General features: G+C 65.3%; 49 protein-coding genes (2 of these 49 cut by a window edge). 20 read left to right on the top strand and 29 right to left on the bottom strand.

From position 1 onward, the window contains the following. Both BOO71_RS13575 and BOO71_RS13580 read left to right on the top strand, forming a co-directional pair. On the top strand, positions 1–363 hold the 3' portion of the coding sequence (locus BOO71_RS13575) for a sensor domain-containing diguanylate cyclase (protein ID WP_075833236.1). 1131 nt of this gene lie to the left of the window's left edge; the window shows 363 of its 1494 coding nt (coding positions 1132–1494); its start codon lies beyond the left edge, outside the window; the stop codon is at positions 361–363. 222 nt (positions 364–585) lie between these two features. Continuing rightward, entirely contained in the window at positions 586–1578 is a 993-nt protein-coding gene (locus BOO71_RS13580; protein WP_075833238.1) for a tyrosine-type recombinase/integrase, read from the top strand. A 305-nt stretch (positions 1579–1883) separates the two neighbouring features. On the opposite strand, the gene BOO71_RS13585 is transcribed toward BOO71_RS13580, so the two are convergent. Beyond that, positions 1884–2681, bottom strand: coding sequence for a lysophospholipid acyltransferase family protein (locus BOO71_RS13585; protein WP_254843157.1), 798 nt, complete (start codon positions 2679–2681; stop codon positions 1884–1886). Between the two features lie 356 nt (positions 2682–3037). On the opposite strand from BOO71_RS13585, the gene BOO71_RS13590 reads away from it, so the two are divergent. Beyond that, positions 3038–3493 (top strand): Ohr family peroxiredoxin, encoded by a 456-nt coding sequence (locus tag BOO71_RS13590; protein WP_075833242.1) that lies wholly within the window; start codon positions 3038–3040, stop codon positions 3491–3493. A 38-nt stretch (positions 3494–3531) separates the two neighbouring features. Here the strand turns inward: BOO71_RS13590 and BOO71_RS13595 are convergent, their stop codons facing one another. Further along, entirely contained in the window at positions 3532–4176 is a 645-nt protein-coding gene (locus tag BOO71_RS13595; protein WP_075833244.1) for a class I SAM-dependent methyltransferase, read from the bottom strand. Between the two features lie 128 nt (positions 4177–4304). Next, positions 4305–6014: a long-chain-fatty-acid--CoA ligase gene (locus tag BOO71_RS13600; RefSeq protein WP_075833246.1), complete on the bottom strand. Its 1710-nt coding sequence runs from the start codon at positions 6012–6014 to the stop codon at positions 4305–4307. 281 nt (positions 6015–6295) lie between these two features. Here BOO71_RS13600 and BOO71_RS13605 point away from each other — a divergent pair, with 281 nt between their 5' ends. Beyond that, a complete protein-coding gene (locus tag BOO71_RS13605) occupies positions 6296–6670 on the top strand; it encodes an HU family DNA-binding protein (RefSeq protein WP_029483066.1) in 375 nt (124 codons plus the stop codon). Between the two features lie 375 nt (positions 6671–7045). Here the strand turns inward: BOO71_RS13605 and BOO71_RS13610 are convergent, their stop codons facing one another. From BOO71_RS13610 to BOO71_RS13645, 8 genes are all read right to left on the bottom strand, one after another. Further along, on the bottom strand, positions 7046–7705 hold the full coding sequence (locus tag BOO71_RS13610) for a PepSY-associated TM helix domain-containing protein (protein ID WP_254843158.1): 660 nt from the start codon (positions 7703–7705) through the stop codon (positions 7046–7048). Then, positions 7683–8240: a DUF2271 domain-containing protein gene (locus tag BOO71_RS13615; protein WP_075833250.1), complete on the bottom strand. Its 558-nt coding sequence runs from the start codon at positions 8238–8240 to the stop codon at positions 7683–7685. Before BOO71_RS13615 ends, BOO71_RS13610 begins: the two co-directional genes overlap by 23 nt. A 56-nt stretch (positions 8241–8296) precedes the next feature. After that, positions 8297–9235: an FAD:protein FMN transferase gene (locus BOO71_RS13620; protein WP_254843159.1), complete on the bottom strand. Its 939-nt coding sequence runs from the start codon at positions 9233–9235 to the stop codon at positions 8297–8299. 104 nt (positions 9236–9339) lie between these two features. After that, a complete protein-coding gene (locus BOO71_RS13625) occupies positions 9340–9888 on the bottom strand; it encodes a hypothetical protein (protein WP_075833254.1) in 549 nt (182 codons plus the stop codon). A gap of 99 nt (positions 9889–9987) precedes the next feature. Beyond that, a complete protein-coding gene (locus BOO71_RS13630; RefSeq protein ID WP_075833255.1) occupies positions 9988–13446 on the bottom strand; it encodes an efflux RND transporter permease subunit in 3459 nt (1152 codons plus the stop codon). Beyond that, positions 13446–15173, bottom strand: a complete 1728-nt coding sequence (locus tag BOO71_RS13635; protein ID WP_217694896.1) for an efflux RND transporter periplasmic adaptor subunit — start codon at positions 15171–15173, stop codon at positions 13446–13448. The genes BOO71_RS13630 and BOO71_RS13635 overlap by 1 nt, the downstream gene beginning before the upstream one ends. 137 nt (positions 15174–15310) lie before the next feature. Beyond that, the gene (locus tag BOO71_RS13640) at positions 15311–16408 is read right to left on the bottom strand and encodes a TolC family protein (RefSeq protein WP_254843160.1); all 1098 of its coding nucleotides are present in this window, start codon (positions 16406–16408) and stop codon (positions 15311–15313) included. Then, the gene (locus BOO71_RS13645) at positions 16405–17793 is read right to left on the bottom strand and encodes a TolC family protein (protein WP_075833257.1); all 1389 of its coding nucleotides are present in this window, start codon (positions 17791–17793) and stop codon (positions 16405–16407) included. Before BOO71_RS13645 ends, BOO71_RS13640 begins: the two co-directional genes overlap by 4 nt. 327 nt (positions 17794–18120) lie before the next feature. On the opposite strand from BOO71_RS13645, the gene BOO71_RS13650 reads away from it, so the two are divergent. The 3 genes from BOO71_RS13650 to BOO71_RS13660 all read left to right on the top strand — a co-directional run bounded on the left by BOO71_RS13650 (position 18121) and on the right by BOO71_RS13660 (position 22999). After that, positions 18121–18804 (top strand): response regulator, encoded by a 684-nt coding sequence (locus BOO71_RS13650; RefSeq protein ID WP_075833384.1) that lies wholly within the window; start codon positions 18121–18123, stop codon positions 18802–18804. Continuing rightward, positions 18801–20171: a sensor histidine kinase gene (locus BOO71_RS13655; RefSeq protein ID WP_075833259.1), complete on the top strand. Its 1371-nt coding sequence runs from the start codon at positions 18801–18803 to the stop codon at positions 20169–20171. The genes BOO71_RS13650 and BOO71_RS13655 overlap by 4 nt, the downstream gene beginning before the upstream one ends. Positions 20172–20308: 137 nt before the next feature. After that, entirely contained in the window at positions 20309–22999 is a 2691-nt protein-coding gene (locus tag BOO71_RS13660; protein ID WP_075833261.1) for an ATP-binding protein, read from the top strand. A gap of 80 nt (positions 23000–23079) precedes the next feature. On the opposite strand, the gene BOO71_RS13665 is transcribed toward BOO71_RS13660, so the two are convergent. The 4 genes from BOO71_RS13665 to BOO71_RS13680 form a co-directional block, all read right to left on the bottom strand. Then, positions 23080–24219: an ABC transporter substrate-binding protein gene (locus tag BOO71_RS13665; protein WP_075833263.1), complete on the bottom strand. Its 1140-nt coding sequence runs from the start codon at positions 24217–24219 to the stop codon at positions 23080–23082. 127 nt (positions 24220–24346) lie between these two features. Further along, complete coding sequence (locus BOO71_RS13670) at positions 24347–25348, bottom strand: serine hydrolase domain-containing protein (RefSeq protein WP_075833265.1); 1002 nt, start codon at positions 25346–25348, stop codon at positions 24347–24349. Beyond that, entirely contained in the window at positions 25345–26256 is a 912-nt protein-coding gene (gene murQ / locus BOO71_RS13675; RefSeq protein ID WP_075833267.1) for an N-acetylmuramic acid 6-phosphate etherase, read from the bottom strand. Before murQ ends, BOO71_RS13670 begins: the two co-directional genes overlap by 4 nt. Positions 26257–26331: 75 nt before the next feature. Then, positions 26332–27105: a GntR family transcriptional regulator gene (locus tag BOO71_RS13680; protein ID WP_075833269.1), complete on the bottom strand. Its 774-nt coding sequence runs from the start codon at positions 27103–27105 to the stop codon at positions 26332–26334. 245 nt (positions 27106–27350) lie between these two features. On the opposite strand from BOO71_RS13680, the gene BOO71_RS13685 reads away from it, so the two are divergent. From BOO71_RS13685 to BOO71_RS13705, 5 genes are all read left to right on the top strand, one after another. Beyond that, positions 27351–29117 (top strand): ABC transporter substrate-binding protein, encoded by a 1767-nt coding sequence (locus tag BOO71_RS13685; protein WP_075833271.1) that lies wholly within the window; start codon positions 27351–27353, stop codon positions 29115–29117. 110 nt (positions 29118–29227) lie between these two features. Continuing rightward, a complete protein-coding gene (locus BOO71_RS13690) occupies positions 29228–30967 on the top strand; it encodes an ABC transporter substrate-binding protein (protein WP_075833274.1) in 1740 nt (579 codons plus the stop codon). A gap of 152 nt (positions 30968–31119) precedes the next feature. Further along, on the top strand, positions 31120–32091 hold the full coding sequence (locus tag BOO71_RS13695; RefSeq protein WP_075833276.1) for an ABC transporter permease: 972 nt from the start codon (positions 31120–31122) through the stop codon (positions 32089–32091). A gap of 17 nt (positions 32092–32108) precedes the next feature. Continuing rightward, on the top strand, positions 32109–33209 hold the full coding sequence (locus BOO71_RS13700; RefSeq protein ID WP_075833278.1) for an ABC transporter permease: 1101 nt from the start codon (positions 32109–32111) through the stop codon (positions 33207–33209). Positions 33210–33332: 123 nt separating this feature from the next. Next, on the top strand, positions 33333–33986 hold the full coding sequence (locus BOO71_RS13705; RefSeq protein WP_075833280.1) for a class I SAM-dependent methyltransferase: 654 nt from the start codon (positions 33333–33335) through the stop codon (positions 33984–33986). A 10-nt stretch (positions 33987–33996) separates the two neighbouring features. Here the strand turns inward: BOO71_RS13705 and BOO71_RS13710 are convergent, their stop codons facing one another. Then, on the bottom strand, positions 33997–35112 hold the full coding sequence (locus tag BOO71_RS13710) for a Gfo/Idh/MocA family protein (protein WP_075833282.1): 1116 nt from the start codon (positions 35110–35112) through the stop codon (positions 33997–33999). Between the two features lie 192 nt (positions 35113–35304). On the opposite strand from BOO71_RS13710, the gene BOO71_RS13715 reads away from it, so the two are divergent. Beyond that, positions 35305–36042 (top strand): sugar phosphate isomerase/epimerase family protein, encoded by a 738-nt coding sequence (locus BOO71_RS13715; RefSeq protein ID WP_075833284.1) that lies wholly within the window; start codon positions 35305–35307, stop codon positions 36040–36042. Between the two features lie 81 nt (positions 36043–36123). Here the strand turns inward: BOO71_RS13715 and BOO71_RS13720 are convergent, their stop codons facing one another. The 4 genes from BOO71_RS13720 to BOO71_RS13735 all read right to left on the bottom strand — a co-directional run bounded on the left by BOO71_RS13720 (position 36124) and on the right by BOO71_RS13735 (position 40236). After that, positions 36124–37284, bottom strand: a complete 1161-nt coding sequence (locus tag BOO71_RS13720; RefSeq protein ID WP_075833286.1) for an acyl-CoA dehydrogenase family protein — start codon at positions 37282–37284, stop codon at positions 36124–36126. A 144-nt stretch (positions 37285–37428) separates the two neighbouring features. Next, positions 37429–38292: an ABC transporter permease gene (locus tag BOO71_RS13725; RefSeq protein ID WP_254843161.1), complete on the bottom strand. Its 864-nt coding sequence runs from the start codon at positions 38290–38292 to the stop codon at positions 37429–37431. A gap of 13 nt (positions 38293–38305) precedes the next feature. Continuing rightward, positions 38306–39076, bottom strand: a complete 771-nt coding sequence (modA, locus tag BOO71_RS13730) for a molybdate ABC transporter substrate-binding protein (RefSeq protein WP_075833288.1) — start codon at positions 39074–39076, stop codon at positions 38306–38308. Positions 39077–39114: 38 nt separating this feature from the next. Further along, a complete protein-coding gene (locus tag BOO71_RS13735; protein WP_075833290.1) occupies positions 39115–40236 on the bottom strand; it encodes a substrate-binding domain-containing protein in 1122 nt (373 codons plus the stop codon). 369 nt (positions 40237–40605) lie between these two features. Between BOO71_RS13735 and BOO71_RS13740 the strand changes: the two genes are divergently transcribed. Next, positions 40606–41466 carry a hypothetical protein gene (locus BOO71_RS13740; protein WP_083653423.1) on the top strand — a complete coding sequence of 287 codons (861 nt, stop codon included), beginning with the start codon at positions 40606–40608 and terminating at the stop codon, positions 41464–41466. 47 nt (positions 41467–41513) lie between these two features. Here the strand turns inward: BOO71_RS13740 and BOO71_RS13745 are convergent, their stop codons facing one another. Further along, positions 41514–42758, bottom strand: coding sequence for an extracellular solute-binding protein (locus BOO71_RS13745; RefSeq protein ID WP_075833293.1), 1245 nt, complete (start codon positions 42756–42758; stop codon positions 41514–41516). Between the two features lie 223 nt (positions 42759–42981). On the opposite strand from BOO71_RS13745, the gene BOO71_RS13750 reads away from it, so the two are divergent. Beyond that, a complete protein-coding gene (locus BOO71_RS13750; RefSeq protein ID WP_075833390.1) occupies positions 42982–43680 on the top strand; it encodes a gamma-glutamyl-gamma-aminobutyrate hydrolase family protein in 699 nt (232 codons plus the stop codon). Between the two features lie 20 nt (positions 43681–43700). Here the strand turns inward: BOO71_RS13750 and BOO71_RS13755 are convergent, their stop codons facing one another. The 8 genes from BOO71_RS13755 to BOO71_RS13795 all read right to left on the bottom strand — a co-directional run bounded on the left by BOO71_RS13755 (position 43701) and on the right by BOO71_RS13795 (position 49949). Next, positions 43701–44426 carry a histidine phosphatase family protein gene (locus BOO71_RS13755; protein ID WP_075833295.1) on the bottom strand — a complete coding sequence of 242 codons (726 nt, stop codon included), beginning with the start codon at positions 44424–44426 and terminating at the stop codon, positions 43701–43703. Beyond that, on the bottom strand, positions 44419–45558 hold the full coding sequence (locus tag BOO71_RS13760; protein ID WP_075833297.1) for a phosphotransferase family protein: 1140 nt from the start codon (positions 45556–45558) through the stop codon (positions 44419–44421). The genes BOO71_RS13755 and BOO71_RS13760 overlap by 8 nt, the downstream gene beginning before the upstream one ends. Beyond that, on the bottom strand, positions 45555–46367 hold the full coding sequence (locus tag BOO71_RS13765; protein ID WP_075833299.1) for an SDR family oxidoreductase: 813 nt from the start codon (positions 46365–46367) through the stop codon (positions 45555–45557). The genes BOO71_RS13760 and BOO71_RS13765 overlap by 4 nt, the downstream gene beginning before the upstream one ends. Positions 46368–46389: 22 nt before the next feature. Next, complete coding sequence (locus BOO71_RS13770) at positions 46390–46920, bottom strand: CbrC family protein (RefSeq protein WP_075833301.1); 531 nt, start codon at positions 46918–46920, stop codon at positions 46390–46392. Between the two features lie 191 nt (positions 46921–47111). Then, on the bottom strand, positions 47112–48374 hold the full coding sequence (locus BOO71_RS13780; RefSeq protein WP_075833305.1) for an acyl-CoA dehydrogenase family protein: 1263 nt from the start codon (positions 48372–48374) through the stop codon (positions 47112–47114). Continuing rightward, on the bottom strand, positions 48371–48730 hold the full coding sequence (locus BOO71_RS13785; RefSeq protein WP_254843162.1) for a hypothetical protein: 360 nt from the start codon (positions 48728–48730) through the stop codon (positions 48371–48373). The genes BOO71_RS13780 and BOO71_RS13785 overlap by 4 nt, the downstream gene beginning before the upstream one ends. Beyond that, on the bottom strand, positions 48727–49176 hold the full coding sequence (locus BOO71_RS13790; RefSeq protein ID WP_075833307.1) for a MaoC family dehydratase: 450 nt from the start codon (positions 49174–49176) through the stop codon (positions 48727–48729). Before BOO71_RS13790 ends, BOO71_RS13785 begins: the two co-directional genes overlap by 4 nt. Then, positions 49173–49949 (bottom strand): SDR family oxidoreductase, encoded by a 777-nt coding sequence (locus BOO71_RS13795; protein WP_075833309.1) that lies wholly within the window; start codon positions 49947–49949, stop codon positions 49173–49175. The genes BOO71_RS13790 and BOO71_RS13795 overlap by 4 nt, the downstream gene beginning before the upstream one ends. A 397-nt stretch (positions 49950–50346) precedes the next feature. Here BOO71_RS13795 and BOO71_RS13800 point away from each other — a divergent pair, with 397 nt between their 5' ends. From BOO71_RS13800 to BOO71_RS13825, 5 genes are all read left to right on the top strand, one after another. After that, positions 50347–50706 carry a response regulator gene (locus BOO71_RS13800; protein WP_075833311.1) on the top strand — a complete coding sequence of 120 codons (360 nt, stop codon included), beginning with the start codon at positions 50347–50349 and terminating at the stop codon, positions 50704–50706. Positions 50707–50711: 5 nt separating this feature from the next. Next, positions 50712–51230 carry a chemotaxis protein CheW gene (locus BOO71_RS13805; RefSeq protein WP_254843163.1) on the top strand — a complete coding sequence of 173 codons (519 nt, stop codon included), beginning with the start codon at positions 50712–50714 and terminating at the stop codon, positions 51228–51230. Positions 51231–51316: 86 nt separating this feature from the next. After that, positions 51317–53575, top strand: coding sequence for a methyl-accepting chemotaxis protein (locus BOO71_RS26420; RefSeq protein ID WP_083653424.1), 2259 nt, complete (start codon positions 51317–51319; stop codon positions 53573–53575). Positions 53576–53665: 90 nt separating this feature from the next. Next, positions 53666–55996 carry a methyl-accepting chemotaxis protein gene (locus BOO71_RS13820; protein WP_075833313.1) on the top strand — a complete coding sequence of 777 codons (2331 nt, stop codon included), beginning with the start codon at positions 53666–53668 and terminating at the stop codon, positions 55994–55996. A gap of 101 nt (positions 55997–56097) precedes the next feature. Continuing rightward, positions 56098–57671, top strand: the 5' portion of a protein-coding gene (locus tag BOO71_RS13825) for a hybrid sensor histidine kinase/response regulator (RefSeq protein ID WP_075833315.1). It continues 1330 nt past the right edge of the window; the window shows 1574 of its 2904 coding nt (coding positions 1–1574); its start codon is at positions 56098–56100; its stop codon lies off the right edge, out of view.

The raw sequence follows: 57671 nt of genomic DNA on the forward strand, positions 1-57671 counted from the left end.
CTGGAAGGGCTGGCCCAGCCGTTCACGCTGGCTGGAATCGATCTGGACGGCCTGAAGACCATCAATGATCAGCACGGGCACGGCCTGGGTGACCGCGTCCTTCAGATGTTCGCGGGCAGTCTGAAGACCACGCTGGACACCAGCGCGCAGGTTTTCCGCGTGGGCGGCGACGAGTTCGTCGTGCTGGGCCGCGCCCCGGAGACTCAAATTCGTTCGGCGGTGAATGCGGCAGTGCTGGCCGTGCGTCAGGTGGCCCCGTTGAAGGGAGCCAGCGTCGGCACGGTCCGCAGTAGCGAGGGTTCTGGCGACGCCCTGCTCGCTATGGCCGACGGGCGCATGTACGAGGTCAAGCGGGGCCGCTGAAACTGAAACCCTGAAAACGCCACATCGGGTGAGGGACAGTTTCAGTCTCTGGCCGGCTAACCCGGACTGTCCAACATGGTGAAGCGATCTCAACTGTTTGATAATCACATCTGTTGTTTCTCTTACCTAATGCTTCTTAGGTAAGAGAAAACGTTAGACTGTCTGGGTGCCTCCACTTCAGCCAGATTCCACCCTAAAAATCCGCTGCCTGGACTGTCCTGCATGACGCTGGAGGTTTACCGGGGTGATCTTCTTTCCCGGAGTCGCGAATGGACCGGGCTGCACGACGACGAGTTGCGCCGCCGCGCCGTGCGTGCTGCCGCTGAAAAAGACGCCCCGCAACTGGTGTCGCTGACCGTCGCGTATCTGGCCCACGGCGGCGGCAGCGGCGTGCTGACCAGTCCGCGTACCGTGGAGGCTTATGCGTTGGGCGTGCGCCAGTACACCGAATACGCTGCTGATCAGGCGGTGGGCGTCCTGCGTCCGGGACGACACGACGCGCAGGGCTACGTGAACGCCATGCTGGCGGCGGGCCGCCAACCCGCCGGGGTGGGCCTGAAGGTGGCCGCCGCCAGTTGCCTGTACCGTGCGCTGCGCTGGGCCGGGGCCTGCGAGGCTGATCCCTTTAAAGACGTGCGGGTGCCCAGGGACCCCACTTCCGGCATCGTCAAACGCCCGCCCTATTCCGAAGATGAGCTGGCCGACGTGATTGACTGCGCCGACGTGCAGGCCCGGTTTCTCCTGTTCCTGACGGCCCACGCGGGCCTGCGGATCAGCGAGGCGCTGGCGCTGGACTGGGCGGATCTGGATGAGGTGGCCCGCCGGATCAACGTGCGTTCCGGCAAGGGGCGCAAGGGGCGCATTGTGGCCATGAGCAGCAGCCTGGGCCGCGCCTGCCGCCAGTACCGCGCGCTGTACGCCCCTGGAGGCCCGGAACACATGGACGGCAAACGCACCACGCCCGCCGAACGGGTCTTCCGCTACGCCAGCGTCATGACCGCGCGCTATCACATTGAAAAGGCGTTCAGGAAGGCGGGTGCAACTTTCCGGGGCTTCCATCCGGGGCGCAAGTACGCTGGGACGCGCCTGCTGCGGCAGATCAAGGACTTTGGGCGGGTGGCCGCGCATCTGGGGCATGCCTCGGTGGACACCACCCGCAAGGGCTACGCGCAACTGGCGGCAGATGACCTGAAAGACGATCTGACGGGCTGGTGATGGAGATGGTCCTTTACCCTTCAGAAGAGTCTGGAGGCCCCTTCCTGGCGATTCTGTGAGGACGGAATTTCTGCATCTGGTCTGGACGAATTTAGGGTGACCTTGCACAGGCTGCGGCGAGGGCCTCGGCATGAAAGTTCGCGGACTGTCCAGTAAATGTGGGCAGCGCCGCCCTCTCCTCCATCTTCACCTGCATGCAGGGCGGGCCGCCTCATATCTGGGAATTGGGGATCTGGCAGGGGTCTATGTCCGAAGCTCTCTGGCATCAACTGGATTCAACAGAACACGCAGGTCCAGAATGTGTGTCACGCCGTCTCTGGAATCAGAGAGCCGCGGCGGGCGTCCATTCGGCGTGCCAGTTCGGGATAATCGGGATCGATGACCAGCCGGAAGCCGTCCCAGTAGCCGTCGCGGTCCGGCTCGAAGAAGCGGACGGGAGGGCTGCCGGGGGCCAGGGCCGCCGCCTTCATGGCCCGGCGGGTGCGGACGCGGATGGCCTCCAGATTCCCAGTCTGTAACTCCTCAGCAGAAATCGGCGGCAGCACCGTCAGTGCCACCCGCTGGCCGTAACGCAACGTGGGCGCGAAAGGATGCTCCCAGATGCGGTGCGTGCCGCTGAGGGCGACGGGCAAAATGGGCACCCCCACCCGCCGCGCCACCTCGAAGACGCCGCGCTGGAAGTCGGTCTGAAGGCCCAGCACCGTGCCCTGCGGGAACACCACCAGACTCTCGCCGCCGCCCAGAATGGACTCGGCCCCACGCCACAAATCACGGAAACCGCCCAGTGGATGTTCCGGGTTGATCGACAGGTGCCCCAGCCGGGTGATTGCTGGCCCCACCTCCGGCCAGCCGAAGATCTCGCGCCGGGCCACGAAGCGCATCGGCAGGGGAAGCCGCAGCAGACACAACACATCGGCGATGCCCTCATGCAGCGGGGCGATCAGGTACGGCCCCTCTCCGATGTGTTCCAGACCACGCAGTTCCAACTGGACCCCCAGGTGGCCCAGCACCCGGTGGCTGAAGCGCTGCTGGACCCTGAAGCGCTGCTGAACGCTGAGGTCTGACGGGACGCGCCCAGCCTGACGGAGCGCATTCCAGATCAATGCGCGGCCCAGCAGGCCGAATTTGAGGCGTGCGCTGCGGCCTTCCGGCGCAAAGTTCAGCTCGACAGGATCGTCGGGATGGGGGGTGGACGGCGCAGTCAGGGAAAACCTCGGGAAGTGGGGATGGGGAAACGCGGCGTGGGTGGGACGGTGACTTTAAAGGGTACGCAGCTTGCGGGAGAATGGTTCAGTTCTGCAAGCTACCCGCAGGTTAGTCAGCGTGGGGCGGGCGGCGTGTGTGCGGGGCCACAGCGAATGCCAGAGCGTCTGAACTGCCTGTGCCTTTCCTGAAGGCTTTTCCCAGACAGTAAGGGGGCGTACCGAAGGTGGGCAGGGCATTGTTCAGATTGCCGGACATGACCCAGAACACAGACGTGACCCAGAACAGCAGTGAACGTGAGGCCCTTTACACCACCACTGCCTCGGCCCACGGTGGCCGCGCCGGACATGTGGACAGCGCGGATGGGCAACTGAATGTGCGTCTGGCGGTTCCGCAGCAACTGGGCGGCGACGGCGGCGTGGGCAGCACCCCGGAGCAACTGTTCGCCGCCGCACTGGGGGCCAGCTTCCAGAGTGCGATGGGTGCCGTGGCCCGCGCCGAGCAGTATCCCGAGTTCGGTGTGATGCAGGTGATCGCCACCGTGCGTCTGACCGGAAACGGCGACGCGCACGACCTGACGGCCACGCTGGACATCACCCTGCCCGAGCTGGAGCGTGAACGGGCGCAATATCTGGTGGATCAGGGCCAAAGAATCTGCGCGTTCAGCCGCGCCATGAAGGGCAAGATCGAGTACCGCCTGCACGACGCCTGAGTCCTGCACGAAGCCTGGGCCTCGGGATCTTCCGGGCTTCAACCCTTCGCCCGGCCCACCACGGCGTACAGTGGATCGCCCGTCAGGCTGCCCCGCGCTGACCGAGGGCTGCGGTCCAGGGCGACAATATCGGTCCAGTTGCCTGCCGCTTCCAGGTAATGCTGCACCAGTTGCAGGTGGCCCGCGTCGTCCAGCGTGTGCCAGACGGCCACGGCCTTGGTGGGAAAGCAGCGGTTGGAAAAACTGATCACCACCGGGCCGCCCGGCACCAGCACCCGCCCCAGATCGCGCAGCACGGCCACCGGATCGGTCAGGTAGTCGATAGATACGGTAATTCCCGCCGCATCGTAACTGTGGTCCGTAAAGGGCAAGTGGGGCGTGGCGTTCAGGTTCTGCACTTCCAGCGAGGTCAGTCGCGGATTGCGTTCCAGTTCGGCGCGGTTGAGGCCCAGACCTGCCACCTCGCCGTACTCCACTTCGGGCGGCAGGTGGCTGATCCAACTGGACATCAGATCGAGGATTCTGCCGCCTGCCGGGAAATACTCGCGGTACAGCCCAGTCACAGCCGCGATGGCCCCCTCGTCGATGTGGGTGACAAAGCGCGGCTGGCGGTAAAACTGCTCGTCCGGCGTCTCGTCGGTGCGGCGAAAGGCGGCGGCAGGCAACTCGGCTTGACGGTCCATAACGGGCAGTCTGGGTGATGTGGAGCCGCTGAGCTGTGAGCTGGAATGCGCTAGGCCCAACATGCCCAGACAGAAAACTGGGACGTGGAGGCAAATCCGCCCACGTCCCATTTTTCAGGCTTGCCCGTTCAGCTTCCGGCCACCATCGCCGCCCGCGCCGCTTCCTGCAACGGACGCCAGGCCACCTTGCCGGTGGGGCCGCGCGGCAGGCTCTCCACGAATTGATAGTCGCGCGGCACCTTATAGGTGGCCATCTGCTCACGCGCCCATTTCTCGATGTCTGCGCCAGTGGCCGCCATTCCGGGTTTCAGCACGATCAGGGCGCGGGCATGTTCGCCGCTGCGCTCGTCGGGCACGCTGATCACGCAGGCTTCCTGTACGGCGGGGTGGGCGTGCAGCTTGTTCTCCACCTCGGCGGGCCACACTTTCATGCCCGATATATTCACCATGCGCTTGAGACGGTCCGTGAAGAAGAAATAGCCCTCCTCGTCCACGTAACCCAGGTCGCCACTGCGGAAGAACTGCTGACCGTCGATCTCCATGAACGCCTCGGCGGTGGCCTCCGGGCGGTTCCAGTAACCCTGCATGACCTGCTGACCACGGATGACAATCTCGCCGATCTGGCCTGCGGGCAATTCCTGATGGGTGTCCAGATCGATGATGCGCGAATCGACGTTGAACAGCGGGACGCCCAGGCATTGCAGTTTCTGGCGGCCCTTGGGGTTGCTGTGCGACTGCGCCATCGTCTCGGACAGGCCGTAGCCCTCCAGGAACATGATGCCGGTCAGGTCCAGCAGTTTCTGACCCACGGCGGCGGGTAGGCTGGCCCCGCCCCCGGTCACGCTGCGCAGGGTCCGCAAATCCGCCGGATCAAAACCGGGCGAGGCCATCATGTCGATCACCATGGTGGGCGTGTTGGTCCAGATGGTCACGCCATGCTCGCGGATCAGCGTGCGGGCGGCATCCCGGTCCCAGCGCGACATGATCACGATCTGGCCACCGTTGGTCAGCCCGGTCAGCAGGCTGTTGATAAACCCAGTGACGTGAAAGTACGGCAGGGCTGCCAGGAAGATGTCCTCGACGGTGCCCTCCACCCACACGCCCGCGCCGAAGACGTTGGCCTGCACGCTGCGGTGGGTGTGCATGCAGCCCTTGGGCAGCCCGGTGGTGCCGCTGGTGTAGGGCATGACACACAGGTCGTCCGCGCCCACTGGAGCGGCGGGGGCGGGGTCCGCCTTCAGGGCGTCCTCCAGCGTGATATCGCCGTCTTGCAGGGTAGCTTCCACGTCCAGGCCATCGGGCAAGGGAATTCCAGCGGCCTCGGCGTCGGTGCCGCGCATGATGTTGGCCACCACCGCATGCCCCAGCCCGGCCTGTTTGGCCTTCTCGTACAGTTCCGCGCCCACCACGCCCACCTTGATTCCGGCGTCCTGCAAGAAGAAGCCGAATTCACGCGCCTGGAGCATGGGGGCCAGCGGCACCACTACCGCGCCCAGATGCCACGCGGCAAAGGCGCTGATCACCCAGGCGGGGCTGTTCTGTAGCCAGACCGCCACCCGGTCCCCCTTGCCCACGCCCTGCGCGGCCAGATGCCCGGCCAGATGCGTGGCCTGGGCGTGCAGTTCACCGTAGGTCACCGCGTGCCCGTAGTGCCACAGCGCCACCTTGTCGGGGTAGCGCTCGGCACTGACGCGCAGGTTGTGCATGACGCCGGTCTGCGGCAGCGTCAGCGTGCGGGGTTTGAAGGGCGGCCAGTAACGGCCCTGGCTGGCAGGCTGGGTCGAGGCTGGGGCCGCGTGATCTGTGGGCGAATCTGTGGACGAGGTTGGATGGGTCATGGTGAAGGTCTCCTGGGGTCGCCGCGCCCCGTGATGGCGCAGCAAAACAGTGAATTTTTGATGCCCAGAGTGTAGCGCCTGGGGCCGCGAACACCGCAAACCCCGTACACCACACCCCCGGCGATCTTAATGAATGGGCTTTTGGCGTGTACCACGGCCTTTAAGGGGGTATGAGAAAAAAGCCGTGTCAGACACAAAAACCCTGGATGAAACGGTGCTAAGAGCGTGCTGGCGCGACTCTAACCTCCCGGACCCCCTTCCCAAGCGCGTTTGCATATGTCATGCTGCTCACCATGACGAAAAAGACCGCCAAGCCCGCCGCCAAGAAGACTGCCGCCAAAGCCGCGCCCGCCGCTGCCAAGGCCGCCCCCGCCGCCAGCAACAAGGTCGCCAAGACCCAGCTCGTGGAAATGGTTGCCGACAAGACCGGCCTGACCAAGAAGCAGAGCGAGGAAGCCGTCAGCGCCATGCTGGACGCCGTGGTCAGCTCGATCAAGGGCGGCCAGAGCGTCGGCCTGCCCGGCCTGGGCACCCTGAGCGTCAAGGACACCGCCGCCCGCACCGGCGTGCGCCCCGGCACCAGCGAGAAGATCCAGATTCCTGCGGGCAAGAAGGTGGCCTTCAAGGTCGCCAGCACCCTCAAGGGCACGCTCTAAACCATTTTTTAACAACACAGAGCGGAGGCGGATTGTTCCAGCAATGGACACTCCGCCTCCGCTCTGTGTTGGACCGGACGACGTTGCCTCCGCCAGATAGGGCCGCTCGAATTCGGATTCCGGTTGTCTTGCCTTATTCACTACGTACCCGGAACCCGTGTTTCTAAATCTCGTCGTAAATAGACGCCCATGAGGCCACTGATCTTCCCCGTTACGACGATCAAAATCCCGTTCAGGACGCTGTAAAAGTCAAGCTTTCCAGTCCTGAACAGCAGTTCGGGCTAGGGGCCGGGGGCCTCTCTCACCGCCTGAAGCAACGGAAAGGGGCGAACGCATCACGGCAGCGTTGCCCCTTTTTCGCATTCCACTTCAGTTTCAGCCCAGCGCCCGCCAGCCCAGCAGCAACACGATCAGCGAGGCGACGCCCATCACGGCCAGGGCCTGGGTGCGCGTCTTTCTCAGATACAGCAGGATGCCGATGCCGGTCACGGCCACCAGGGTCAGCACGCCGCCGCTCACGTCGATCAGCCAGTTCCAGGCCCCGCCCGTATCGCGGCCACGGTGCAGATCGTTCAGCACCGCCACCCCGCCCTGCGCCAGAATATTGGTGCTGTATTTGCCCGTCTGCGTGTCGATCACGGTGTCGGCGCTGTAGCCCGGTCCTAGAAAGGAGATGCTGGCCTCGGTGCCGTCCACGCGCGGCTCCTCGGCCCGCCCGTGTAATCCCTGCTGGGCGCGCAGGTCCTCGGCCACGTTCAGCCAGTCCACTTTGCCCGCCGTGATCCAGCCTGCGGGCAGCGTGCCAGTCACCTCACGCTTAATCTCCGAGTTCCCAAATGCCCAGTCGGGATGGTTGAGGGTGATGCCGGTCAGGGCAAAGAACAGCACCACCAGCAGGCTGATCATGGACGTATAGGTGTGCAGCCAGCGCAGCCAGACGTGACTGCGCGCCTTGAGGGTGCGGGGACGCGAGGCCGGACGCGGTGTCCGCACCCCTTCCGGCTTCTGGGCTTCAGGCTTTGCCGTAAGCGACACTGGCGGCCTCGATGTCATGGTCTGTCCCCAGCGTTTTCTTGAACGCACTGGCTCCCAGCGTGACTTTCTCGCGGACCAGACTGTAGGGACCATGCTCGCGTGCGGTCTCGATGCACACGTAGTAGTCGCCCTGCTCGGCCAGCGCTCCTTTGTCGGTCTTGCCGTCCCACTTGACCGCGTAGCTGCCAGGGTTGCGGGTGGCGCTGCTGATGGTGCTGACCAGTTCCGCATTCTGGCGGGTCCAGCGGCGCAATTCGGCCAGCCAGCGTGGATTCAGGCGGTTCTGAAGCGTCCAGACCGTCAGATTACGAACGGTCTCGCCCGCCCCGTCCTCGATCCAGATGGCCACAAAGGGGCGCTTGACCCGTCCGCTGACCTGGGTGGCCACTGTGAAATTGACGTCCAGACCCATGCCAGCGGCCCAGGGCTTGCCTGCGGCGGCGCTGGCGAGATTGCCGGGCAACACGCGCGAAAGGGTGAGGGCTGCTCCTGCGGCGGCCAGTTTGCGGAGGAAGGTGCGGCGGGTGTCGGTCATGGTGGGTTCTCCTGAAGTTCAATGTAAAAAAACGAGGTTGGGCAGGGGTTAGAGATTCAGCGGGCTGGACAGTCTGGAGGCCAGAGGGCGCTGGGGTGGGTCTGTCCGTCCCGCGTGACGATCAGGGCCGCGCAGCCGGGCGTGCTATTGACCAGGGCCAGTCCCTCCACGGCACCCAGCACGCTCAGGGCGGTGGCAAGCGCGTCGGCAGTGGCGCAGTCGGGGGCGGTGACGGTCACCCCCGGAACAGCCTGAACAGGCTGGCCGTCTCTGGGGTCGAGCAGATGTGAATGCCAATGACCGCCCACCTGCACGCCCCGGTGGGCGTTGCCACTGCTGGCCAGTGCGCCGTTTTGGACATGAACGTGGGTCAGCGGTGCAGCATCGTCGCGGGCCGTGAACGGATCGGCCACCGTGACCTTCAGCCCGCGCCCGCCCACCGTTCGCAGGTCTCCGCCCGCGTTGATCAGCACGGCCTGAATGCCGGGCAAACCCCAGGCCACTTCGGTCATCCGGTCCACGATCCAGCCCTTCGCCAGCGCATTCAGGCCCAGTGGATATGTGGCGTGCAGGGTGGCGGTGCCGTCTGCATGCAGGGTCCAGGGGGCGGTCTGAAGTTGCCTGAGCAGAGCGCTCAGTTCGGTAGTGTCCGGTTGCCGATCCCTTGAGGCCGCCCCCTGCCACAGTCTGCCCAGGGCGTCCGCACCGGGATGGAAGGCCCCGCCCGTTACCTCGCGCCATCTGTCCGCCAGGGCCAGCACCGTCCGCAATTCGTGGCTGAGCGGCACCCGTCCACCGGGGCGCGTCAGCCAGCGTGACAGTTCGCTGCCTGGATCGAAGCGGTTGAAGACGGCGCTCAGCCGCTCCAGCTCGTCCAGCGCAGCGCTTTCGGCAGCCTCGGCCTGCTGGCGGGTCCGGGCCACCACCTGAAGCTCGACTTCCGTTCCCAGCAGCCGCTCGTACACGGTGTGCAGGCGGTAGGGAGGACGGATCAACGAAGTGAGGGAACGAAGCACACCCATACTCTGGAGAGGCAAGGTGAACATTCGGTGCAGGTCCGGCGCAGCTCTGATGCAGGTGGACTGGCCGGATGGCGGGGTCATTTCTTCTGCAATACGGCGATGTACGCTTTCAGGGCGTCGGCCCCGCGTCCGGTCTTGAAGGGGTTGAACCTGCCGGGGTCAAACTGACCGCCCTGCCCATTCTGTCCACCCGCATTTGCAGCGTTGCCGCCCCGTCCACCTGCGCCAGCCTGTCGCTGGCCGCGCTGAGCAGTCCGCTCCTGCCCGGCCTTGAGGGTCAGGGCGTTCAGCGTCGTCCGTTGCTTGGTGGTCAGGATCCTGTCCCCGATCTGCGACAGGTATTTCCTGGCGTCGTTGGGTTGCACGCTCACCGCTTTTTGCAGTCCGGTCAGGATCGGCAACAACTGTTTGGCCTGGGCTTTGCTCATGGCGGTGGCCCTGTTCTTCTCCAGCTCGGGTAGCAGGCGGATGTCCTGGGCCAGATCGTTGATGGACTGCATCTGCGTGATGCGGGCGCGCATTTCCGGCGTCAGTTGACGGTTCTGGTTGGTCTGTTGCGCCGAGGCCAGGGCACTCAGGGCGAGAACGGCGGTCAGGAGCGCGGAGTTCAGGGGGGCATTGTTCATGTTGTGAGACTCCAATCCAGAGGTGATGAAAATAGCTGTGCAGCAAAGAGGAGTCGCTTGTCAGGCTGGCTGCTCTGTCTCTATGTGCCTTGCCTGTGTTCAGTCTCCTGCCGTGAGGCCACCCTTGCGCGGGCCGTCCCCGGCCACGGGCGGGGGCTTGACCAGACCCGGCAACTTCTCGTTGCGGCGGCGCTCGAACAGGTAGAAGGCGGCGGGCACCACGTAAAAGGTCATGATGGCCGAGACGGTGACCCCGCCCAGGATCACGATGGAGATGCTCTTGCCGTATTCCGAGCCGCTGCCGTTGCTCAGCAGCAGGGGCAGGCTGACCACCATGATCGTCACCGTGGTCATGATGATGGGCCGGAAGCGCAGGGCGCTGGCCTCGATCATGGCCTCGCGGAAGGGCAGTTCCTGCAACTTTTCCACCACGAATTCCAGGTACAGGATGGCGTTCTTGGCCGACAGGCCGATCAGCAGCAGGAAGCCCAGCACGCCGAAGATGTCCAGGCTGCTGCCGGTCAGGAAGATCAGCCACAGCGCCCCGGCCACTGCGAAGGGCACCGGCAGCAGCAGGTACAGCGGGTAGCGGAAACTGTTGAACTGCGAACCCATCACCAGGTACACCAGCAGCAGCGACAGGCCGAACGCCTGCACGCCCAGGCTGCCCAGTTGATTGCCCAGCGCCGCGCCGCCGTTGCGGTCCGCCGCGCCCACCGACACCAGATTGTCGATGACGCCCGCCCGGCTCAGACTTGCCGTCACCCGGTCCGTGAGCTGCGCGGTACTCAGGGTGGTGTCGGTGGCGGGCTGATAATTCAGCGACAGGCTGTAGATGCGGTTGTCACGCGCGATCTGGCCGGGGGCGCTGCCCTGCGTGACGCTGCCGAGCTGGCCCACCGTCAGGTTGCTTTGCAGGGCGCTGGAATACACTGGCAGCGACAGCAGATTCTGCTCGTCGGTCAGGCGGGCCGGATCGATCTGCACCCGGATCGGGTACGTCTGGCCGTTCACCTCCACGCTGCCCGCCGAGTTGCCCGAGGCGTAGGCATTCAGGGTACTCGCCACCGAGGCCGCCGTGAGGCCAGTGCCGGACAGCAGATTGGCGTTCGGCACGAAGCGGTTTTCTACTGCCTGGTTGTCGAAGTTGCTGCTCACGCTCAGGACGTTGGGGTCGCCCTCCAGGGTGCTGACGGCCAGCGCAGCACGCTTGCTCAGGATGTCGAAGTTCGACGACACCAGAGTGAGGGTCTGTTGTGTGCCCTGCCCCCGGAAGCCGCCCCGGCTGAAGATGCGGGCGCGCACGTCCGGGGAATCCGCGTACAGCGTTTGCAGTCCGCGCTGATACTCATCCGTCAGCACGCTGATGGAGGGCCGCTCCTCCACGGGCTTGAGGGTGATGTTGACGCTGGCCCCGCCGCCGCCCGACACCGACGACTGCACGGTCCGCACGTCCTTCTGGGCCAGGAAATAATTTTCCATGCGGCCCAGCAACTGGTTGGAGGTATCCAGCGACAGGCTGCTGGGCAGGCGCAGGTTGGCGTTCAGGGTGCCGGAATCGGTGGCGGGCGTGAAGGTGAAGTTCATCTTCGGCACCACGATCACGGCGGTGGCGGCCAGGAAGGCCAGCGCGAACAGCAGCACCAGTGGGCTGAAGTGCAGCGCCTCGTCCAGGCTGCGGACATACGCGCCGCGCACCGCCTGAAGCCCGGCGTTCGTCCAGCCGCTCAGGGTGGTGGTCAGGGCTTCCAGCAGGGCCAGGGCCACGCCCCACAGGTAGGCCACCACTCCCAGCGCCAGCGGCAGCAGCACCACACCCGCCAGATAGAGCGGTGTTTTCGTCAGCAGCCAGACCGCCGCCAGCGCCACGATGACCAGCCCCCAGAACCAGGCGGTCTTCACCGAGCGCAGGCCCCAGCCCAGCGCGCCCGGCAGCTTCAGCACACTGCGGCCCGCGTCGCGCCAGCCCAGCGGCTGGGCGTCGGGCGTGTAGGCCATGCGGACGGTCAGGAACAGCAGCGCCTCCAGCCACGACAGCAGCACCGCCGCCGCCAGCCCCAGCGCGAACTGTTGCAGATACGAGCCGATGATGCCGCCCACGAAGCTGACCGGAATCAGCACCGCCAGGATTGACAAAGAGGCCGCCGTGACCGCGCTGAAGACCTCCGAGGCTCCCCGCAGCACCGACTGCACGCGGTCATAGCCCAGCGCCCGGTAGCGCTCGACGTTCTCGGCCACCACAATCGAGTCGTCCACCACGATGCCAATCGCCACGATCAGTGCCAGCAGCGAAACCTGATTGAAGGTAAAGCCCATCAGCTTGTACAGAATCGGCGCAGCGGCCAGCGAGATCGGAATGGCCGCGATCACGGTAAAGGCCGTGTTCAGCCGCCCCAGGAACAGCATGGTCACGATGGCCACCACGATGGCGGTCAGGAACAACTCGTGCTGGGTGGAGGCAATCGCGGCGCGGATCGGCGTGGTGGTGTCGTTGCTGAAGGTGATCTTGTAGCCGCCCGGCAGGCGGGTCTGCGCGATCTGCGCCTTCACGTTGTCCACCACGCTGACCGCGTTGCTGCCCGCCGTCTGCTGCACAGAAACCAGCACCACTGGCAGGCCGTCCACGCGGGTGTAGCTGCTGGTGGTGGAGGTATCGGTCACGTCGGCCACGTCCGAGACCTGAAGGCCGCGCGCAGCGTCGATCTTGACATTCGCCACGTCGGCCACGCTGGTCAGCAGGCTGTTGGTGGTGTAGGTCAGCGAGGTGTTGTCCTTGGTGATCGAACCGATCGAGGAATTGACGTTGCTGGACGTGATGGCGCTGCTGACCGCCGAGGGTGTCAGGCCAAAGCTGGCGAGTTTGTCCGGGTTGAGCAGCACCTCGATCTGGCGGTTGGAACCGCCCGACAGCGACACGTTCGCCACGCCGTCGATCAGTTGCAGCGAGGGCAGCAGTACGTTGTTGGCGTAGTCGTAGATGTCGCTCAGGCTGGCCCTGCCCCCGGCGATGCCAAATTCCAGAATCGGCTGGGCGTTGGGGTTGAAGGTTCGCACGCTGGGCGGGTCTGCCCCTGTGGGCAACCGGCGCGAGGCCCCGGCCACCAGCGAGGCCACCTGGTTGGCGGCGGCGTCCTGATCGGTTCCGTCGGCGAACTGGATGGTCACGCGGCTGTTGCCGGTGCTGCTGGTGCTGGACACGCTGGTGGCCCCGATCACCTGCGCCACGGCGCTCTCGATGGGCTGCGTGACCTGGGTGTCCACGGCGGCGGGGCTGGCCCCCGAATAACTGGTGGAAACACTGACCACCGGGATCTTGATGGTGGGCAGCAGATCGACGCCCAGCGAGCGCATCGACACGAAGCCGAACACCACGATCCCGATAAAGACTCCGATGGAAAACACATAGCGCGACACAGAGAAGCCCACGATGGGGTTGATGCGCCCGAAGAATTCCTTCTGGCGTTCGCGGGCTGATTTTGGCGCTTCACTCTGGACCGTGTTCTGCTCTGTGTTCTGGGCCGTGTTCTGTTCTGGAAGCTGATCTGGAGTCTGGTTCATCAGCCGCCCCCAAATCCGCCGAAGCCGCCGCCCTGTCCGCCACCACCGGTACTGACATTCGCGCCGTCGATCAATCCGGCGGGGGGCTGGTCGATGATCTGCATATCTGCCGTCAGACCGCTGACCACGGCCTGTCCGTTGGCCTGCCCGATCACGGTCACGTTCTGGAGCTTGGCCTTGCCGCCGTCCAGCAGGTACACCAGCGCCTTATTGTTGTCCGATTGCAGGGCGGTGCTGGGAATCAACGCGCCCTTGCCGACGGTGGAGGCGTACTGAACCGCGCCCACCGTGCCGAGCGCGGGCAAGGTGTCACCGATAAAGCGGGCGGTGATCGGCACGCTGCCGCCCGTGGGCGAGCCGGGGTTCTGCGCCACCTTGACCACGTATTTGCTTTGCCCCGCCAGAAAGCTGAGCTGACGGCCCACGTTCATGCTGGCGGCCTCGGCGGGCGGCACGTTGAAGGTCAGCGTGCGCGCCGTGCTGACCAGGCTAAAAGCCGGAGTTCCCGCGTTCAGGTACTCGCCGCCCGTGACCGGCAGCGCCGTGAGCTGGCCGTCGAAGGGGGCCGTGACCTTCACGTTGGCCGCCGCCGCCTGCGCCTGCGACAGTGAAATCCGCGCGTTGTCCACACTGATCTGAAGGTTGCGCAGCCCCGTGGTGCGCGCCGTGGCGTTGGCGTTCAGATTGGCCTGCGCCGTGATCAGGTTGCCCTCGGCCTGCTGCACCGCCAGATTCTGGGCGTCCAGCGCCGTTCTGGCCAGTGCGCCCACGTCGAACAGGGCCTTGGAGCCTGCGTAGTTCTGCCGGGCATTGCTCAGCGCAAGCTGCGCGGAGGTCACCGCCTGGTTCAGTTGCGTCCGGTTGTCGCTCAGGGTGCTGGACTGGTTGGCAAGCTGCGCCTGGGCACTTTGCAGGGCGTTCTGGGCGCTCTGTACGCTGGCATTCAGGTCTGGATTGCTCAGCAATACCACGGTCTGCGCGGCCTTCACGTCCTGCCCCACCTGGGCGTTGATGCTGCTGACGGTGCCGGAACTGCGCGAGTTGACGGTGGCGGTCTGGGCGGCGGCCACCGTGCCGGTGTTGCTGCGGTTGGTGGTGAGTGTCCCGGTCTTGACGGCCACGGCGGTCACGGGAATGGTGACGCCGCCGCGCGTCCCGCCGGTGCCCGCTCCTCCCGCCCCTGCTGCGCCCGCGCCCCGGCGAAACTGGCCCTGTCCCGCTCCAGTCTGGCCCGCTCCAGCCTGTCCTCCTCTGGCCTGACCCTCGCCAGCAGCTCCGGCCCGGCCCTGGCCTGCCGCCGCGTTCTGTCCCGCGCCTGTCTGCCCAGCACCTGTCTGCCCGCCTCCAGCCTCTCCTGCGCCCTGGCGACGGCCTGCGCCACCAGCGCCCGCCGCACCCTGCCCGGCCTGCGCGCTGCCGAATTGCCCGCCTCCAGATCGGCCAGTGCCAGCCGCTGCGCCCGCACCTGCCTGTCCTGTGGCAGCCTGGCCCGCGCCCTGAGCGCCTGTGGTTTGTCTGCCCGCGCCGCCAGTCTGCCCAGCCTGGCGCTGGCCAAAGCCGCCTCCGGCCTGCGGGGCGGCGGGCGTCTGGCCCAGGCGGTAGCCGCCGTAGGCCGCCACGCACAGCAGCGGAATGGTGATGGCCCAGGCGGGCAGGCGGCGGCGCGGCGCACGGGTCGAAGCGCCGCGCGGTGGATTTTCAGGAACGGGGACTTCAGGACTGGACATGCTTTACGACACCACCTTTGTACGAAAGTTTGACGAAGACCGGGGCCATTGATCGTCAAGGCTGAAGGGGTGGTGGATGAACGGCGGCACATCGAGCAGCAGGTGGGCCATCCGCACTGTTTGTGCCGTTCCCGTGGTCACAGCGTTCCCCCAATCCCGGTCAGGTTCTGCCCGCTGGCCACGGAGAGGGCGGCCAGGGCCTCCAGCACGTTGTCCTGCGCCTGGAGACGTGAATACTGGGACTTCTTCAGCGCCAGTTGCGAGGTCTGCAAGTCCACCGTGCTGATGGTGCCGCTTTTCAGGCGGGCGGCGTCCTGGTTGTAGGTCTTGAGGGCCGCCGCCTCACGCGCTCCAGCCACGCTCAGCAGCTCGTAGCTGTTCTGGGCGGTCTGATACGCGCTGGCCAGCGACTGCGTGGCACTCTTTCCAGCGCTGTCCACGCCCCGTTGCGCGTTCGCCAGCGCGGTGCGGGCGTCCTGCAAGGTGCGGGCCGGAGTAAAATCGTTGTCGGCCAGTTTGACGTTCAATTGCGCGGCGGCTAGGTCATTGTTCGCCGAGACCTGCGCGGTCAGCGTATTCAGGCCCGCCTGCAACTTGCTCAGGGTGGTGCTGAGTTTCGGGGCGCTGGCCGCTCCCGCCGCCCGCACGCCGCTCCCCAGTCCGGTCAGCGTGGAGAGGCGCGCGCTGGCGAGGCTGACCTGGGCCTTTGCGTCCGCCAGATTCTGCTGGCTGCCCGACAGCGTGTTCTGGGCGTTGGTCACGTCCAGCGCGGTGGCGTTGCCGATGCCCTGCTTGACCTGCGCCACCTGCACCGCCTTGCTGTCCACCGAGGCTTGCAGCGTTTGCAGGGCCACGTTCTCCTGCGCCTCCAGCAGCGCCGTGTAGGCCGTGACGGTGCTTTGCAGGGTGTTCATGCGTGCGCCGCGCAGCGCGGCCTGCGCCTGGGATTCGCCCCCGGACGCGCCGAGTTTGGCGGCCACCAACGCGCTGGGATCGGCCTGCGCGGCGCGGTTGGCGGCCTGCGCCTTGTCCAGATTGGCCTGCGCCGTCTTCACGTCGGCGTTGTTGGCAAGGGCGGCGGTGACGGCGGCAGTGGCCGTGACGTTGGGGGAGGTCTGTGCGACGGAGGTCTGTGCGACGGAGGTCTGTGCGGCGGAGGTCTGGGCAGCGGAGGTCTGGGCGGCGGCCACCCCAAGAACGAGGGCGGTGGTCAAAAGAATGCTTTTACGGTTCACTGGGGGCCTCCGGCGGCGTTTTGAAGTTGAAGCAGAGTGGTCTGGGCCGTGATGCGGGCGGCCAGCAGATCACGTTCTGCCTGCGCCAGATCCAGTTCGGCGGCGCTCACATCGTCCGCCGTCCCCGTTCCGGCCTGGAGGCGGGTCTGGGCCGTTTGCAGCGCCAGCCCCGCCACCTGCACGCCCGTTTCGCGGGTCTGCACGGCGATCAACCCCGTCTGCAAGGTGCTGTAGCGGGTTCGCACGTCCAATTCCACGTTCTGCTGGGCCACGTTCAGAGACAGTTGCGCCTGCGTGACGTTGGCCCCGGCGGCAGACAGTTGCGCTTTCTGGGCGGGCGAATACACCACGTAGCTGCCCGTGACGCTGGCGCTCAGGCGATTGGAGCCGGTGCCCGCGCCGCTGCCCAGCGGCAGGCTGTACCCCGCGCTGACCGTGCCCTGCTGCAAATTCAGTGCCGTGGTCAGGCCACCGCTGCCGCCGGGGCCGTAGCGCACGCTGGCGGTCAGATCGGGCAGGGTTGCCTCGCGCTGCTGGGTGGTCAGATCGTCCTGCGCGGCCCCCAGCGTGTTCTGGGCCTGGATGACCTCGCTGCGGGTGGCCCTGGCCTGCGCCACCAGCGCCGACACGTCCGGCAAGGTCACGGTGTCGGGCGGCTGGGTACTGAAGGTCACACGGCCCACCGCGCTTCCCAGGGCTGCCTCCAGCCCCCGCTGCGCCGCCTCCAGACTGGCGGCGGCCTGCAACCCTGTTCCCTGGGCGCTCTGGACTCCCGCCTGCGCGCTCAGGACGTTCCCGGCAGTGGCGTTGCCTGTGGCCTGCTGCGTCTGGGCCACGGTGAATTGCCGCTGGCGCAGGGCCAGGGTGCGGGCCGCGATGTCCACGTCCTGGGTTGCCAGCACGGCGGCAAAATACTGCTGCGCCACGTTCAGCCGCGCCGAGTTCTGCGCGTCCGTCAGTCTGGCCTGGGCCAGCGCCAGACCGCGCTCAGCCGTCTTCAGGCCGCTCTGGTTGCTGGCCCACGGTAATAGGCCCAGGCTGATGCTCACGCCCGCCGCCCCGCCCGTGCTGCCCGGAGTGGCGGTGCCGTCGGCGGCAGTGACGGGACCGCTGTACGCCGCGTTGCCGTTGACCGAGATGGTCAGGCCCAGCGCTGTGCGCGCCGCATTCAGCCCCGTCTGCGCCGTCTGCACACTCAGGCGCGCGGCAGTGATGCTGGGGGCGGCTTCGAGCTGCGCCAGCGTGGCCTCCAGCGTCAGGGAAGGTGCAGGCTGCGCCACGGCGGTCTGCGCCCCTCCAGTCTGTACGGGGGCCAGCCCACACAGCGCCAGCGTCAAAGAGATCAGCCGCCAGGGAGGCGGCCTTGAAAATCGGTGGGCGGTCATATGGCGCAGTCTGCCCCCGCTCTGCGAACACTCCGCGCAGGCTTTTCGAAGATTTGGTGAAGACGGTTTTTGTTGCGCTGGGAAAGCGTAGAGGCCGGATTCAATCCCTGAAATCGCACGCCGGGCCTTCGCCCAGTCTTCACGCAGCGGGACTACAGTGCGGGGTATGAATGGGACTGGTAGAACGTTGAACGGCCAGGGCCGCCTGCCCGGTGCCTGGGCCAGCCCGGTGGCCCCTCTATCCCCGTCGCCCTCGCGGCGTCTCTGTCCCTCTTTCGCGGCGCCCGAGGGGCTTAAAAACCACCTGTCTGCTGCCACATGGTCCCTGTGAGCGCCCTGATCCTGATCGTCGAGGACGAGCCGCAACTGGCCGAGATCCTCGAAGCCTACGCCCGCCAGGAGGGCTACCGCACCGAGCGCGCCGGGGACGGCTTCGCTGCCCTGAGTGCCTACCGCGTGGCCAGCCCGGACCTGATCCTGCTGGACATCATGCTGCCCGGCAAGAGTGGTCTGGAAGTGCTGAAAACGGTGCGGGCAGACGGCGGCACCCCGGTGATCCTGGTCACCGCCCGCGCCGAGGAAACCGATCAGATCGTGGGTCTGGAACTGGGCGCGGACGATTACGTGGTCAAGCCCTTTCGCCCGCGCGAGGTGATGGCCCGCGTCAAGGCGGTGCTGCGCCGCGCCAGTGCTGCCCTGGACGACGCGGAAAAACCCCTGCGCGTCGGGCCGCTGGAGGTGGACCGCCGCGCCGTGATCGCCCGCGTCAACGGACAGGCGCTGACCCTGACCCCCGCCGAATTTCGCCTGCTGTTTCATCTGGCCGAGTCGCCGGGCCGCGCCTTTTCCCGTGAAGAGCTGCTCGCAGCGGCCCTGCCCGACAGCGACGCACTGGAGCGGGTGGTGGACGCGCATCTGGCCGGGGTGCGCCGCAAACTGGATTCGGCGGGCGCGCCGGGACTGCTGCGAACGGTGCGCGGCGTGGGCTACCGCCTGGAGGCGGTCAGTTGAGCAAGGCTTCACCGGTCAGCACGCCACTGGCCCGCAGGCGGCGTGGCCTCTCATTGGGGGTGACGCTGTTGCTGGCGATGCTGGCGGTGGTGGGCCTGTCGGTGGGCAGTACCTTCGTGTTCTCCAATCTGGCCGTGCAGAACGAATTTCGCCGCCTGCCACCCGAGATGCAGAGCTACCTGCGCGCCCAGAAAGAGGCGCAGCGGCGGGGCGAGACGGCCACCACACCGCTGCCAGCCCAGCCCAGCCCCACGCCGCAGCCCAGTCCACAGCTCGGCCCGCAGTGGCCACCCACATCTGACCTGTTCGGTGCAGGCGGGACCAGGACAGGCGGGGCGGCGGACCTGCGGCGCAACGACGGGAGCAGTCTGCCGCGCAGGTTCGGCACCCGCAATCAGGATTTTCTGCGCGACATCCAGCAGAGTCTGCTTCAGGTCGGCCTGCTGGCGGCAGTGGCCTCGGCGTTGCTGGCTTTTTTGCTGTCGCGGCGGCTGGCCCATCCGATCCTGGCCGTGTCGGCGGCGGCGGCGGGCATGGCCAAGGGAGACCTGAGCATCCGCGCCCCGGTACCCAGCGGCGAGCGTGAACTGGCCGAACTGGCGAGCAACTTCAATGAGATGGCCGACAACCTTCAGGCGCTGGAAAACGAGCGGCGGCAGGCGGTGGCCGACATCGCCCACGAACTCAGGACGCCGCTGGCGATCATGCAGGCGCGGCTGGACGCCCTGGAGGACGGCGTGTACAGCCTGAACGCGGATCAGGTGGCCCTGCTCAGCCAGCAGACCCAGCAACTGACCCGGCTGGTAGACGACCTGCGGACCCTGACCCTGGCCGAGGCGGGCCGCCTGAGCCTGCATCTGGGCACGCTGGATCTGGCCGGACTGAGTGCCGGGGTGGTGCGTGACCTGGAGGACCGGGCCGGGGCGCGGGGCGTCACGCTGCACCTGGACGCACCTGTGGCCATCCAGCTCTATGCCGACGCCGGGCGGGTGCGCCAGATCGCGGTGAATCTGCTGGAAAACGCGCTGCACTATGCCAGTGGCCGCGTGCAGATCAGCGTGGAAGCGCGGGGAAATTCGGCGTGGCTGTATGTGGACGATGACGGTCCTGGCATCCCCGAGGAGAGCCGTGAGGCGGTGTTCACGCGCTTTACCCGTCTGGACAGCAGCCGCACGCGCGGCACCGGGGGCAGTGGGATGGGTCTGGCCATTGTCCAGCAACTGGCGCAGGCCCACGGCGGCGCGGCGTGCGCGGGTCAGGGGCCGCTGGGCGGCGCACGGTTCACGGTGCGGCTGCCCCTGGACGAGCGGGGGACGGCTGTGGACGGCTCGGTTCCGGCAAGACTGCGAGAGGCCGTCACCCTCTAAAATCTTTTGCAAAGCGCAGAGGCTGTGACCCGGTAAATGTCATGAAAAACTGCGGTCATGCCCGTTGATCAACAGAATGACCACGGGTTTGCAACGGCCCTGAGGCGCTTTCCCCGCCCAGACGCTATGTTGCAGCCATGACACCCGCGTCCGATGCTGACCGCTGGCCGGACCCACGGACGCCGCTGGAACTCCTGGCCCACTTCAGTGAGGGTCTGGGCCGGGCTGCCGATCTGCCGGGGCAGCTTCGCCTGACTGCCGACGTGCTGCGCCAGATTCTGGGAAACGTGACCATCACGTATTGCACGCCCGGAGCAGACCACTGGCAGCCGGTGGCATGGGACGGTCAGGAGCCTTTAGCGGCAACCAGCCTTGCGGCGGACCTGCCGCCCCTGATCGGGATTTCTGACGTGCCCGAACCCGTCTTTTCTGGGGAGAACGCGCTGTATCCCTTCTCATGGGAAGGCCAGCCCTGCGGCCTGCTGCGTGTGGCGCTGCCTGCCGGGCGCGGCTGGACCGGGGAGGAGCGTGCCGTGTTCCGCGCCGTCGGGGGCGCTCTGGCCCTGGCCCTCCGGCGGGACGCCGCGCAGGACCGCCGCCGCAATACGGGCCGACAGGGGGACGACGAGGCGGCGCTGGACATTTTTGCCGCCTTCACCGAGCGCGCCGCCGCCGAGACCGACGTGCTGGCCCTGAGCCGTGAGGCTTACGCAGTCCTGGACGCGCATTTCAGCGATTATGCCAGCGCGTATTACGAGATTCAGGACGGGCAGTGGAAGGCGCTGACCTGGACCCGCGAGCTGTCCCCCGAGCAGATCACCATGATCCGCGCCGGATTGCCGCTGGACGCGCCGTCCTTTGCGCGGGCGATGGAAACCCGGCAACCGGTCTTCATCGACGGCTGGGACCCGGAGAGCGAGCAGATCGACAACACCGCAGACTTTGGCCTGGCCTGTATCTACCCGCTGGTGGTGGGCACGCGGGTGCGCGGCATCTTTACCGTGGGCCTGCGGGTGGGCGAGACGTGGCGGGGCCGTGACCGGGGCCTGATGCGGGCGCTGGGGCGCAGCCTGACGCTGGCGCTGGAGCGTGCCCAGAGCGTGCGGTGGCAGGCCCGCCAGAACGCCGAACTCCAGGCCCGCACCCGCACCCTGGAAGCCTTCGAGGCCCTGTCGCGCGAGCTGAGTCTGGACGCCGATCCCTACCTGCTGGTGCGGCGTGCCCAGGACATCGCGCTGTCGCTGATGCCGCCGGGCTTTGCCCTGTACTACGAACCCGAGGGAGAACTGTTCCGCCTCAAAGCGCAGACTGGTTCCTTTGGCAACGACGCCCTCCAGCAGGTGGTGGACGCGGGCCTGCCCTACCACACGACCCTCAACCTGCGCCGCCCCTACGAGAGCGGGCAGCCGTATTATCAGGACCATTACGACTCAGACACCGATCAGCTTGGCGAACTGGCGGACAGCGTGGGGGCCACCGCCACCCTGCCGATCATGGTGGCGGGCCGGGTCTGCGGTGTGCTGGCGGTGGGGCTGGATGAATCCAAGCCCTGGACCGCCACCGAGCGCACGCTGCTCGAAACCATGGCCCGCAGCCTGGGGCTGGCGCTGGACCGGGCCGAGCAGACCCGCCAGTTGCAGGAGGAACGCGCCGCACTCGCCGCCTTCATGGCCCTGACCGAGTCGGTGGGCAGCGAGACCGACGTGCTGTCGCTGATCCGTCAGGCGGCGGTGGTGCTGGCCGAGGCCCACGATGTGGACGTGACCTACTCCGAGCGCGAGGGCGAGCTGTTCAAGATCCGGGTCTGGCCGCCGGGATTTCCGGCAGACCTGCTGGCCGAGACGCAGGCGGGCTACCGCCCCAACGATCCGGGATTCGAGGCAGCCCAGCGCACCCGCCAGAGCGTCTTTATGGAAGATATAGGTGGGCGGCCCGATGGGCGTCCGGGCGTCGCCCTGTACCGCGCCCTGGCCTTTCAGCCGTTTTTTCAGGGCGAGACCATGACTGGCATGCTGATCATGGCCTCGCGCCGCCAGGGGCGCTGGCCCGAGCGCGAGCGTGCGGTGTTCCGGGCGGTGGGCCGCAGCCTGGGGCTGGCCCTGGAGCGCGCCGAGGATGTGCGCCGCCTGGCCCGCAGCAACGCCGAATTGCAGGTGGCGGTGGACGAACTCGAAGCCTTCGCCTACAGCGTGTCGCACGATCTGCGGACCCCGGTGCGGCACATCAAGGGCTTCAATGCTCTGCTGCGCGCCCGGATCATGGATTCCACGGACCTCAAGGCCAGCCACTATCTGGGCGTGATCGACGACGCCGCCAGCCGCATGAACACCCTGATCGACGCCATGCTGGACCTGTCGCGCACCACCCGCCACCCCCTGCGGGTGGAAGACGTCGATCTGGCCGCCCTGGTGACCTCGGTGCAGGTGGAACTGACCGCCGAGCAGGGAGCGCGGTCCCTGGAATGGCGGGTGGGGCCGCTGCCCCTGCTCAGCGCGGACCGGCATCTGCTGCGACAGGTCATGGTCAACCTGCTCTCCAACGCGGTCAAATACACCCGCACCCGTGCCCAGGCCGTCATCGAGATCCGGGCCGAGGAGCGCCCCGGTGCCTGGACAGTGCTGGTCCGCGACAACGGCGTGGGCTTCGATCCCCGCTACACGGACCGGCTGTTCGGGGTCTTCCAGCGTCTGCACCACGAGCGCGAATTCGAGGGCACCGGGGTGGGCCTGGCCAATGTCCGGCGCATCGTGACCCGGCACGGCGGAACGGTGGCCGCAGAGACCGAGGAAGGCCAGGGCGCAACCTTCAGCTTTACCCTGCCGCGCTGACGCTGGGCCGGGCTGCCGGGCAGCGCAAAAGGCGGCGCGTGGAGATCAGTCTCCACGCGCCGCCTAGATCCTCAGACCGCTTACTTAAGCAGTTTCCACTTGCCGTCCACGACCTGCACCATCACGCGGCTGCGGGCGTCCAGACCCAGGTGATCGGTGGCCGACAGGTTGAAGATGCCGTGCGCGCCGATGATGTTACGTGAGCCTTCCAGGGCGTCGCGCAGGGCGCTGCGGAACTCGGCAGTGCCGGGCTGGGCCTTTTTCAGTGCGGTGGGGATGGCCTTTTGCATCAGCAGCCCGGCGTCCCACATGTGCGCGCCGAAGGTGGACACGCTGTCCTTGCCGTACTTGGCCTCGTACAGGCTGGCGTAATTCAGGCCCACTTTCTTGTTGGGGTTGGTGTCGGGCAACTGATCGGCCACCAGCACCGGCCCCGCCGGAAGGATCGCGCCCTCCACGTCCTTGCCGCCCACGCGCAGGAAGTCCGCGTTGGCCACACCGTGCGTCTGGTAGACCTTGCCCGTATAGCCCCGGTCCTTGAGGGTCTTTTCCGGCAGCACGGCAGGCACGCCGGACGCGCCGATCAGCACGGCGTCGGGCTTGGCGGCCAGCACCTTCAGCACCTGCCCGGTCACGCTGGTGTCGCTGCGCCCGTAGCGCTCCTCGGCCACCACCTTGATGCCGCGCGCGGCGGCGTTCTTCTTCAGTTCGGCCAGCCAACCCTCGCCGTAGGCGTCGTTGAAGCCGATATACCCCACGGTCTTGATCTTGTTCTGCTGCATGTGCTGGACAATCGCCGCCGCCATGATCGCGTCGGTCTGCGGGGTCTTGAAGACCCATTTGCGCTTGTCGTCCACCGGCTTGATGATGGCCTCGGAGGCGGCCAGACTGATCATGGGCACCTTGGCCTCGGCCACCACGTCGATCATCGCCAGCGAGGCGGGGGTGGTGGTGGTTCCGATGATCAAGTCCACCTTGTTGTCCTGAATCAGTTTGCGGGCGCTGGTCACGGCGGCGGTGGTGTCGCTGGCGTCGTCCAGGATGGTGTAGACGATCTTCTGCCCGGCGATGGTCTGCGGCAGCAGGGCCACGGTGTTGCGCTCCGGGATGCCCAGGCTGGCGGCGGGGCCGGTGCCCGAGACGATCACGCCCACGCGGATTTCGGCGGCGGCAAGAGAGGTACAGGCGAGCAGGGCAGTCAATAGGATGCGGGTTTTCATGGTGAAACCTCCAGAGAATGGATGGAACGCGAGTTGTGGACGCCGGAATGCTAGCAGATGGCTGTTTGGATGACCGTGAGGGTGTGCGGAACCCTACTCGTCATGTGACGAGCAACCCGGACAAAATTCAATCCAGCCCGGCCAGCAAGGTGTTTCCCACGGCCCGCCGGAGTCCCTGGACATCAAAGGTGCTGTGCCGGGTGGGGTGAACGCGGTTGGTCAGCAGTGTCCAGGCCACGCCGCGCGCCGGGTCCACCCACAGCCCCGTTCCGGTGAAGCCGGTGTGCCCGAAGGCCGCCGGGCTGCCCAGGCTGCCGCCGCTCCAGCCGGGCTGCGCCGCCACGAACGCCAGCGTGCGCCCTGGCGTCTGAACCCGCGTCGCCTCTGCCTGAGCCGCTTCGGAGAGCCAGCCGCCATGCAGCAGGAGTTCGGCCTGATTCAGCACACCGTCCAGCGTGCCGAACAGCCCCGCGTGTCCGGCCACCCCGCCCTGCGCCGCCGCGTTCTCGTCATGCGTCTCGCCGCGCAGCATTCGCCCACGCCACAGGCAATGTTCGGTGGCGACACTGCTTTGAGGCGACGGTGAAAAGGTCAGGCCGTCATCCAGCGCAAAGTCGCGCAACGGCCTGTTATAAACCCGTTCCAGCACGCGCCCCAGCAGGATGTACCCCAGATCGGAATACACGACTTCGCCCGCCGGTTCCATCGGCCACGGCTCCTGCATGAAGCGTGCGCGGATGGTTTCAGCAGTGCCCCAGGTATACAGCGGCACCCAGGCGGGCAGCCCTGCCGTGTGGGTCAGCAACTGACGCAGGGTGCGCGTTTTCAGCGGCGTGTCCTGCATCCAGCCCAGTTCGGGCAGGTGTGACCGAACCTCGTCGTCTAAATCGAGTCGGCCCTGCTCGGCGGCCCGGATAACGTTCCGGGCGGTGAACAGCGGTTTGGTCAGGCTGGCGAGATCGAAGACGGAACCCTTTTCCAGCGCGACTTTCTCCGGCTGAAGCTGGGCGTGGCCCAGGATCAGGGTTTCTTTCTTTCCGGCTGTGTCGACCACGCCCAGCGCGGCTCCGGGCAACCCACCAGAGTTCACTGCCGTTTCCAGAATTTCGCGTGTTCGCTCAGGAATCATTGCCTCTCCAACGCCGCGCGGGCATGTCCGTTGTGCGCCTCCAGACGGGCAGTCGCCTCGGCGGCACTGACGCCCAGCAGCAGTTTCACGATGGCGATTTTGACGCTGCCACCGCACTCCTTCAGCGCTTCGTGCGCCGCCACCTCACCTGCCCCGGTGGCGTGGCGCACCAGACGCACGGCGCGGCCCTCCAGCTTGGCGTTGGTGGCCCGCACGTCCACCATCAGGTTGCCGTAGACCTTGCCCAGCCGGACCATCACGGCGCTGGAAAAGGTGTTCAGCGCGATCTTCTGCGCGGTTCCGGCCTTCAGGCGCGTGCTGCCGCTGATGACCTCTGGCCCAGTGTCCAGCAACATGGGGCACTCCACCGCCGACAGCAGCGGCGTGCCGGGGTTGTTTGATAACCCGATGGTCAGCGCCCCCACCCGCCGCGCCGCGTCCACCGCGCCCAGCACATAGGGGGTGGTGCCGCTGGCCGCAATGGCGATCAGCACATCATCCGGGCCGACGTTCACAGCCAGCACGTCCGCCGCGCCCGACTCCCGGTTGTCCTCTGCACCTTCCACGGCCTCGCGGATGGCCCGATTTCCCCCGGCGATCAGCGGGACGGCTCGCGCCACCGGCCAGGAAAATGTTGGCGTCAGTTCTGTGGCGTCTAGCACGCCCAGGCGTCCGCTGGTGCCCGCGCCTGCATAGACCAGCCGTCCGCCACGTTCCAGGCGGGGCAGGGCCGCTTCCACCGCCCGCGCGATGGCTGGGGCTGCGGCACGCACCGCCTCTACCGCACCGGTCTGATCGTCGGCCAGCACGCGCACCAGTTCCGAGATGTCCAGACGATCCAGATCGGCGTGGTCCGGGTGGACGCCCTCGGTGCGGCGGGCGTCCGGGATGAGAGGATCAGAGGTCATATGGACTCCGATTGAAAAGTGTTAGAAACAACTGGAAATCCGAGCAGAGCGAGAAGGAAACAGACGGAATCCGTATCATTCGCCGTTCCCGTGCAGTTCCATCACGAAGTCGTAACGGTCTCCCCGGTAATGCGCGCGGGCGTATTCCACAGGCCGTCCACCTCCTGTCCATGACACCCGCTCGGTGGCCAGCAGCGCCGCGCCAGGCGCGATGCCCAGCAGTTCCGACAACTGAAGGTCCGCGCTGACCGCCCGCAGATGCCGGATGGCCCGCACCGGCTGGAGCTTTCTGATGCCCAGCAGGGCGTACAGGCTGGCGTCGCTCACGTCTTCCTCGTGCAGTTCGCCCACCAGCGCGGCGGGCAGAGTGCTGTCCTCCACCGCCAGCGCCTCGCCGTCAGAGGTCCGCAAGCGCCGAATCCGGTAGACCTTCTCGCCGGGCGACAGGGCCAGACTCATGGCTTCCTGCGGGCTGGGCCGCGTCAATTCAAAGCCCAGCACCCGCGCCCCCGGCGTCTGCCCGCGTGAACGCACATCCTCCGAGAAGGAACTCAGCAGGCCCAATGTGCGGCTGGGCCGTTCCTCGGGGGTGGGCGGCGTGATGAAGGTGCCGCTGCCATGCTTGCGGGTCAGCAGGCCCTGCTGCGCCAGCAACGCCAGCGCCTGCCGCACGGTGACGCGCGAAACCTGAAGGTGTGAGGCCAGCTCACGCTCGGCGGGCAGGGCGCTGCCCCGGCGCAGATCGCCGCTGTGGATGCGCTGTTCCAGGCCCTGCGCGACTTGCATATACACGGGCAGGGCGCTGGCCGAATCCAGCGGGATGGCCCAGGGAGGTGAGGACGGCGACATGTGTCCAGAACATACCACTCCCACACCACCAGGCAAGGGGCTTGCCATTGGCCCCAAAGTGGTACTAAGCTGGGGCCTGAGAATCGCAGTCTGAAGTGCAAGGTTTCTGGCCCCGTTCCGGGCGGAGGCCACCGCTGTACCATTCGGGTGCGTCCCACAATCCATCCTTCCGCCCCAGTCGGGGTTATCCGCACTTCGTCCCAGCCGTACTGCATCCCAGCCCCATTCACTTCTGGAGGTCTCCCATGTCCACCTATTCCCGTTCCCGTTCTGCCCTGGCCCTGATTTCCCTCGCCCTGATCGGCGGCGCACTGGCCGCGCCCAAGAAGGTGGACGGCTACAGTGCGCTGGGCGTCGTCAAGGGCAAGGCGGGCGGCAACATGACCCTGGCACTGGGCGACGCCCCGCAGAGCCTGTTCTATTACGGCGTGATCGACAACAACCTGGGACTGATCTCGCAGCAACTGTTCGACGGTCTGGTGGAATTCAACTACTCCACCTACAAGATCGAACCCGCGCTGGCCGAGAGCTGGACCATCAGCGACGGCGGCAAGGTCTACACCTTCAAACTGCGGCAGGGCGTCAAGTGGAGCGACGGTCAGGCCTTCAACGCCGACGACGTGATCTTTACCTACAAGAACATGATCATGAACCCCGAAGCCCGCGCGGGCGACGCCGGGAACTTCAAGCTGGACGGCAAGGACATCACCATTAAAAAGGTGGACGCCAACACCGTGCAGTTCAACCTGCCGCGCGCCGCCCCGGCGTTCCTCTTGCAGCAGCGTTACTTCATCATGCCGCAGCACAAGCTGGTCAAGTTCTCGCAGGACGGTGGGGCCAAGGCCGCCGACATCAACAACGCGTGGCCCACCAACATTGCTCCTGCCGAAGTCGTGGGCACCGGCCCCTTCAAGCTCGCCAGCTACACGGCGGGTCAGAAAGTCAGTCTGGTCAGGAATCCCAACTACTGGAAGGTGGACGCCAGCGGCACCCCACTGCCGTACCTGAACGCGCTGGATTTCCTGATCATCCGCGATCCGCAGGCGCAGGTGGCGCAGTTCCTGGCGGGCAACCTGGACCAGCTCAACATCAGCGGCGCGCAGTTCCCGGACCTGAAGTCCAAGGAAGTCGCGGGCGCACCCTTCAAGGTGATCCGCAGTACGGCCCTGTTCGGCAGCCCACCCTTCCTGGCCTATAACTTCGACGCCAAAACGCCGGCGCTGTCCAAGTTGTTCGGAGACGCCCGTTTCCGCCGCGCCATGCAGAGTGCGGTGGACCGTGAGCGGATCATCGACACCGTGTACAACGGCCTCGCCACCCTGCCCGGCCACGGCATCGCGCCCATCGACAAGCAGTGGTACGTGAACACCAAGGCGCAACTGGGCAAGTTCGATCTGGCGGCGGCGGGCAAGGCGCTGGACGCCTTGAACGTCAAGGACACCGACGGCAACGGCGTTCGCAACGTGCCCGGCGGCAAGGACCTGGAATTCGACCTGACCTACGGCACCGACAGCTCGGTATATCCCGCGATGGCCACCATCCTGCAAAGCGATTTCAAGAAGCTGGGCGTGAAGGTCAACCTCAAGGGTGTGCTGAGCAGCAAACTGCTGTCCACCGGCCTGTCGGGCGATTACGAGGCGATCCTGGCGGCCTTCGGCGATCAGCCCGATCCCGAACTCCGCAAGCCGATCTGGCAGCCCGGCGGCTCGCTGTACTTCTGGCACCGCAGCACCCAGCCGGCCACCGACGGCGCTACGCCCAACCTGGCAAAGATGGCCCCGTGGGAAAAAGAGATCTACACCATCTTCAACGACGCGGCCACCACCACCGTCGCCAGCCAGCGCAAGGCGCTCTACACCCGCTGGCAACTGCTGTTCGCCCAGAACCTGCCGGTTACCCCGATTGCCAAACCCGAGAACATCGGCGCAATCAGCAACAAGTACGGCAACTACATCTACAACCTGGGCGTGATCCCCGGCTACAACCCCGTCCCGCTGATTTTCCAGAAGTAAGCCATCACTCAGGCAGGGGCGCGGCGAGCAGTGGCCACCGCCCCTGCCGTTTCCGCAACCTCTGCCCGCCACTTCCTGACGCCATTTGACCCACCTTCCCCGGAGAATTCATGACATCACGCACTGCTCTGCTGGCCCTCAGCCTCGCCCTGCTGTCCGCCCCTGCCCTGGCCGCCAAGACCATGGGAGGTGACCTGGGCAGTCTGGGCGTCGTGCCCGGCAAAGTCGGCGGAACGTACACCCTGCCGCTGAGTGACAGCCCCCAGACCTTCAACTACTACGGCGCAATCGACAACAACACGTACACGGTGCTGAACAACGTCCTGGAAAGTCTGGTGGAGTACAACCTGGCGACGTACAAGCTGGAGCCGGGTCTGGCGGAGTCGTGGACGACCAGCAAGGACGGCAAGGTGTGGACCTTCAAGATCCGCAAGGGCGTGAAGTGGCACGACGGCGTGCCCTTCAGCGCGGATGACGTGGTGTTTTCCTATAACAACATCATCCTGAACCCCGGCGTGCGGGCCAACCAGATTCCGAACCTGAGTTTCGGCGGTGAGCCGGTCAAGGTGGAGAAGGTGGACGCCTCCACCGTCCGCATGACCCTCAAGCAGGCGGCGGGGGCCTTTACGCAGCCGCTGCGGACCTTCATTTTGCCCAAACATGTCTTCGAGAAGATCGATCCGCTGAAAAATCCCGCCGACTACATGAAGATGTGGGGCACGGACAAGGCCACCGAGGTGATCGGCACCGGGCCATTCAAGTTCGCGGGCTACGTGGCCGGGCAGAAGATCAGTCTGGTAAAGAACCCGGACTACTGGAAGGTGGACGCCAAAGGCACCAGGTTGCCGTACCTGAACCGGCTGGAATACCTGATCATCCGCGATCCACAGGCGCAGGTGGCGCAGTTCCTGGCCGGGAATCTGGATCAGGTGAACATCACCGGGGCGCAGTTCCCGGACCTGAAGCAAAAAGAGGTGGCCGGCGCTCCGTTCAAGGTGGTGCGCAGCAAGGCGCTGTTCGGCAGCCCCCCCCACATCGCCTTCAATTTCGACGCCAAGGATCCGGCGCTGGCCAAAGTCTTCCGCGACCTGCGCTTCCGGCAGGCCATGCAGTTCGCGGTGAACCGTCAGCGCATCATCGACGACGTGTTCAACACGGTGGCCACGCTGCCCGGTCACGGCGTGGCCCCCATCAGCGAGTTCTACGTGAACACCAGAGGGGCGCTGGGCAAGTTCGATCTGAAAGCGGCAGGACAGAAACTCGATCTGCTGGGCCTCAAGGACACCGACCGCGACGGCATTCGCAACCTGCCGGGTGGCAAGAATCTGGAATTTGATCTCACCTATGCCACCGACAGCACGGTGTACCCGCCCATTGCCACCATCTTCCAGAACGATCTGAAAAGCATCGGCGTGAAGGTTAACCTCAAGGGTCTGCTGGTGGCGAACATGCTGGCGACCGGGCAGGCGGGCAACTACGAGGCGATGCTGTACGCGTTCGGCGATCAGCCCGATCCGCAACTGCGGCGGGAAATCTGGCAGCCTGGACAGGCCCTGAACTACTGGCACATGTCGGCCCGTGGCGAGGACGGTAAACCGGTCTTCGCCAACATGCAGCCCTGGGAAAAACGGATCTGGGACATCTTCGATCAGGGGGCCACCGTCGTCGACCCGATCAAGCGCCGCGCGCTGTACGGCGAGTGGCAGGCCCTGTTCTCCAAGAACCTGCCGGTGATCATGGTGGCCAAGGCCGACAATCTGGCTGCCGTGAACAACAGGGTGGGCAACTTCATCTACAACCTCGGCCCGATTCCCACCTACAACACCAACACATTGGTTTACCTGAAGTAAATGGACGGTGGACGTGCCAGAGGCCCCGCGCGCTTTCGGCCTCCGACACGTCCGCCCTTCCGCTTCAAGAGAATGGAGTGTCCCACGTTGCTGCTACCTTGCGTTCCTGACCGCTGCCCCAATGACTGGCCTGCCCCTGCGGTCTGCCCGTCATGCTGAGCTACGCCCTGCGCCGCATTCTGGGCATGGTTCCCACGTTGCTGCTGATCAGTGTGGTGTGCTTTGTCGTCATTCAGCTCCAACCCGGCAGTTTTCTGGACCAGTACCTGGAAGACCCGCGCGTGACCAAGGAAACCGTCGCCACCATCACCCGGCAGCTCGGGCTGGATCAGCCGCTGTGGGTGCAGTACCTGACCTGGATCAAGGGCATCGTGCTGCACGGCGATTTTGGCTACTCGTTTGCCAACGGGCGTCCGGTGGCCGAACTGATCTGGGAGCGGCTGGGCTGGACCGTCTTTCTCGCCGTGCTGACCCTGATCGTGTCATGGCTGATCGCCATTCCGCTGGGCATCTACACGGCCCTCAACCGCTACGGCATCGGCGCGACGATCACCAATTTTCTGGGCTACATCAGCCTCGCCATTCCCGATTTTCTGGTGGCGCTGCTGCTCATCGCGCTGGTGCTGAGCGCCGGCGGCACCAATGTGGGCGGCCTGTTCAGCCCGCAGTACATCGGTGAACCGTGGAGCTGGCCGAAGGTGCTGGACCTCCTGAACCACCTGTGGATTCCCATGATCGCCATTGGCCTGGAAGGCGTCGCGGGCCTGATGCGCCAGATGCGCGCCTCGATGCTGGACGTGATCAACCAGGATTACGTGCGAACGGCGCGGGCCAAGGGACTGGCTGGGCGCGCGGTGCTGTGGCGGCACGCGGTCAGAAACGCCATCAACCCGCTGATCAGCCTCGCTGGTCTGAGCCTGCCCACCCTGATCAGCGGCACCATCATCGCGTCCATCGTGCTGAACCTGCCCACCATCGGGCCTTACCTCTATGACAGCCTGCTCAATAAGGATCAATACGTCGCCATGACCTTGCTGCTCTTTAGCGCGCTGTTGCTGCTGATCGGCAACCTGCTCTCGGACCTCGCGCTGGCCTGGGCCGATCCCCGGATCCGGTTCGAATGACAGTAGCTCCCGCAAACATGACCGTAAAAACGCAGGAGCGGCAGACCCCACTGGCGCTGGCCCTCCGCCGCTTCCGGCGCAACCGCGTGGGCGTGTGGAGCGCGTGGCTGCTGGCCGCGCTGTATCTGATCGCGCTGCTGGCCGGGTTCCTATCTCCGTACTCGATCACCGCGCAGCACGCCGATTTTCCCTTTCAGCGTCCACAGGTCGTTCACCTCGTTCACGACGGCAAGCTGATGCGCCCCTTCGTCTACGGCGTCAAGAAGACGCGTGACCCGGTGACCTTCCGCTCCACCTTCGCGCCGGACACGTCGTCCCCGAAGCCCATCCTGTTCTTCGTGCGCGGCGACGATCCGCTGGAATCGCAATACAACTTTCTGGGTGTCTTTAAAAGCCAGTGGCATTTGTTCGGCGTGCAAGACGGCTTTTACTTTCCCCTTGGTACGGACAAGTTCGGGCGTGACCTGTTCTCGCGGATGCTGGTCGGCTCGCAGGTCAGCCTGACGGTGGGTCTGATCGGTATCGTCATCAGCTTCACCATCGGTATCGTGCTGGGCGGGGTCAGCGGCTATTTCGGCGGCTGGGTGGATAACCTGATCCAGCGGGTGGTGGAGGTGCTGCTGTCCTTTCCCCGACTGCCCATTCTGCTGGCCCTCTCCACCATCATCCCCGCCAGTTGGCCGAGTACCTGGGTGTATCTGGGCATCATTGCGGTGCTGTCGCTGATCGGCTGGGCGGGGCTGGCGCGGGTGGTGCGCGGGCAGGTCATCAGCGCCCGCAACGTGGATTACGTGCAGGCGGCGCGGGCCATCGGCGGCTCGGACCTGCGGGTGATCCTGCGCCACATCATGCCCAACCTGAGTTCGTTTCTGATCGTGACCGCCACGCTGGCGCTGCCCGGCTACATTCTGGGCGAGAGCGCGCTGAGCTTCCTGGGCCTGGGGATCAAGGAACCGATGACCAGTTGGGGCCTGCTCCTGAAGGACGCGCAGAACTTCGAGACGCTGAACCTGTACCCCTGGCTGCTGCTGCCCGGCGTGATGATTGTGCTGTCGGTGCTGGCCTTCAACTTCATGGGGGACGCCCTGCGCGACGCGGCGGACACCCAGAGCCGCTGAATAAGCTTGACTTCCCCTGAATACCGCGCTATATCCATTTCATCGCCGCCTGAAAGGGCGGTTTTTTCGTCCCTGCCAGAGCAATTCGTGTCCATGACTTTTCCCAGTTCAGGAGGCGGTCTGATGGTTGAAGCAGTTGCGGCGCGGCGAACTCCCAGACGCCATGCAGGAGTCAACCTCGCGCTGGGTACCCTGGCGGGTTTCACCCTCGCGCAACTAGGCTTGAGGCTGTGGATTCGCCGCAGACCCATTCCCATTCCTTACGGCTGGGCGTGGCTGCTGGAAAATCCCTGGCGGCGGCGTTACCGCGATCCCCGGCGGCTGGCCGACGCCTGCGCCCTGCGCCTCACCGACAGGGTGCTGGAAGTCGGCTGCGGTTCGGGCCTGTTCACGCCAGAGCTGGCCGGGCGCTGCGGCCACGTCACGGCGCTGGACATCGAGGCCCGCTATTTGGCCCAAACGGCGGTCAAAACTGCTGGACTGCCGAACGTGACGCTTCTGCACGGTGATCTGGCCGCGCTTCCCTGTGAAGCGGGCGGTCTGGACGCCGTGATCCTGATCTCCGTGCTGACCGAATTGCCCGCGCCTGTGGCCGCCCTGCGCGAATGCCTGCGCGTGCTGCGTCCCGGCGGGCGAATCATCATTGGCGAGGAGTTCTTCGGCCCGGAATACGTGCGGGCCTGTACCGTGGACGCCTGGGCGGGTGCGGCGGGATTGCGGCGGGTGGGGAGGCTGGGGAACGGCTGGGCGTATCTCCAGACCTACGAGCTGGCCTAGAAACTCTTTCTCAGACCATTCTAGCAGGCAGCCATGCCGGACGGGCACTCAGGGCGGCGGGACGTGTAGTGCGGCTCTGCACGTCCAGGGTGCGGCCAGCTTCGGCAGAGTCCAGCGTGGTCTGCATCACGTCCAGCACGTGGTAGGCCAGTTCGCCGCTGGCCCGGTGGGGTGCGCCGCTGTCGATGGCCTCCAGCATGTCGGCCAGCCCGATACCGCGCGCGTTGTCCTGAAAGGGGCGGGTCAGCTCGATAGTCTCCCAGGCGTCACTACCTGCCGCACGCACCCGCAAGGGGCCGCCAAAGGTGTTGGGATCGGGCAGGCTGAGTGTACCCGCCGTGCCGTAGATCTCAATGCGTGGCACCTCGCTGGCCTGCACGTCGAAACTGGCGATGAAGGTGGCGACGGGTCCAGATTCCATCTCTTTCCCATCAAAAGTCAGTTGCGCGGTGACGTGGGTGGGGGTCTGGACTGGGACCTTCTGGCCCTGTCTGGCCCCGCTGCCGATCACGCGCTCCGCGTGCGCCCTGACCGCGCTGCCGCCCACGCGGGTCACGCCGCCCAGCAGGTTGACCAGCGCCGTCAGATAGTACGGTCCCATGTCGAACAGCGGCCCCGCGCCGGGCTGATAGAAGAAGTCGGGATCGGGGTGCCAGCCTTCCGGGCCGCCCCCCAGCATGAAGGCGGTGGCGGCCACCGGGCGGCCAATCCGGCCCGCGTCCAGCACCTCGCGCGCCGTTTGCAGTCCCGCCCCCAGAAAGGTGTCGGGCGCGCAGCCCACGCGCAGCCCCCGTGCCTGTGCCGCCGCCAGGATGGCCTGCCCGTCCTCCCGCGTGATGGCCAGCGGCTTCTCGCTGTAGACGTGTTTGCCCGCGTTCAGGACGGCCAGCGACATCGCGGCGTGTGCGGCGGGCGGCGTCAGATTGACCACCGCCACGATCTCGGGGTCCGCCAGCAGTTCGTCCAGCGTTGCGGCGCGGCTGCCGTGGGCGCTGGCCTGTGCCTGTGCGCGCGCCGGGTCCAGATCGGTGATGGCGGCCACCCGGAACAGGCCCAGTTCCCGGGCGATCTTCAGGTAAGCGCTGCTGATGTTGCCGGTGCCGATAATGCCGATGCTATGGGTCATGCTGGGAACCTCTTGTGCGGTGGGCTTGTGGGGTGGGCAGGGGTGAATGGGGCGTAGTCTGGAAAGAGAGCCGTACAGTGGGGGTGAGGGACAGCCGAACTGCCCCGATCCTCCTGCTCTTCAGTGCTGCCGCTCTGCCGCCCGATTCTAGCGACAATGCCCACCCCCCCCATTCACTTCCATGAGGTTCCCATGACCCAGCGCGTTTCCGTCGGCCTGCAACTCTATACCCTGCGCGAGCAACTGGCTCAGGATTTTTTTGGCACCCTGGACGCTGTGGCCGCCAGCGGCATCACCGAAGTCGAGCTGGCCGGGGAATACGGTGGTCTGGACGGTCCTGGCCTGCGTGCGGCCCTGGCCGAGCGCGGACTGACCGCCACCGCCGCCCATATCGGCGGCCAGGTATGGGAGCAGGACACCGCCGGGCAGATCGACTTCCTGCACGGCGTCGGCGTGAAACGTGCGGTCTATCCCTGGTTCAAGGGTGAGGGTCAGGAGTGGGTGAAGCTGGCCGAACAGCTTGAAGGGCTGTCTCAGAAGCTGGCCGCCGAGGGCATCAGTCTCAGCTACCACAACCATGACCATGAGCTGAGCGAGACGCTGGACGGGCAACCTGTTCTTGATGTGCTGCTGGAGCGTGCGCCCACCCTGCAACTGGAGCTGGACACGGCCTGGGTCTACGCAGGTGGTAAAGACCCGGTGGAGTACCTGAAGCGGTACGCGGACCGCACGCCGCTGGTGCATCTCAAGGACCTGCGCCGCGACGGTGAGGGCTGGCTGACGGTGGAACTGGGCGCGGGCGAGGTGCCGCTCACGGCCATTCTGGAAGCTGTGCCGCCGGGCGCAACGGTGTTCTACGAGCAGGATCAGGCCGACGGAATGGCCAGCGTGAAGGCGAGTCTGGAATTCCTGGGCAGCCTCGGGAAATAGACTCTCCATAGCAGATAAAACCGTCTGACCGCAGAGCGAGAATGTACGCTCTGACAGTCAGACGGTGCGATTCAGCCTCTGTTATTCCAGCGCGCCCTGTCCGGTCAGATGCCGCCCCACGATCAGGGTGTGGATGTCGTGCGTGCCCTCGTAGGTGTCCACGGTTTCCAGGTTCAGCATGTGACGGATCACCGGGTACTCGGTGGTGATGCCGTTGCCGCCCAGCATCTCGCGGGCCAGCCGTGCGCCCTGGAGCGCCACCCGCACGTTGTTGCGCTTGGCGTAGCTGACCTGCGCGAAATTCATGCGCCCGGCGTCCTTGAGGGTCCCCAGTCGCCACGCCAGCAGCATGCCTAAACTGTGATCCGTAGCCATGCGGACCAGTTTGTCCTGCACCAGTTGCCGCGAGGCGATGGGTTTGCCGAAGGTGGTACGGTCCGAGGTGTAATCCAGTGCGGTCTGCAACACCGCCTCCAGCGCGCCCATCGCGCCCCAGGCGATGCCGAAACGGGCGCTGGTCAGGCAGGACAGTGGACTCTTGAGGCCCTTGCTGCCGGGGAGCAGGTTCCCCGCCGGAATGCGGCAGTCCTCCAGCACGATCTCACCGGTTACGCTGGCGCGCAGGCTCATCTTGCGCTTGATGGTCGGGGCGTGAAAGCCGGGGCTGTCGGTGGGCACGATAAAGCCCCGGATCACGCCCTCGTCGTCCTTGGCCCAGACCACCGCTACATCGGCCTCCGGGCTGTTGGTGATCCACATCTTGTTGCCGTTCAGGACGTACTCGTCGCCGTCCAGACGTGCCCGCGTCCTCATCGCGCCGGGGTCCGAGCCGCCGTCGGGTTCGGTCAGGCCGAAGCAGCCGATCAGCTCGCCCGAGGCCAGCCCCGGCAGCCACTTCTGCTTTTGCTCGTCGCTGCCGAAGGTCAGGATCGGGTACATCACCAGACTGCCCTGCACGCTGGCCGCGCTGCGCAGGCCGCTGTCGACCCGCTCCAGCTCGTACATCATCGCGCCGTAACCGCTGTAGCTCAGGCCCGCGCCGCCGTATTCCTCGGGTGTGGTCGGCCCCAGCAGGCCCATCTGGCCAAAGCCGCGCATCACGTCTTTCACGGGCAGGTCGCCGTCGTCCCACCACTGGGCAACGTGGGGCATCAGTTCGGCGTCGCAGTAGGCGCGAACGCTCTCGCGCACCAGTCGTTCGTCGGGGGTCAGCAGTTCATGGACAGCGAATTCGTCGATCATCAAAAACCTCGATGTAGAGAAGGAGAAATGGGGAAGCTGGCGGTGGTCCGGGCATTGTCTCACACGCCACTGGGACAGGAGGGCAAGCACCGTGCCAGTTGGTGGGCGGTGTGCCGGGGAGTCTGCCATCTTTTCCGGTATTTTCTAGCGCGCGTTATGGGCACTGCCCAGTCTCCGCACCACCGCCAGCACTGTAAAGGCCAGCAGGACCATCACCGCCGACAGCACCAGTGCCGGGGCCAGATCGGATTCCAGCGCGGAATAGATGGCGAGGGTGATGGTCCGGGTCTTGCCCTGGAGCGACCCGGCAAACAGGATGGTGGCCCCGAATTCGCCCAGCGCCCGCGCCCAGGTCAGCACCAGTCCTTCCAGCAGGAACGCGGAGGCCAGCGGCCAGGTGATGTACCGGAAAACCGTCCAGCGGTCTGCGCCATCGGTGCGGGCAGCGTCCTCCACGTCGCGGTCCACCGCCATGAACCCGGCCTTGGCGGTTCGCAGGTAGAAGGGGGCGGCCACGAACAGTTGCGCCATGACCACGGCAGCGAACGAGAAGGCCACGCTGATGCCCGCCAGTTCCAGCGGCGCACCCAGCAGGCCGTTGCGCCCGAAGGCCAGCAGCAGGCCCACCCCCGCCACCACCGGCGGCAGCACGATGGGCAGGTCCAGCAACGTGTCCAGCGCGGTCTTGCCAGGAAAATCGTAGCGGGCCAGCAGCCACGCCACCGGAGTGCCCAGCAGCACGGTCAGGACCATCGTGCAGGCGGTGGTCAGCAGGCTGATCCGCAGGGCGTCCAGCACCACCGGTCCCAGCAGGGTGGGAAAAAACTGGGCGTTCAGGCCGCGCAGCAGCAGCGCCAGCACCGGCAGCACCAGAAACAGCACCAGCAGCGCACTCAGCGCCAGTGGAATGGCTGGGACACCACGCGGACCGGAGCGGGTGCGCGGCAGGGCAGACCTGCGTTTAGGAGTGGTGGGCCGACGGGTCAGCGCACAGTCCCGGTGGAGCAAACAGACAGGTCTCTCACTTCACTTGCTGAGGCTTGAGAAAGCCCCATTTTTTCAGGATGGCCTGCCCCTCGCCCGAAAGCACGAACTTCACGAATGCCTGGGCGGCCTCGGGGCTGGCGGAGCCTTTCAAAGTCCCGATGGGATAGCTCGCGCTCTGGTTGAAGCGGGTGGGCAGCGTGATCACCCGCACGCTGGGCCGCAGGGCGGGCGTCACGTCCGAGCTGTAGACCACGGCGGCGTCCGCCTCGCCCAGTTGCACCTTCAGGGCCACCTGACGCACGTTGGGTTCCTCGCTGACCACGTTTTTCAGAAATAGCCCCGAGAAGTCCTTGCCGTATGCGCCAGATTTGTCGATGGCGCTGATCATCCTACGGGTGTAATCGCCGACGGGAACGGCCTTATCGGCAATGACCAGTTTGACCCCTGGTTTGCTCAGGTCCGCCAGCGTCTGCACTTTTGCATTGTTCTTCGGCGCGATCACGGCCAGCCGGTTGCTCAGGAACGGCTGGCCGCCCGTAACCAGACCGGATTTGACCAGTGGGTCGAACTGCGCGTTGTTGGCGCTGGCGTACACGTCGGCCCGCGCGCCGTTGTCCAGTTGCGTCCTCAGCGCCTGCGATCCAGCGAACTGGAAGGTGGTGGTATTCCCGGTTTTCGCGTCGAAGGCTTTCCCAATCTCGGCGAAGGCGTCGGTCAGTGAGGCGGCGGCGAAAACGGTCAGGCTGGCCGCGCTGGCACTGCCCACGCTCAGGAGGAGGGTGGAGATCAGGAGTTGCGTTTTCATGATTGACCTCAGGTGAACTGGAATGGATGGAGTGAAGGTCATGCGACGATGCCGCGCGTCTGGCCTACCTGCGCCGCGTCGTAACCGCCCAGTGCGGCCAGTTCCAGCAGGAAGACGGGGCTGCGGGCAGTGTGCAGGAGCGCCCTGATGGCCGGATGGTTCAGATGTTCCTCGGGGACGATCAGATCGAAGTGTTCGCGTTGCAGCGGCACGAAATGCAGTCCCAGCGCCTGCGCGGCCACGCGGGGGCCGGGGGCCACGTCCGCTGCTTCCGTCTGTACGCGCCGGGCAGCCTCCATTGGAGAATCCACCTCATCCTGATAACCGGGCAACGCCTGACGCTCGAACATACTGAAATTCGCCGCGTCCAGCCAGCCGTCCAGCATCAGTCGGCTGCCTGCACCGGGATCGCGGTTGATCAGGCGCAGGCCCCCGCCGCGCAGGTCTTCCACCCCCTGAATCCCTCTGGGATTGCCTGCCGCCGTCAGCAGCCCCTGCTCCCAGGTCCACAGCGCGATGACATGGACCGGGCCATCAAAGTTCATCCGCCGTATGAATGGCAGGTTGGATTCCCCACTCTCCGCATCCCACAGGTGGATGCCTGCCAGATGGGCGTTCCCAGCGGCCAACCCGGTCAGCGCCGCCCCACTGGAGGCCGGGCGCGTGATCACCCGCAGGTCCGGCGCAGTCTGTTCGGTATGTGCGGCCAGCAGGTCCAGTGACGGATCGCAGCCCATCAGGACAGCAGAGCGCGCAGGCAGGTCCAGATTGCCGCTCAGCTCTACCTGGACCTGTTCCATTTCACGTTCGGCGATCATGCCATCGGCCCGGTGGGTCAGCCCGATAGGACCTTGTAGCGGGAAGGCCAGCAGGCTCTCCCCCACCCGTGCCAGTTGTACCCGGCTGCCCAGGGGCGCGGTGCCGATCAGGCGCGCCTGAACTGTCCTGGGAGGCAGGCGAAACAATTCGTCGACCCGGCAGGACAGTGCCTGCGCCAGCCGGAAGGCCACCACGGCGCTGGGAGCGGAGGTTCCCGCCTCGATATTGTGCAGTGCCTGACGTGTGATCTCTGCCCGCCGCGCCAGTTCGGTGGGTCCGAGTCCGGCTTCCTTGCGCCGTTGCTGAACGAAGGATTGCAGCACGCTCGCAGTGACGGACATGACCGGAGCGTAAGTCAAAATTGACGGAACGTCAAGCCGGGTTAACTCAGTCTGATGAATAACGCCAGTTGCCTTTTGAGAACTGGGCAGTAGTGGAATTTTATCGGATAGTATATGGATTGATGTAGCACTGCCTTCCAGTTAAGCCCAAACCTAAAAGGAGAATCGGTGAGGCCCTATCCAGGGTCACTCGATTTATGCTCTAGTTAAGCACAGGCGACCGCTCAAGCGTAGAAAGAAACCACTGGGTTCAAGATTCAGAATCTGAAAAACACAGTAAACGCAAATGCAAACGCCGAAGCACAGCAATCCAAATCCTTGCAATGAAAACCATTTACATATATCATCCGATAACTAAGAGGAGGCAACATGGTTGACCCAGCCGACGAACGTGCCACGAAACTTGAACAGGCATTCCACACCTTCAATCTGGAACAGATCATCGGAATGTTACGGGAAGAATTGCACCGTCCTATTCCTCAGTTGAGGGCCAATCTGCGGCCCATCTTCGAGGCGGCACAGACGCAGGAAATGAACCTGCTGTCGCCACCCGCAGACTTTCACGACTGGCTTCAGACGCCTCTGCGGCAGATCCAGACGGGCGGCGAGGCGCGGGCCAACACCATCCGCGCCCGCTACGCCACCTTAAAACAGCTCTACGATGCCCTGATCGATCTGGGAGTCATGGACAACAATCCGGCGCATGGCTGCCCCCTCCCCCCACCGGAACACAGCCAGGCACCGCTGCCCAGCACCGCCGATATTCAGCGCCTGCTGGCTGAGGCCGAAAGCACAGACGAGGAACTGTTCGCGGCACTGACACTGATCTACCAGCAGGCTTTCCAGTTGACCGAGTTGCTGGCCCTGCGCTGGAGCGCTCTGGATTTCAGCCGCGCCGAGCTGATGCGCGCCCGTACCATCACGGCGCTGCGTGCTGAAAGCCTCGCCGCCCTCAAGCCCCTGCTCTCCCGCGCGGGCGGACCTCTGCATGCCCCGCAAAAGGGTCAACGTGTCTTCTCCTTCAAGAATGCCGACGATGTGAGACTGCAATTGTGGAAAACGTGTCAGGCAGCCAACCTCACCCCCACCATTGGGCCGCGTGAGCTGCGGCTGGCGTCGCTGCGGGACTTTCCACAGGCCCCGCCCGGCTCTGGGTTCAGTAACCCACAGGCCTATGAGCGGGCGCTGCGGCACGCCACCACCCTGACCGAACTGAAGCGGAGCAAATAAAGCGCCGCCCCAGCGTTGACAGGGGCGGCGAAACTCAAAATTGGGGTTTACTTGTAGTAGCTGTTGAGGATCTTCTGCTCGTCGGTAGCCGCCTGCTTGATGGCGTCGGCGGGCTTGGCTCCCTTCAGCAGCACCATGTTGATGGCGTCCACCCAGGCTTTGCGCTGTCCGGCCTCATCCACGAACAGGGTGGAATGCGCAAAGGGCAACGATCCCACGAAAGCCCCGAACACCGGGTCCTTGCGCAGGGCCGGATCGCCCGAGAGCTTGCGGCTGGCCGGAATTTCCCCCACGTTTTCCAGCCAGGTGCGCTGGGTCTGCTCACTGGTCAGGAATTTCAGGAACTTCACGGAAGCGTCGAGCTTGTCACCCTTGGCGTTCTTGGTAATGCCGTTAACCCAGTACGAACCGAAGTTGCTCCGAACCTGCGGGTTGGCCTTGAACACGGGCATCGGGATGACGCCCCAGTCGAACTTGGCTCCGCTCTTGATGGTGCCGACGGCGAACGAGCCGTCGATGATCATGCCCACCTTGCCCGCGATGAAGGCGTCGCGGTAGCTGTTGTTGCCGGGGAAGAAGTTGGGGACACCCAGTTTGTATTTGGTGGCCAGTTCCGTGTAAAAGGTCATGGCCTTGGCCCCCGCCGCATTGTCATAGGTGGCGGTCTTGCCGTCCTTGCTGTAGGGCTGGCCGCCGAACTGCCGCACCAGCACTTCACGGACCATGTGGTAATCCTGCCCGTCAGGCTGGATGCCGAAGCCCAGCGTGGTAAAGCGCGGCGGCGCGCCCTTGGCGATCTTTTCCCCGGCGGCAATAAAGTCCTCCCAGGTCCGGGGCGGCGTGATGCGGGCCGCCTTGAAGAGGTCTTTGTTGTAAAACACCGCCAGCGTCCGCACCGAAGTCGGCAGGGTGTAGTACTTGCCCCCAATCTTGCTGGTCTGCACCATCGGCACAAAATCGCTCTCGATCTTGGCGATGGGGAAATCCTTGGTCGGAAGGGGTTGCAAGTAACCGGCATCCACATACTGGGGCAGCCAGCCGTAATACAGGTTGACCACGTCCGGTCCCTGCCCGGCGGGAACGCTGGAGGCGACCTTCTGGCTGTAGGCGTCGTACGGGAAGGTTTCCTGCTTGATCTTGATGTCGGGGTTGGCCGCCTCAAATTTCTTGATCAGGTCATTCATGGTGCTGACCTTGCTGGCATAGTCGTATTGCCAGTAGGTCAGCGTGACCGGAGCAGCGGAGGCGGAAGCGAGCGAGAGGCCGAGGGCCAGCATGAGCAGTTTTTTCATTTTGTTCTCCTTGAGCGCCGGTTTTGAAGACGCTCTTTCGTATGGGCAGAGGGGATGTGAGGAATGCTTGAGAAGTCAGACTATACGCCGGAACAAGACAGTAAAAGCGGACTCCAGCCCATTGTGGACCGATAGGTATTCGTTTCGGAACAGCTTCAGCAGGCAAGCCAGGAAACGGGGCCACGTCTCACCAGCATTGCCGCTCAACCCCTATGCTCTGGACATGCCCGCCCGTCCCCTGATCGGCCTGACCACCTCGCACATTTCGGACGCCGCACCACGCACCCATAGCGGCCTGTCCCGCCAATATGCCGCAGCGGTAGAGGCGGTGGGCGGCCTGCCCGTCCTGCTGCCGAACCTGCCTGAACTGGCCGCAGATTATGCCGCGCAGGTGGACGCCGTGCTGCTCAGCGGCGGCGTGGACGTGCATCCACGTCACTTCGGGCAGCAGCCCCGGCGCGGTCTGGGCGAGGTGGACGAGATGCGCGACGCCTTTGAGACGGCGCTGTACCGCGCGGCCCGCCAACTGGGCAAACCCGTGCTGGGCATCTGCCGGGGCATTCAGATGATCAACGTGCTGGAGGGCGGGACACTGCACCAGCATCTGCCGGACGTGCCGGGAGCCTGGGCCGATCATGCCCAGCGCGTACATGCCGATACGCTGGGCCACGAGGTGACGTTTACGCCGGGCAGTCGGCTGGCCGGGGCGCACGGTGAGCGGGCACCAGTCAACTCCTCGCACCATCAGGCGATTGATACGGTTGCGCCCACGCTGACCGTCGCCGCTGTGGCCCCCGACGGCATCGTCGAGGCGGTGGAAGGTGACGGCGTGATCGGCGTGCAGTGGCACCCGGAGGTGCTGTTTCAGGTTCATCCACACGCGCTTGGGACATTCACGGCGTTCATGCGGCTGCTGGATTAGCGGCTATTGGATTAACTGCCCTACCGCCAGCTTCTGAGTTCCGGCGGCAGATGCGCCACCTCGTTGAAGGAATCCAGGCTCAGGCGTCCGCCGCCAAACGTGAAGCGGGTAAAGCTGCCGTTGCGGACGCGCCAGTTCAGTTTCAGGGCTGCCGCATCCGGGGCGTCCAGGCTCAAAGCCACCATCAGGCCGATCACCCCGCCGCTGGTGAAAGCCAGCACGGTGGAACCGGATGGAAAGCGCGTCAGGTGTGCCAGTACAGCGTGAACCCGTGAACGGAAGGCCGCCCAATCCTCCACGTCCGCGTGCGTGACCGTTCCTGCCTGCCACGCCTCCGCCAGTTCTTCGAGCATGGGTTGAAAGGCGCGGTTGCGGTCCGGGGCGTCACGGCGTTCCTGGAAGCGCCGAACGGAAGTAGCAAACCCCTCATCCTGCGCGGCCAGCAGCGGCGCGAGATGACGAATCAGCCCGTCGCCATCGTACTCGGCCAGACGGGGATCTTCTGCCGCATCAGGCCAGGGCCGGGGTGAATCAGGATCAGAAAAGTGGGCGGCCCCGGCAGCAATCTCCGCTGTGCGCCGCTGCCGAACCAGCGGACCGTGAACAACGTGCGTGGGCGTCACTTCCTCCCTGGTCAGCGCCAGCCCCACCGCACGGGCCTGCTGCTCGCCCAGTTCGGAAAGGCGGTCCGTATCCTTCTCGAACGGCGTTGCCTGCCCGTGGCGAATCAGGATCAGTTCACTCATGGCCAGTCTCTTCTGAATGCGGGGAAACCTCTCCCCCGTCTCCCGTCGAATCCGCCGAGATTCTGCGCCACGCCTCACCAATCAGCCACTGTGCCTGTTCAGCCAGGGGAGCAAAACGCGGGTCCGTGGTCTGCCCAAGGCGGTAACGGGCGAAAATCTGGATGACGATCACCGCCAGCTTGAAGTGTCCCAGGACCTCATACCAGCGAACCGAGTCGCTCGTGACGTGACGGGCAGATTGCTGGGCGTAGCGGGCGATGAATTCCTCGCGGCTCAGGAAGCCGGGAAAGTTGGCCCCGATCTCGTTCACATCGCGGCCCGGCTGTTCGGGCATGGTCCAGTAGGTCAGCGTTAACCCCAGGTCCACCAGCGGATCGCCCACGGTGGTCATTTCCCAGTCCAGCAGCGCCACCACGCGTGAAGGATCGGCAGGGTCCAGCATCAGGTTGTCCAGCTTGAAATCGTTGTGAACCAGCGTATGCGCGGACTCTTCAGGCGTGTGCGCTTCCAACCACGCGATCACCAGTTCGTCGCGCAGTTCGGCGGGTGGTGGCAGGTCTCCCGAATCTTTCAGCAACTCCCGCGCCCGTCGCCAGCGTCCGGCCCAGCCGCCCACCTGCCGGGCATTGAAACCTTCCGGCTTGCCGATGGAGCGCAGGCCCGCCGCATCGATATCCACTGCATGCAAGCGGGCCAGCGTGTCGGCCACCGCCTCCGACATCTGCCGGGGAGCATCGGGCATTCCGGCGTACTCGGGCGGCATTTTCGTCCGCACCACCAGCCCGCGCCGCCGTTCCATCAGATAAAAGGGCGAACCCATGACCTCCACATCCTCGACCAGAAACAGCGGTTCGGGGGCGACGGCAAAGGCGGGATGGATTTTTTCGAGCAGGTGGAACTCGCGGGCCATGTCGTGTGCGCCCTTTGCCACCGGTCCCAGCGGCGCGCGGCGCAGGACGTATTCCACCTCTCCCAGCTTCAGCAAATAGGTCAGGTTGGAAAAGCCGCCGGGGAACTGCGTGACTTCCAGCGCGCCCAGATCGCCCCTGACCTTGCCGCGCAAGACATTGCGTAGCGTATCCAGCGGCAGCTCCTCACCCGGCCTGACCGATGATGTTTCGGGACGGGTCAAGGATGACCCTCGGTGCGCGGGGCGTCGCCCTCCTTAAATGCCGGTTCACCTGAGAGCAGCGCCATCGCCTTCTTGCGCAGGTGGCGCATCTTGCTGAGCCACTCGCCGTAATTGCCCGCCTTGTTCTGGAAGGACTTGAGGGTGGTTTCATGCGTGGTGATGAGAAAGCCGTCGGCCTGCAAGACTTTCAGGGTGGCTTCCACCAGCACGTCGGTGGTCACGGCGGTCTGTTGCAGGATCGGCGCGTTCTGGATCATGGGCGTCCAGACGCCCTCGGGGCACAGGCAGGCCACCTTGATGCCCCGGTCCCCGTAGGTGATGGCCAGCCACTCGGCAAAGGCCAGCGCGGCGTGCTTGGTCACGGCGTAGGGCGCGGAGTGCAGTTCGGTGAGCAGGCCCGCCGCCGACGCGGTGTTCAGCAGGTAGCCCTCGCCGCGCTCCAGCATGTGCGGCAGCAGGTGGCGGGCGGCCCAGACGTGGGACATCACGTTGACGCGGTGGATCAGGTCCCACACCTTGTCGGGCGTCTCCGGCCCCTCACCCACCGCAATTCCGGCGTTGGAGCAGAACAGGTCGATCTGGCCTTCCTTGCCCAGCACGTCGTCGATCAACGCCTTGATATCGGCTTCCTGCCCCACATCGGCGGCCACGAAACGCGCGCCGATCTCCTGCGCTTTCTGTGCGCCTATTTCCGCATTCCGGTCAGAGGCGATGACGGTTGCACCTTCCTGAACAAAGCGGGTGGCGAGGGCGAGGCCAATGCCCGAGGCGGAGCCGGTGATGACGATGATCTTGTTTTTAAGTTCCATATGGGGTTACTCCTTTCTGAGTTTAATCAAGATCAAGTGCCAGGCGGTAATTTCCGCACTGAACACATTGGAAGAGGCGAAGATAGATTGCCCCTCGCTTAGCCCATTCTAAAATTTCACCTGTGGTCATTCTCGTGATTTCAGCAATTGCACGAATGTCTGCCTGAGCCGTCGCGCTTTCAATAATTTCAACAGACCAGTGATTCCTTAAATCGCCGATATATTGGCAGCACTCGCTGCAATGGTCTGGCCAGAAAATTGGATTCCATGTGGCAACAGACGGAGTTCTAGTTCTGACGGCCAGCACACTATCGCGGCTTGCCGTCTCAGCAAAATCGGCTTCCTGAAACTCCCCATCAAATTTTTTAGCCGCCAGACCATCGGCTATACACCACGGGCAAATGACCAGATCATCGTGAATGGAGTAGAAAACACCCTGATATTTCCATTCGCGATGTTTACCGCATGCACTGCACACGATGGAAGTCTGCTCAAAAACTGAATCCCCTGTGGGGTCTGCGTAATAGTGAAACTCTGCCCAAGTTTCACTCATTCGCTTTCCTGCTCTCCGTCCTCAAGAAGGATTTTAACCTCTCTGCCACGGGCCACGAAGACAAGACGACAGCCCGGCCTGAGCTGCATTTCTTCCCTCACCACTTTCGGGACGGTGACACGGCCACGGGTGGACATAGTGCCAGAAAAAACACGTTCGGGCGGCCTGTCGTCAGTCATTCTCTGTTCATCCTACTTGGACGCCGAGAACACGCTCTCGCGTCCGCGTGCCGCCTCACCCTGACGGCGCATTTCCTCCTTCGCCACGGTGCCGATGTGGACGATGTCGGGGCCATCGGCCAGGCGCAGGGTGCGGGCCTGGGCGTACATCATGGCCAGCGGGGTGTCCTGGCTGACGCCCGCGCCGCCGAAGACCTGAATGGCCCGGTCGATGACGGCCAGCGCCATATTGGGCGCAACCACCTTGATGGCGGCGATCTGCCCGCGCGCTTCCTTGTTGCCCACGGTGTCCATCATGTGTGCGGCGTTCATGGTCAGCAGGCGGGCCTGATCGATTTCCATGCGGCTTAGCGCGATCAGCTCCCGCACATGCTGGTGCGCCGAGAGCGGTTTGCCGAAGGCCACGCGGCTGGACGCCCGTGCCACCATCAGTTCCAGCGCGCGCTCGGCCTGCCCGATCAGGCGCATGCAGTGGTGAATGCGGCCCGGCCCCAGGCGGCCCTGCGCGATTTCAAAGCCCCGGCCCTCGCCCAGCAGCATCGCGGAAACAGGCACGCGCACGTCCTTGAAGGTCATCTGCGCGTGGCCGTGCGGCGCGTCGTCGTAGCCAAACACGGTCAGCATGCGCTCCCTAGTCACGCCGGGCGCGTCCATCGGCACCAGGATCATGCTCTGCTGGAGGTGACGCTCGGCATTGGGGTCCGTCTTGCCCATGAAGATGCTGACGGCGCAACGGGGATCGCCCGCGCCACTCGTCCACCACTTCTCGCCGTTGATCACATAGTCTTCGCCATCGCGGGTGATGCTGGATTCGATGTTGGTGGCGTCGCTGCTTGCCACATCCGGCTCGGTCATCGAAAAGGCGCTGCGAATCTCGCCGTTCAGCAGGGGAATCAGCCACTGCTCCTGCTGTTCGGGGGTGCCGTAGCGGGCCAGCACTTCCATGTTGCCGGTGTCGGGCGCGGCGCAGTTGAAGACTTCCGGTGCCCACCACACGCGGCCCATGACCTCGCACAGCGGGGCGTATTCCAGGTTGCTCAGGCCAGGGCCAAAGGTGCCGTCCGGGTCGCTGGCCGTCGGCAGGAACAGGTTCCACAGCCCCGCCTCACGCGCCTTGGGCTTCAGCTCGTCGATCAGCGGCAGGTGTTCCCAGCGGTTGCCGTCGTTCACCTGACGGGCGGCCTCGGCATCGTTGGGGTAGATGTGTTCGTCCATGAAGGCCAGCAGGCGCTGGCGCAGGTCACGGGAGCGGTCAGTCACGTCAAATACGGTCATTGGGGTTCCTCCTGAATGTTGAGTGGGCGAAAACTGGCGTGGTTGCCTTCTATCCCGATCAGGGCCTGACGGTGAACACCGCCGCCCTCACGCCGAATCAGCAGATTCAGGGCCAGGATGCGGTCCAGCACGGCCTCGGCCTGCTGCATCAGTTCGGGCGAATCGTCTTCGGCCAGTCGGTCTGTGGCGGCAGCGTCCTCGTCAAATAAGGCGCGGTACGGTTCAAAGGTGGGCGTCGGCTCAAAGTTGCAGTGAAAGGCGAACATCTCCATCTCACGCAGCGGCATCCGGGCCAGCACTTCCCCATCTCTCTCCAGCAGGTAGACGGTGCTTTCCGGCTGGAGAGGCTGGGTCACAGATAGACCCGGAACACACTTTCCGCCGTCGCGGCTGGCCTCTGCTCCCCCTCGATCTCGATGGTGTTCAGCACCGTGATCTGCATGTATCCCGCACCCTGCTCTGCACTTTGCAACATGGCGCGGTTGCGCAGACGGCTGTTCACTTTTACTGGCGAGACGAAACGCACGCGGTTCAGGCCGTAATTGACGGTCATTTGCGCGCCTTCGATCTGCACCGAGCCGCCGTGGTTCATGAATTCCCCGGCCAGCAAAGAGAGGGTCAGGAAACCGTGCGCGATGGTGATGCCGAACGGCCCGGCGGCAGCTTTCTCCGGGTCCACATGGATGAACTGGTGGTCCCCGGTGGCGTCGGCAAAGGCGTCGATGCGCGCCTGATCCACCAGGATCCATTCCGAGAGCGCCACTTCCTTTCCGACGTGTGAGGCCAGCTCGCCGGGCTTCATACGACGGTGGCTCCGCCGTCCACGGCGATGTTCTGTCCGGTCATGAAGCCGCTGGCGGCGCTGGACAGCAACAGGGCCAGACCCTTGAGGTCTTCGCCTCCCCCCAGCCGGTGCATCGGGGTGGATTCCAGAATGGCCTGCTCACCGTAGGCCAGCGTGCCTTTGGTCATCTTGGTAGGAAAGTAGCCGGGGCAGATGCTGTTGACGGTGATGCCCTTGTCGGCCATCTCGGCGGCCAGCGCGCGGGTGAAGTTGACCAGAGCGCCCTTGGACGTGTTGTAGGCCAGGGTGGCAGCCATGCGCGGATCGTTGCCCTGCAACCCCGCGACGCTGGCGACATTCACGATGCGCCCGCCGCCCGCTGGCAACATGCAGCGGTTCAGCACGCTCTGGGTGATCAAAAAGGTGCCGTTGACGTTGACGTTCATGACCTTCAGCCATGCGTCCAGCGGGTGTTCGGCAGTGGGCGCGCCCCAGGTGGCCCCGGCGTTGTTCACCAGAATATCGATGCTGCCCACTTCAGAAACGATCTTTTCCACGGTGGAATCGATGCTCTCGAAGTTGCCCAGATCGTTGGCGTAGACGTGCGCCTTGATGCCCAGGCCTTCCAGATGGGTTTTTGCCTCGTCCAGCTCGTTCTGTTTGCGGGCGGTCAGGACCACGGTTGCGCCGTACTCGCCCAGCGCCTCGGCAATTTGCAGGCCCAGGCCGCGCGAGCCTCCGGTGATCAGGGCGGTCTTGCCACTCAGGTCGAACAACGTTTTCAGGGCCACTTTCTACCTCCGGGAATGGGGGGGGATCAGGACAGATTGCATGGACAGCGGACGCCCCCAGCATAGGCCAGAGTTTACGTGTGCGTCAATTCTGGACGCGCGCGGACATTACATATCTCGGTATGCAGACGGCGTGCATAACTGCTGGTAAAGAATAAATCATCACAAAACATTTTAGTGGATGTGAGGTAATTCATACCGATTTCAGCGACCTTTTTCAGATGAGACCCCTGTAAGAGTTCTGTGTAGGCGGCGTGCATATCGTTTCGGGCAATGGGCGAAATCTAAGGCTGGAACCGCATACGTTCCTCAGCGTTCAGACCACCCACCCCAGACCCGTTCACGGGCAAACCCACCCAGCAGCGCCGCACTGCGGCCCACAAAGGAAGGTCACCACATGGCAAAAATCCTGATCGTCGACGACTCCCCCTCCGATATCCGCTTCATGACCGAGGCCCTCAAGGGCACCGCGCACGACTGCGTCACCCTGACCGACTCCAAGGGGGTCGAGGCCGCCGTCGAATCCGAGCGCCCACAACTGGCGCTGCTGGACGTGGTAATGCCCGAACGCAACGGCTACGAGACGCTGCGCGCCCTGAAGAAACTGCCCGCCGCCGAGGGCATGAAGGTGGTCTTCGTGAGCAGCAAGGGTGCAGAGACGGACGTCAAGTGGGGCATGCGGCAGGGCGCAGTCGATTACCTGATCAAGCCGTACACCCCCGAACAGCTCCTGAGCCTGATCGCCCGGCACGTCTGAGCGCTGTGAATCCCAGCCCGGTCAATTCCAGTCCAGTAGCTTCCAGCGCCCCAAGTTCATACCCGGCGTCTGAAACCTACCTGCTGTTCCGCAGCGGCGCACGCCTGCTGGCGCTGCCCACCCGGCAGACGCGGCAGGTCATCCCGCTGGGCCAGCTCTCGCCGCTTCCGGCCAGTGGCGGCAGCCTGCTGGGTCTGATGGGCGCGCAGGGACGGGCCGTACCGGTGGTCAACCTGCCCACCCTGCTGGGCCACCTGCTGGGCGGCATGGCCGAGGCAGCCCCACAGCCGGACGGCACCCGCCTGGGCCTGCTGTGCGAACACGCGGGCGAGAGCCTGCTGCTGCCCATCGACGAGGTCATCGGCAACGTGAGCGCCGAGCTGGCTGCCACCCAATCTCTGGCTGCCCAATCGCCTGCTAGCCAGACACTGCTGCAAAGCGCCCAACTGGGAGACCACCTCGCGGCGCTGCTGAGCCTGAACGCATTGACCGCTGCCATCGCCGGACGCCTCCAGACCGCCTGAGACCGGCGCTCTGAAGCGCAGACCGTCCCTGCTCCCGTCTCATTTCCACAGCTCCGCTGGACCCGCCCCTTTCAAGGAGTCACCCGATGTCGCAAAACGCCCGCCTGGATCCCAGCCTGATCACCAAGGCACGCCGCATACCCGCCACGATGGAGACCGCCCCCAAGGCTGCCAGCAGCACTCTGCTGGGCCGCATCGGGGTGGGTCAGAAGCTGGCCATCACGGCAGGCCTGTTCGCGCTGCCGATCACGGTCCTGCTGTACCTGACCGTCAGCGGCCACCAGCGGGACCTGCACTCCATCGAACGCAAGCTGGCCGGAAGCAGCCTGATTGATCCGTATGTTCAGGTTCAGGACTCAGTCTCCGAGTATGTGCGTGCCCAGACGCGGGGATACGGCTCGACAGCCAAGGTGGCCGCCGAGAAGGTCGACCAGACCCTGCTGGCCTTGCAGAACGCCATGTCCGACCAGGGTCTGAGCGCCAGTCTGGCCGCCACCGAACGGCTGACTAGGGAGTGGAAGGGCTTGCAACAGAGCCGTTCCGATCAGGGGGGCCTGTTCCGCACCATCAGCTACCAGCAGTTCAATCTGGAGCAGATGCTGCCCACCCTGGACGCCGTGCTGGAAGAATCCACACTGGCCCTCGATCCCAGCGAAGTTTCAAACTATGCCACCCAGACCGCCCTGATCACCCTGCCCAGGGTTCTGGCGCGGCTGAGCAGTCTGGCGGCCCTGGCCCAGTCCCTGGAACTCGTCAAGAATCAGCCGGCGCTGGTGGATGTGCTGGCGCCGCTGTACCGCAACGAGGCCAACCGCGCAGGTGTGGCGCTCGACGACGCGTTCGCTGCGGTCAAGCGCGCCGAGGCGCTGGACGATAGCCTGGTCCAGACCCTGGGGGACACCACTCGCAACCTTGAAACCATGCGGCAGATCATCGCCACCGCCGCAAGTGTGGACCTGAGCAAGTCGGTGGAGGGCCGCGCCAACCTGACGGGGCTGGACTCGGCAGTCGCCCAGGTGTCCAAAGCCGTCAAGAGCGGCAATCAGCAAGTGGAGCGATTGCTGGCCAACCGCGAATCGCTGGAACGCCGCGCCCTGATCCAGGAGCTGCTGGCCGTGGGCCTGATCACGCTGCTGGCCGGGCTGCTGCTGCTGGCCGTGGCCCGCGCCATCACCGGCCCGCTGCGCCGTCTGGCCGATTCGGCCCGCGCGCTGGAGCAGGGCGATCTGGGCGTCTCCGTGCCCGTGACCACCCGCGACGAGCTGGGCGTGGTGGGCCAGGCTTTCAACGCAGCAACGGCCAAATTGCGCGTCAACCAGGAGAAGACCGAAACCGAGCGTCAGGATGCCCAGCGCCTCCAGGCGAACGTCGCGGAGTTTCTGGACGTGACCATGAAAATCGCCGACGGCGACCTGACGCAGCGCGGACGTGTCAGCGAAGACGTGCTGGGCAACGTGGTGGACTCGATCAACCTGATGACCGAGGAACTGGCGTCCGTACTGGGTGACGTTCAGCGCGCCTCTACCTCGGTCACCGGCGGCTCACAGGCCATGCTGGACTCCAGCGAGCAGATCCGGGCAGGCACGCTGATCACCACCGAGGAAACCGGGCGCGTGACCCAGCAGGCCAACGATATGACGGTGGCCATCCGGCAGATGTCGGCCATCGCGCAGGCGTCCGCCGATTCGGCGCAGCGCGCCCTGAGCGCCTCACAAACCGGCCAGCAGGCCGTCATCAGTACCTTGCAGGGCATGCAGGCCATCCGTGAATCCTCGCAGGACGTGTCCGTGCGGGTGCAGTCGCTGAGCCAGCGTTCTAAGCAGATCGAGGAAATCGTGGACTCGATTGGCCACATCGCCTCGCAGGTCAACCTGCTGTCCCTGCACGCCAGCATTGAAGCGGCGGGCGCAGGCGAGGGCGGAAAACGCTTCGCCGTGGTGGCCGAGGAAATCCGCGAACTGGCCGACCTGTCCACCGTGGCCGCCGCCCGCATGGCCAGCCTGATCGCCGAGGTGCAGAGCGATGTGCGCGGCGTGGCCCAGAACATGCAGGTCAACAGTGAGCAGGTCGAGCAGGGCTATACGGTGGCCGGACAGGCCGGTGAGGCCCTGCGCGAGATGGCCGATCTGGCCGGTGTCACGGCGCACTTCGCCAGCAACATCTCGGAAGCCGCGCGCGATCAGTTGCGGGACGTGCAGGGCATGAGCAGCGCGGTGACCCAGATCGCCGACGTGGCAAGGGCGTCGCAGCGCTCTGCCGAGACGGGCCGTGAGGTGGCCGAGCAGCTCCAGGAACTCGCCCAGCGCCTTAGCGGCAGCCTGACTCGCTTCCGCCTGCCGGGCTGATTTCCAGCCCCAACCTCCCCAGTTTCTTCCCAGCCCTGACCACCGCCTTCCAGCCCCGCACATCTGCGCCAGACCACCAGGAGACCCCACATGTCACAGAACGCCCGTCTCGACCCCAGCCTGATTGCCCCCGCACCCCGCAGCGGCGCTGCCAAGACCACCCGCCCCGCCCGCCAGACCAATAAAGTGAAATCTGGACTGCTGGGCCGCATGCCAGTGGGCCTGAAACTGGCCACCGCCGGTCTGCTGCTTGGCCTGCCCTTTGCGGTGGTATTGGGCATCCAGATCAGCCAGGTCAACACGAGTGCTGTCCAGGCGCGCCAGCAGCTGTCCGGGCAGGAAATGCTGATTCCCCTGACCAGCATTCTGCAAAACGCCCAGTTGCTGCGCCTGTCGTCGGTGAACGTGCTCAACGGTGCGGCAGGGGCCAAGGCCACCAACGCCCAGCAGCGCGCGACCATGACGGCGGCGCTGGATAAACTCGAAGCCCTGATGAACGAGAACGACTATGTGGAACTGGTGGGCGAGATTACCCAGATGCGCGAAACGCTCGGCGCGCTGAACCGGCAGGTGGACGCGGGCAGCGCCAACGCCGTGGACGTGCAACAGGAATACAGCAAGCTCCTGAACAACGTGATTACCCCCTATTTTGCCGACATTGCCAACCAGAGCGGCATGAAACAGACCGACAACCGCGCCGAGGCCGCCCTGGTCGATCTGGTGACCAGCATCATGCCTCAGAACATGCCGACCTCCGGGGCCATCGCCTCGGGAACCATCCCGCTGCTCAAGCAGGCTGGAAAACCCGGCAGCGAGATCAACCCCACCATCCGAACCGAGGCGCAGCTCCGGTACGACATCGCCAAGACCGCCAACGACAACATCCTGGCCGGGTATGACCGCGCCCTGAGTGGGCAGAGCACCGTGAACATGGACAGCGCGATGAACGACAGGCTCCAGGCGGCGCAGGCCCGGCTCAAAGAAAGTTCGGACCGGATTTTTGGGGCCGTCAACAGCAACCTGCTGTTTCCGCAGCGCGTCGGCATGACGCCCGACCAGCTCACGGCGCTGGTCCCGGCGTTCGCCACCGGCCTGTTTGGCGGCCTGAATGACAGCATCGAGAGCCTGGGAACCATCCTGACGGCCAAGGAAGCCCAGCGCACCGGCGAGGTCGGCAACCTGATCGCATTGCTGGTCATGGGCGCGCTGCTGATGTTCACGCTGCTGTTCGTGATCGCGCTGTCGATCACCCGCCCGCTGGCCCGCCTGACCGAAGCGGCCAACCGACTGTCTAAAGGGGAGCTGGACGTGCAGGTGGCGGTCAACACCCGCGATGAGCTGGGCAAACTGGGCACCACCTTCAACCTGGCCGCCAGCGAGATGCGCGCCAACGCCGAGCGCGGCGAGAATGAGCGGCTGGAGTCCATCAAGTTGCAGGGCCACATCTCTGAGTTCCTGGACGTGACCATGGACATTGCAGAAGGTGACCTGACCCGGCGCGGCACCGTGACCGAGGACGTGCTGGGCAACGTGGTGGACTCGATCAATCTGATGACCGCCGAGCTGGCGGACGTGCTGGGCGACGTGCAGCGCGCCTCGACCTCGGTGACGGGCGGCTCGCAGGCGCTGCTGCTGTCCACCGATCAGATCGGCCAGGGCACGCAACTGACTGCCGCCGAGGCCGCCCGCGTGGCCGTGCAGGTGCAGGCCATGACCGCCGCCATCCGCGAGGTGGCGCAGCAGGCACAGAACTCTGCCGAGACTGCACGCGCCGCGCTGCTGGCCTCGCAGCAGGGCCAGGAAGCCGTGACCGGCACGCTGGACGGCATGCAGAACATCCGCCGCGAGGTGCAGGGCGTCGCCAAGCGCATCAAGGGCCTGGGCGACCGCTCGCTGGAAATTCAGGAAATCGTGGACACCATCTCGCAGATCGCCCGGCAGACCAACCTGCTGGCCCTGAACGCCAGCATCGAGGCGGCGGGCGCGGGGGAAGCGGGCGGACGCTTCAGCATCGTGGCAGACGAGGTGCGTAAGCTGGCCGATACCTCCGGGCAGGCCACGGCGCGCATCGCCACGCTGATTAAAAACGTGCAGGCCGAGATTCAGGACGTGATCGTGAGCGTGGAAGACGGCACCCGCGAGGTGGAGCAGGGCTACCGCGTCGCCGGGACCGCCGGCGAACGTCTGCGTGAAATCGGCGCGCTGACCCAGCAGTCCGCCGAGCTGGCCGAGAACATCGCCGCGTCGCAGCGGGCACAGGTGCAGGGTGTGGAAGACATGGGCAGCGCGGTGGAGCAGATCGCCGCCGTCGCCCGCGACTCGCAGGACTCCGTAACCCAGGGCCGCGCCGCCGCCGAGCAGCTTCAGACTCTGGCCCAGAACCTCAGCGCCAGCCTGACCCGTTTCCGGCTGCCGTCCTGAGTGGTACGGCAACGCCGCGTGGTCTGGTCACACAGCATGATCTGGCAAGACAGGGAGATCTGAGAATGAAGGGGGGGTTGAGAATGCCGGAGGAGAGCGAGATGGACACCAGTGAACAGCGGGGCGAGAACAGCGATCTGCTCAGCAGCTTTTTGCAGGAAGCCGGGGAAGTGCTGGGACGCATGGACGCCGGGCTGGCCGGGCTGAGCGCAGGCCTGGCGGGACCGGACGACACCGCGCACTTGGCCGAACTGGGCGTGCTGGCCCACCGGCTGCGCGGCAGTGCAGGGCTGTACGGTTTCATGCAACTGTCCAAGATGGCGGGGCTGACCGAGCGCATGCTGGAGGCCCGGCCCCTGCTGAGCGGAGAGGCCCGCACCGCTTATCTGGCGCTGCTGACGCACGCCCAGACCCTCCTTCGTCAGGGCCTGGAGCGCATTGTAGAAGGCGAGCGCGAGATCGACCTGGGGCTGGTCTTCGCGCGCGGCGGCGGCGCAGCGCAGTTGCTGGCCCTGCTGGGCAGCCACCCGGAAGCCTTCAAGCCCCGGCCCATCGAAGACCCGCGCCGGATGGTCGACGACGACGGGATCACTGCGCCAGACGCGACCCCGGCGGACGGGGACACCGTCTCGAACCTGGAACAGGAGCTGCGGCAGTTCTGGCGCGAGAACGCCGAGATCTGGTCCTATTTCGCCCCCGAAGTGCGCGAACACCTGGGCGGCCTGCGGGCCGAGCTGGAAGGTGCGTCGGCTGAACACGGCCCCGATCTGGACGTGATGTTCCGCGCCGCCCACACCGTCAAGGGCAGCTCGTACATGGTGGGCCTGCCCGGTCTGGGCGACTTCGCGCACGGCATGGAAGACCTGCTGGGCGGTGTACGTGACGGTGTCCTGCGGCTGGACGGCGGCGTACGCGAGGTGCTGGAAGCCGCGCTGAGCGGCATGGACCGCATTCTGGACGTGGCCGAGGGCGGCGGCGGCGCGGGTGGCCTGGACGCACATCTGGCGGGCCTCAGCGCCCGTATGGCCGCGCTGGCCGGTGGACACACGCCCGCCGCTGTGGTTCCGGCAACCTCCACTCCTCAGCAGGCCAGCGCACCTGCCCAGGACGTGGCTCCGGCCATCAACCAGGAAACGGCCTCGATCCGCATTCCGGCCCGGCAGATCGAATCGCTGCTGGAGCAGATGGGCGAACTGGTCACCGTGCGCTCGCGGCTGGGCCAGACGCTGGGACGGCTGGACAACCTCCAGAGCGCCATGCAGGACTCACAGACCCGCTTCCAGCGCACCGTGCGCGATTTCGAGGAACGTCACCTGAACCCCGACATGGTCCGCACCATACCGGACCGCGCCGCACCCACGGGCGAGGACGGCATGGGCAGGGGCGGCGCTTTTGCCACCAATCCGGCCCAGCAGTTCGACGAGCTGGAATTCGACACATACAACGACCTGAACATCCTGGCCCGCTCGATCACCGAGCTGAGTGCCGACTTCGCGGAGGTGCGCCGCCGCCTGTCGGTCAACGTGGGCGACCTCCAGGGCGACAACGAACTGCTGGGCAAGCTGCTGCGCCACCTGCGGCTGGACCTGACCCAGACCAGCCGGGTGGCCTTCTCGCAGGCTGCCTTCCGGCTGCGGCGCTGGGCGCGTGACCACGAGGCCCGGTTCGAGTTCAT

This window comes from Deinococcus marmoris (assembly GCF_001949125.1).
In the GTDB taxonomy this organism is placed as follows: Bacteria; Deinococcota; Deinococci; order Deinococcales; family Deinococcaceae; genus Deinococcus; species Deinococcus marmoris_A.

Excerpts from the sequence above, each read along its gene's own strand:
- BOO71_RS13600 (WP_075833246.1), bottom strand. The coding sequence starts at position 6,014 with ATGACCCATCCAACCTCGTCCACAGATTCGCCCACAGATCACGCGGCC.
- BOO71_RS13630 (WP_075833255.1), bottom strand. The coding sequence starts at position 13,446 with ATGAACCAGACTCCAGATCAGCTTCCAGAACAGAACACGGCCCAGAAC.
- BOO71_RS13615 (WP_075833250.1), bottom strand. The coding sequence starts at position 8,240 with ATGACCGACACCCGCCGCACCTTCCTCCGCAAACTGGCCGCCGCAGGA.
- BOO71_RS13745 (WP_075833293.1), bottom strand. The coding sequence starts at position 42,758 with ATGAAAAAACTGCTCATGCTGGCCCTCGGCCTCTCGCTCGCTTCCGCC.
- BOO71_RS13800 (WP_075833311.1), top strand. The coding sequence starts at position 50,347 with ATGGCAAAAATCCTGATCGTCGACGACTCCCCCTCCGATATCCGCTTC.
- BOO71_RS13710 (WP_075833282.1), bottom strand. The coding sequence starts at position 35,112 with ATGACCCATAGCATCGGCATTATCGGCACCGGCAACATCAGCAGCGCT.
- BOO71_RS13595 (WP_075833244.1), bottom strand. The coding sequence starts at position 4,176 with ATGGACCGTCAAGCCGAGTTGCCTGCCGCCGCCTTTCGCCGCACCGAC.
- BOO71_RS13625 (WP_075833254.1), bottom strand. The coding sequence starts at position 9,888 with ATGAACAATGCCCCCCTGAACTCCGCGCTCCTGACCGCCGTTCTCGCC.
- BOO71_RS26420 (WP_083653424.1), top strand. The coding sequence starts at position 51,317 with ATGTCGCAAAACGCCCGCCTGGATCCCAGCCTGATCACCAAGGCACGC.
- BOO71_RS13700 (WP_075833278.1), top strand. The coding sequence starts at position 32,109 with ATGACCGTAAAAACGCAGGAGCGGCAGACCCCACTGGCGCTGGCCCTC.
- BOO71_RS13605 (WP_029483066.1), top strand. The coding sequence starts at position 6,296 with ATGCTGCTCACCATGACGAAAAAGACCGCCAAGCCCGCCGCCAAGAAG.
- BOO71_RS13750 (WP_075833390.1), top strand. The coding sequence starts at position 42,982 with ATGCCCGCCCGTCCCCTGATCGGCCTGACCACCTCGCACATTTCGGAC.
- BOO71_RS13780 (WP_075833305.1), bottom strand. The coding sequence starts at position 48,374 with ATGACCGTATTTGACGTGACTGACCGCTCCCGTGACCTGCGCCAGCGC.
- BOO71_RS13715 (WP_075833284.1), top strand. The coding sequence starts at position 35,305 with ATGACCCAGCGCGTTTCCGTCGGCCTGCAACTCTATACCCTGCGCGAG.
- BOO71_RS13685 (WP_075833271.1), top strand. The coding sequence starts at position 27,351 with ATGTCCACCTATTCCCGTTCCCGTTCTGCCCTGGCCCTGATTTCCCTC.
- BOO71_RS13720 (WP_075833286.1), bottom strand. The coding sequence starts at position 37,284 with ATGATCGACGAATTCGCTGTCCATGAACTGCTGACCCCCGACGAACGA.
- BOO71_RS13670 (WP_075833265.1), bottom strand. The coding sequence starts at position 25,348 with ATGATTCCTGAGCGAACACGCGAAATTCTGGAAACGGCAGTGAACTCT.
- BOO71_RS13645 (WP_075833257.1), bottom strand. The coding sequence starts at position 17,793 with ATGACCGCCCACCGATTTTCAAGGCCGCCTCCCTGGCGGCTGATCTCT.
- BOO71_RS13635 (WP_217694896.1), bottom strand. The coding sequence starts at position 15,173 with ATGTCCAGTCCTGAAGTCCCCGTTCCTGAAAATCCACCGCGCGGCGCT.
- BOO71_RS13740 (WP_083653423.1), top strand. The coding sequence starts at position 40,606 with ATGGTTGACCCAGCCGACGAACGTGCCACGAAACTTGAACAGGCATTC.
- BOO71_RS13665 (WP_075833263.1), bottom strand. The coding sequence starts at position 24,219 with ATGAAAACCCGCATCCTATTGACTGCCCTGCTCGCCTGTACCTCTCTT.
- BOO71_RS13660 (WP_075833261.1), top strand. The coding sequence starts at position 20,309 with ATGACACCCGCGTCCGATGCTGACCGCTGGCCGGACCCACGGACGCCG.
- BOO71_RS13695 (WP_075833276.1), top strand. The coding sequence starts at position 31,120 with ATGCTGAGCTACGCCCTGCGCCGCATTCTGGGCATGGTTCCCACGTTG.
- BOO71_RS13820 (WP_075833313.1), top strand. The coding sequence starts at position 53,666 with ATGTCACAGAACGCCCGTCTCGACCCCAGCCTGATTGCCCCCGCACCC.
- BOO71_RS13755 (WP_075833295.1), bottom strand. The coding sequence starts at position 44,426 with ATGAGTGAACTGATCCTGATTCGCCACGGGCAGGCAACGCCGTTCGAG.
- modA (WP_075833288.1), bottom strand. The coding sequence starts at position 39,076 with ATGAAAACGCAACTCCTGATCTCCACCCTCCTCCTGAGCGTGGGCAGT.
- BOO71_RS13680 (WP_075833269.1), bottom strand. The coding sequence starts at position 27,105 with ATGTCGCCGTCCTCACCTCCCTGGGCCATCCCGCTGGATTCGGCCAGC.
- BOO71_RS13765 (WP_075833299.1), bottom strand. The coding sequence starts at position 46,367 with ATGGAACTTAAAAACAAGATCATCGTCATCACCGGCTCCGCCTCGGGC.
- murQ (WP_075833267.1), bottom strand. The coding sequence starts at position 26,256 with ATGACCTCTGATCCTCTCATCCCGGACGCCCGCCGCACCGAGGGCGTC.
- BOO71_RS13770 (WP_075833301.1), bottom strand. The coding sequence starts at position 46,920 with ATGAGTGAAACTTGGGCAGAGTTTCACTATTACGCAGACCCCACAGGG.
- BOO71_RS13705 (WP_075833280.1), top strand. The coding sequence starts at position 33,333 with ATGGTTGAAGCAGTTGCGGCGCGGCGAACTCCCAGACGCCATGCAGGA.
- BOO71_RS13735 (WP_075833290.1), bottom strand. The coding sequence starts at position 40,236 with ATGTCCGTCACTGCGAGCGTGCTGCAATCCTTCGTTCAGCAACGGCGC.
- BOO71_RS13580 (WP_075833238.1), top strand. The coding sequence starts at position 586 with ATGACGCTGGAGGTTTACCGGGGTGATCTTCTTTCCCGGAGTCGCGAA.
- BOO71_RS13590 (WP_075833242.1), top strand. The coding sequence starts at position 3,038 with ATGACCCAGAACACAGACGTGACCCAGAACAGCAGTGAACGTGAGGCC.
- BOO71_RS13690 (WP_075833274.1), top strand. The coding sequence starts at position 29,228 with ATGACATCACGCACTGCTCTGCTGGCCCTCAGCCTCGCCCTGCTGTCC.
- BOO71_RS13790 (WP_075833307.1), bottom strand. The coding sequence starts at position 49,176 with ATGAAGCCCGGCGAGCTGGCCTCACACGTCGGAAAGGAAGTGGCGCTC.